Source organism: Flavobacterium sp. NRK F10 (genome assembly GCF_024054235.1).
Lineage (GTDB): Bacteria > Bacteroidota > Bacteroidia > Flavobacteriales > Flavobacteriaceae > Flavobacterium > Flavobacterium sediminis.
Genome location: NZ_JAMXLC010000001.1, coordinates 1426582 through 1484252, shown reverse-complemented (window position 1 = coordinate 1484252; position 57671 = coordinate 1426582). Strand labels below are relative to the sequence as shown.

Annotated in this window: 55 protein-coding genes (2 of these 55 only partly in view); 31 read left to right on the top strand and 24 right to left on the bottom strand. The window is 34.6% G+C overall.

Annotated features, from left to right (window positions below; translation table 11 throughout):
* The 3 genes from NHF50_RS06750 to NHF50_RS06740 all read left to right on the top strand — a co-directional run.
* Positions 1–534, top strand: the 3' portion of a protein-coding gene (locus tag NHF50_RS06750) for an aromatic acid exporter family protein (protein ID WP_252775466.1). It extends 6 nt beyond the left edge of the window; 534 of the gene's 540 nt are visible here — the last part of the coding sequence; its start codon lies off the left edge, out of view; it ends in the stop codon at positions 532–534.
* Positions 527–1735: a 3-oxoadipyl-CoA thiolase gene (gene pcaF, locus NHF50_RS06745; RefSeq protein WP_252775465.1), complete on the top strand. Its 1209-nt coding sequence runs from the start codon at positions 527–529 to the stop codon at positions 1733–1735. The genes NHF50_RS06750 and pcaF overlap by 8 nt, the downstream gene beginning before the upstream one ends.
* A gap of 90 nt (positions 1736–1825) precedes the next feature.
* Entirely contained in the window at positions 1826–2413 is a 588-nt protein-coding gene (locus NHF50_RS06740; protein ID WP_109568986.1) for an OmpH family outer membrane protein, read from the top strand.
* A 69-nt stretch (positions 2414–2482) separates the two neighbouring features.
* Here the strand turns inward: NHF50_RS06740 and NHF50_RS06735 are convergent, their stop codons facing one another.
* Complete coding sequence (locus tag NHF50_RS06735) at positions 2483–2866, bottom strand: DoxX family membrane protein (RefSeq protein ID WP_109570628.1); 384 nt, start codon at positions 2864–2866, stop codon at positions 2483–2485.
* A 5-nt stretch (positions 2867–2871) separates the two neighbouring features.
* On the bottom strand, positions 2872–4020 hold the full coding sequence (locus NHF50_RS06730) for a DNA polymerase III subunit delta' (RefSeq protein WP_109568985.1): 1149 nt from the start codon (positions 4018–4020) through the stop codon (positions 2872–2874).
* Positions 4021–4174: 154 nt separating this feature from the next.
* On the opposite strand from NHF50_RS06730, the gene pgk reads away from it, so the two are divergent.
* The 7 genes from pgk (at position 4175) to NHF50_RS06695 (ending at position 10625) form a co-directional block, all read left to right on the top strand.
* Positions 4175–5362 (top strand): phosphoglycerate kinase, encoded by a 1188-nt coding sequence (gene pgk / locus NHF50_RS06725; protein WP_252775464.1) that lies wholly within the window; start codon positions 4175–4177, stop codon positions 5360–5362.
* A gap of 47 nt (positions 5363–5409) precedes the next feature.
* Positions 5410–6906 (top strand): lytic transglycosylase domain-containing protein, encoded by a 1497-nt coding sequence (locus NHF50_RS06720; protein ID WP_109568983.1) that lies wholly within the window; start codon positions 5410–5412, stop codon positions 6904–6906.
* A 35-nt stretch (positions 6907–6941) separates the two neighbouring features.
* Positions 6942–7922, top strand: a complete 981-nt coding sequence (locus tag NHF50_RS06715) for a DUF4837 family protein (protein ID WP_109568982.1) — start codon at positions 6942–6944, stop codon at positions 7920–7922.
* A 129-nt stretch (positions 7923–8051) separates the two neighbouring features.
* Positions 8052–8498 (top strand): GNAT family N-acetyltransferase, encoded by a 447-nt coding sequence (locus NHF50_RS06710; RefSeq protein WP_252775463.1) that lies wholly within the window; start codon positions 8052–8054, stop codon positions 8496–8498.
* A gap of 91 nt (positions 8499–8589) precedes the next feature.
* Positions 8590–9216, top strand: a complete 627-nt coding sequence (locus NHF50_RS06705) for an NAD(P)H-dependent oxidoreductase (protein ID WP_109568980.1) — start codon at positions 8590–8592, stop codon at positions 9214–9216.
* On the top strand, positions 9206–9991 hold the full coding sequence (locus NHF50_RS06700; protein ID WP_109570627.1) for a type 1 glutamine amidotransferase domain-containing protein: 786 nt from the start codon (positions 9206–9208) through the stop codon (positions 9989–9991). Before NHF50_RS06705 ends, NHF50_RS06700 begins: the two co-directional genes overlap by 11 nt.
* 37 nt (positions 9992–10028) lie before the next feature.
* Positions 10029–10625 carry a Crp/Fnr family transcriptional regulator gene (locus NHF50_RS06695; RefSeq protein ID WP_252775462.1) on the top strand — a complete coding sequence of 199 codons (597 nt, stop codon included), beginning with the start codon at positions 10029–10031 and terminating at the stop codon, positions 10623–10625.
* On the opposite strand, the gene NHF50_RS06690 is transcribed toward NHF50_RS06695, so the two are convergent.
* From NHF50_RS06690 to NHF50_RS06675, 4 genes are all read right to left on the bottom strand, one after another.
* A complete protein-coding gene (locus NHF50_RS06690; protein WP_252775461.1) occupies positions 10622–11443 on the bottom strand; it encodes an OmpA family protein in 822 nt (273 codons plus the stop codon). The genes NHF50_RS06695 and NHF50_RS06690 overlap by 4 nt on opposite strands.
* Positions 11444–11447: 4 nt before the next feature.
* Positions 11448–13085, bottom strand: a complete 1638-nt coding sequence (locus NHF50_RS06685; protein WP_252775460.1) for a S41 family peptidase — start codon at positions 13083–13085, stop codon at positions 11448–11450.
* 60 nt (positions 13086–13145) lie between these two features.
* Complete coding sequence (gene rnpA, locus NHF50_RS06680) at positions 13146–13520, bottom strand: ribonuclease P protein component (protein WP_109568977.1); 375 nt, start codon at positions 13518–13520, stop codon at positions 13146–13148.
* Positions 13521–13588: 68 nt separating this feature from the next.
* A complete protein-coding gene (locus NHF50_RS06675) occupies positions 13589–15829 on the bottom strand; it encodes a bifunctional alpha,alpha-trehalose-phosphate synthase (UDP-forming)/trehalose-phosphatase (RefSeq protein ID WP_252775459.1) in 2241 nt (746 codons plus the stop codon).
* Positions 15830–15908: 79 nt separating this feature from the next.
* Between NHF50_RS06675 and NHF50_RS06670 the strand changes: the two genes are divergently transcribed.
* On the top strand, positions 15909–17717 hold the full coding sequence (locus NHF50_RS06670) for a glycoside hydrolase family 15 protein (RefSeq protein WP_252775458.1): 1809 nt from the start codon (positions 15909–15911) through the stop codon (positions 17715–17717).
* 42 nt (positions 17718–17759) lie between these two features.
* Here the strand turns inward: NHF50_RS06670 and NHF50_RS06665 are convergent, their stop codons facing one another.
* From NHF50_RS06665 to NHF50_RS06650, 4 genes are read right to left on the bottom strand one after another with little or no spacing between them, the layout of a single operon-like run.
* Positions 17760–18797, bottom strand: coding sequence for a patatin-like phospholipase family protein (locus NHF50_RS06665; protein ID WP_252775457.1), 1038 nt, complete (start codon positions 18795–18797; stop codon positions 17760–17762).
* A gap of 5 nt (positions 18798–18802) precedes the next feature.
* A complete protein-coding gene (locus NHF50_RS06660; RefSeq protein ID WP_252775456.1) occupies positions 18803–19129 on the bottom strand; it encodes a hypothetical protein in 327 nt (108 codons plus the stop codon).
* Positions 19130–19135: 6 nt separating this feature from the next.
* On the bottom strand, positions 19136–19594 hold the full coding sequence (locus NHF50_RS06655) for a hypothetical protein (protein WP_252775455.1): 459 nt from the start codon (positions 19592–19594) through the stop codon (positions 19136–19138).
* A 17-nt stretch (positions 19595–19611) separates the two neighbouring features.
* Positions 19612–20088, bottom strand: coding sequence for a M15 family metallopeptidase (locus NHF50_RS06650; protein ID WP_109568972.1), 477 nt, complete (start codon positions 20086–20088; stop codon positions 19612–19614).
* 185 nt (positions 20089–20273) lie between these two features.
* On the opposite strand from NHF50_RS06650, the gene NHF50_RS06645 reads away from it, so the two are divergent.
* A complete protein-coding gene (locus tag NHF50_RS06645; protein WP_252775454.1) occupies positions 20274–21041 on the top strand; it encodes a DUF5995 family protein in 768 nt (255 codons plus the stop codon).
* Between the two features lie 262 nt (positions 21042–21303).
* On the opposite strand, the gene NHF50_RS06640 is transcribed toward NHF50_RS06645, so the two are convergent.
* The 7 genes from NHF50_RS06640 to NHF50_RS06610 all read right to left on the bottom strand — a co-directional run bounded on the left by NHF50_RS06640 (position 21304) and on the right by NHF50_RS06610 (position 30039).
* Entirely contained in the window at positions 21304–21813 is a 510-nt protein-coding gene (locus tag NHF50_RS06640; protein ID WP_252775453.1) for a hypothetical protein, read from the bottom strand.
* 18 nt (positions 21814–21831) lie between these two features.
* Positions 21832–22029, bottom strand: coding sequence for a hypothetical protein (locus tag NHF50_RS06635; RefSeq protein WP_252775452.1), 198 nt, complete (start codon positions 22027–22029; stop codon positions 21832–21834).
* A 79-nt stretch (positions 22030–22108) separates the two neighbouring features.
* The gene (locus tag NHF50_RS06630; protein WP_252775451.1) at positions 22109–22513 is read right to left on the bottom strand and encodes a hypothetical protein; all 405 of its coding nucleotides are present in this window, start codon (positions 22511–22513) and stop codon (positions 22109–22111) included.
* A 65-nt stretch (positions 22514–22578) separates the two neighbouring features.
* Complete coding sequence (locus tag NHF50_RS06625) at positions 22579–22971, bottom strand: hypothetical protein (RefSeq protein ID WP_252775450.1); 393 nt, start codon at positions 22969–22971, stop codon at positions 22579–22581.
* 390 nt (positions 22972–23361) lie between these two features.
* Positions 23362–23631: a hypothetical protein gene (locus tag NHF50_RS06620; protein WP_252775449.1), complete on the bottom strand. Its 270-nt coding sequence runs from the start codon at positions 23629–23631 to the stop codon at positions 23362–23364.
* Between the two features lie 10 nt (positions 23632–23641).
* Entirely contained in the window at positions 23642–26140 is a 2499-nt protein-coding gene (locus NHF50_RS06615; RefSeq protein WP_252775448.1) for a zincin-like metallopeptidase toxin domain-containing protein, read from the bottom strand.
* Between the two features lie 68 nt (positions 26141–26208).
* Positions 26209–30039 (bottom strand): hypothetical protein, encoded by a 3831-nt coding sequence (locus tag NHF50_RS06610; protein WP_252775447.1) that lies wholly within the window; start codon positions 30037–30039, stop codon positions 26209–26211.
* Positions 30040–30257: 218 nt separating this feature from the next.
* Between NHF50_RS06610 and NHF50_RS06605 the strand changes: the two genes are divergently transcribed.
* Positions 30258–30953: a S24 family peptidase gene (locus NHF50_RS06605; RefSeq protein WP_252775446.1), complete on the top strand. Its 696-nt coding sequence runs from the start codon at positions 30258–30260 to the stop codon at positions 30951–30953.
* A 51-nt stretch (positions 30954–31004) separates the two neighbouring features.
* Here NHF50_RS06605 and NHF50_RS06600 read toward each other — a convergent pair whose 3' ends face one another.
* The 3 genes from NHF50_RS06600 to NHF50_RS06590 form a co-directional block, all read right to left on the bottom strand.
* Complete coding sequence (locus tag NHF50_RS06600) at positions 31005–32891, bottom strand: M1 family metallopeptidase (protein ID WP_252775445.1); 1887 nt, start codon at positions 32889–32891, stop codon at positions 31005–31007.
* A 93-nt stretch (positions 32892–32984) separates the two neighbouring features.
* Positions 32985–34574, bottom strand: a complete 1590-nt coding sequence (locus tag NHF50_RS06595; RefSeq protein WP_252775444.1) for a S8 family peptidase — start codon at positions 34572–34574, stop codon at positions 32985–32987.
* Between the two features lie 67 nt (positions 34575–34641).
* The gene (locus NHF50_RS06590; protein WP_252775443.1) at positions 34642–35502 is read right to left on the bottom strand and encodes an MBL fold metallo-hydrolase; all 861 of its coding nucleotides are present in this window, start codon (positions 35500–35502) and stop codon (positions 34642–34644) included.
* A 241-nt stretch (positions 35503–35743) separates the two neighbouring features.
* Here NHF50_RS06590 and NHF50_RS06585 point away from each other — a divergent pair, with 241 nt between their 5' ends.
* The 15 genes from NHF50_RS06585 (at position 35744) to NHF50_RS06515 (ending at position 48146) form a co-directional block, all read left to right on the top strand.
* Positions 35744–36073, top strand: a complete 330-nt coding sequence (locus NHF50_RS06585) for an iron-sulfur cluster assembly accessory protein (protein WP_109568952.1) — start codon at positions 35744–35746, stop codon at positions 36071–36073.
* A gap of 43 nt (positions 36074–36116) precedes the next feature.
* A complete protein-coding gene (gene sufB, locus NHF50_RS06580; protein ID WP_109568951.1) occupies positions 36117–37565 on the top strand; it encodes a Fe-S cluster assembly protein SufB in 1449 nt (482 codons plus the stop codon).
* Positions 37566–37581: 16 nt separating this feature from the next.
* Positions 37582–37956 carry a hypothetical protein gene (locus NHF50_RS06575; RefSeq protein WP_252775442.1) on the top strand — a complete coding sequence of 125 codons (375 nt, stop codon included), beginning with the start codon at positions 37582–37584 and terminating at the stop codon, positions 37954–37956.
* A gap of 18 nt (positions 37957–37974) precedes the next feature.
* Complete coding sequence (locus NHF50_RS06570; protein WP_252775441.1) at positions 37975–38472, top strand: flavodoxin family protein; 498 nt, start codon at positions 37975–37977, stop codon at positions 38470–38472.
* Between the two features lie 3 nt (positions 38473–38475).
* Positions 38476–39225 carry a Fe-S cluster assembly ATPase SufC gene (gene sufC, locus NHF50_RS06565; protein ID WP_109568948.1) on the top strand — a complete coding sequence of 250 codons (750 nt, stop codon included), beginning with the start codon at positions 38476–38478 and terminating at the stop codon, positions 39223–39225.
* A 46-nt stretch (positions 39226–39271) separates the two neighbouring features.
* Positions 39272–40588: a Fe-S cluster assembly protein SufD gene (gene sufD, locus NHF50_RS06560; protein ID WP_252775440.1), complete on the top strand. Its 1317-nt coding sequence runs from the start codon at positions 39272–39274 to the stop codon at positions 40586–40588.
* A gap of 121 nt (positions 40589–40709) precedes the next feature.
* Positions 40710–41684 carry a DUF2157 domain-containing protein gene (locus NHF50_RS06555; RefSeq protein WP_252775439.1) on the top strand — a complete coding sequence of 325 codons (975 nt, stop codon included), beginning with the start codon at positions 40710–40712 and terminating at the stop codon, positions 41682–41684.
* Positions 41668–42825: a hypothetical protein gene (locus NHF50_RS06550; RefSeq protein WP_252775438.1), complete on the top strand. Its 1158-nt coding sequence runs from the start codon at positions 41668–41670 to the stop codon at positions 42823–42825. Before NHF50_RS06555 ends, NHF50_RS06550 begins: the two co-directional genes overlap by 17 nt.
* Positions 42826–42882: 57 nt before the next feature.
* Entirely contained in the window at positions 42883–44097 is a 1215-nt protein-coding gene (locus NHF50_RS06545; protein WP_254005779.1) for an aminotransferase class V-fold PLP-dependent enzyme, read from the top strand.
* 13 nt (positions 44098–44110) lie between these two features.
* Positions 44111–44587, top strand: coding sequence for a hypothetical protein (locus NHF50_RS06540; protein WP_109568943.1), 477 nt, complete (start codon positions 44111–44113; stop codon positions 44585–44587).
* Complete coding sequence (locus NHF50_RS06535; protein ID WP_109568942.1) at positions 44588–45007, top strand: SufE family protein; 420 nt, start codon at positions 44588–44590, stop codon at positions 45005–45007.
* Between the two features lie 7 nt (positions 45008–45014).
* Positions 45015–46343: an APC family permease gene (locus tag NHF50_RS06530; protein ID WP_109568941.1), complete on the top strand. Its 1329-nt coding sequence runs from the start codon at positions 45015–45017 to the stop codon at positions 46341–46343.
* Between the two features lie 14 nt (positions 46344–46357).
* A complete protein-coding gene (locus NHF50_RS06525) occupies positions 46358–46681 on the top strand; it encodes an SUF system Fe-S cluster assembly protein (RefSeq protein WP_109568940.1) in 324 nt (107 codons plus the stop codon).
* A 41-nt stretch (positions 46682–46722) separates the two neighbouring features.
* Positions 46723–47229, top strand: a complete 507-nt coding sequence (locus NHF50_RS06520; RefSeq protein WP_109568939.1) for a DUF2480 family protein — start codon at positions 46723–46725, stop codon at positions 47227–47229.
* 74 nt (positions 47230–47303) lie between these two features.
* On the top strand, positions 47304–48146 hold the full coding sequence (locus tag NHF50_RS06515) for a DUF3078 domain-containing protein (RefSeq protein ID WP_252775437.1): 843 nt from the start codon (positions 47304–47306) through the stop codon (positions 48144–48146).
* Between the two features lie 54 nt (positions 48147–48200).
* Here NHF50_RS06515 and hflX read toward each other — a convergent pair whose 3' ends face one another.
* The 4 genes from hflX to NHF50_RS06495 all read right to left on the bottom strand — a co-directional run bounded on the left by hflX (position 48201) and on the right by NHF50_RS06495 (position 54290).
* On the bottom strand, positions 48201–49430 hold the full coding sequence (gene hflX / locus NHF50_RS06510; RefSeq protein ID WP_109568937.1) for a GTPase HflX: 1230 nt from the start codon (positions 49428–49430) through the stop codon (positions 48201–48203).
* A gap of 88 nt (positions 49431–49518) precedes the next feature.
* The gene (locus NHF50_RS06505; RefSeq protein ID WP_252775436.1) at positions 49519–50904 is read right to left on the bottom strand and encodes a DUF5689 domain-containing protein; all 1386 of its coding nucleotides are present in this window, start codon (positions 50902–50904) and stop codon (positions 49519–49521) included.
* A gap of 3 nt (positions 50905–50907) precedes the next feature.
* On the bottom strand, positions 50908–51513 hold the full coding sequence (locus NHF50_RS06500) for a choice-of-anchor J domain-containing protein (RefSeq protein WP_252775435.1): 606 nt from the start codon (positions 51511–51513) through the stop codon (positions 50908–50910).
* Positions 51514–51524: 11 nt separating this feature from the next.
* Positions 51525–54290 carry a carboxypeptidase-like regulatory domain-containing protein gene (locus NHF50_RS06495; RefSeq protein WP_109568934.1) on the bottom strand — a complete coding sequence of 922 codons (2766 nt, stop codon included), beginning with the start codon at positions 54288–54290 and terminating at the stop codon, positions 51525–51527.
* 139 nt (positions 54291–54429) lie between these two features.
* On the opposite strand from NHF50_RS06495, the gene NHF50_RS06490 reads away from it, so the two are divergent.
* The 3 genes from NHF50_RS06490 to NHF50_RS06480 all read left to right on the top strand — a co-directional run.
* A complete protein-coding gene (locus tag NHF50_RS06490) occupies positions 54430–55557 on the top strand; it encodes an endonuclease (RefSeq protein WP_109568933.1) in 1128 nt (375 codons plus the stop codon).
* A gap of 78 nt (positions 55558–55635) precedes the next feature.
* Positions 55636–56169 carry a 3-hydroxyanthranilate 3,4-dioxygenase gene (locus NHF50_RS06485; RefSeq protein WP_109568932.1) on the top strand — a complete coding sequence of 178 codons (534 nt, stop codon included), beginning with the start codon at positions 55636–55638 and terminating at the stop codon, positions 56167–56169.
* A 112-nt stretch (positions 56170–56281) separates the two neighbouring features.
* Positions 56282–57671, top strand: the 5' portion of a protein-coding gene (locus NHF50_RS06480) for an aldehyde dehydrogenase family protein (protein ID WP_109568931.1). 179 nt of this gene lie beyond the right edge of the window; only the first 1390 of its 1569 coding nucleotides appear in the window; it begins with the start codon at positions 56282–56284; its stop codon lies beyond the right edge, outside the window.

Sequence of the window (57671 nt, the reverse complement as noted above, 5' to 3'; positions counted from 1 at the left end):
GAAAAAGTAATCAAATATAGCATAGGTTCTGACTTAGCAATCTATATTTTCAGATGTTGTTTAGGTTTCTGGATCGGATATGAATTATATGTTCATTTTATTGAGCACCAGTTATATTGGGCTTTGTTGTCTATCGTTCTGGTGATTTCACCGGAGGCCAAAGATTCCAAACGCTTAGCAATAGAGCGTTTTAAAGCCAATTTTATCGGATCCGGAATCGGATTGCTTTGCTTTTTGATAGGAGCTCCCAACTTTTTTATGATCATTGTAGGGATTGTTTTAGCCATCATTATCTGTTATGTTTTTAAATTGATGAATGTGGTACGTACAGCAATTGTGGCTTTGATCATTGTTTTGATCTACGAACGGGACAACATGAGTTGGATGGGAGCTATTGAAAGGTTTTCCGGTGTTGCTTTAGGCTGTCTGATAGGATTAGCAATAACAGTGATTACTTCTTACGGAATTAACTTTCTGCGAAAAAAATGGAATTTGCCTGAAGATGAAGGCTTTAAAAATATTAAAAATGAATAAAAACGTATATATTATTGATGGTATCCGTACTCCCGTTGGAAATTTCGGCGGCGGATTATCACAAGTACGAACAGATGATTTAGCAGCAACAGTGATCAAAGAATTGGTTAAACGAAATCCTGAGATTCCCGTTGAAGAAATTGAAGATGTCATTTTAGGTTGTCATAACCAGGCAGGTGAGGACAACCGAAATATAGCGCGTATGGCTTTATTATTGGCAGGTTTGCCGTATACTATTCCGGGTGAAACAATTAATCGCTTGTGCTCATCAGGGATGTCTTCTATCGTAAATGCAGCCAGAGCTATAGCTTGTGGTGATGGTGATATTTATATTGCCGGCGGGGTAGAACACATGACTCGAGGACCGTTAGTGGTTTCTAAACCGTCTAAAGCTTTTGGAACCGATTCTAGAATGGAAGATTCAAGCTTCGGATGGCGTTTTGTAAACCCGAAAATGAAAGAAATGTATGGTGTTGACCCAATGGGAATAACTGCCGAAAATTTGGTAGAGTTGTACAATATTTCAAGGGAAGATCAGGATTTATTTTCTTATCGTTCACAAATGAAAGCTACAAAAGCGCAGGAAAACGGAAGATTGGCTAAAGAAATTATGACAGTCGAAATTCCACAGCGCAAAGGTGATGCCGTTCTTTTTGAAAAAGATGAGTTCGTCAGACCAAATACGACAACGGAAATATTAGCAAAGTTAAGACCGGCTTTCAAAAAAGACGGAACTGTAACAGCCGGTAATGCATCCGGATTAAATGATGGTGCAGCAGCCGTGTTTTTAGCATCAGAAGAAGCAGTAAAAAAATACAATCTGAAGCCAATAGCTAAAATTGTGAGTTCCGGTGTTGTAGGTGTAGAACCGAGAATTATGGGAATCGGTCCGGTTGGTGCTTCGTATAAAGCACTAAAAAGAGCCGGATTAGAATTAAAAGATATTGATGTTATTGAGTTAAACGAAGCTTTTGCCGCTCAAAGTTTAGCGTGTATCAGAGCATTTGGTTTAGCAGATGACGATGCCCGAATTAACCCCAATGGCGGTGCTATTGCTATTGGTCACCCACTGGGAATGTCGGGAACGCGAATTGTTTATAGTGCGGCTTTAGAGTTGCAGGAACAAAATAAAAAATATGCTTTAGCCACCATGTGTGTGGGTGTAGGACAAGGTTATGCTTTACTTTTAGAGAAAGTATAAAAACACGGTTCCATCCAATTAAAAATTAGGAGTTGGTAACTTGATAAGGAATTCTTATTTTTACCGCCGTAAAATTTTGAATAATAACAAATGAAAAAAGCATTTTTAATTTTAGGACTTGCAATTGCAATGATTTCTTGTAACAAACAAGAAAGCACACCGGCTTATAAAACAGCGTATATTGACACAGCTGAACTTTTAGAAAAATATGAAAAGTTTAAAGATGAAGACGAAAAGTTCAAAGTAAAATCGCAGGAAATGGGTCGTCCGTTGCAAGCAAAATTACAAGCTTTTCAGGATGAGGCTAATAATTTCCAACGCAATGCTCAAATAAAAGGGATGGCTTGGGCACAACAAAAAGGTGCTGAGTTACAACAAAGAGAGCAACAATTAGCAATGGAACAAGATGCTTTATTACGTCAAATTCAGGTAGAAAGCGATAGTATCCGTACAGGAATCATTAAATCGATGAAAGACTATATCAAAGAATACGGTAAAAAAGAAGGGTATGATTATATCTACGGAACGGGTGATGCTGCTACAGTTTTATATGCTAAAGATAACTATGATATTACACAAGAAGTTTTAAAATCGTTAAACGATGAGTTTAAAGCTTCTCAAGGTAAAACAGAAGAAAAAGCTGAAGCTACAGAAGAAACGAAAGAAGAAGAAAAATAATACCATTTTCTATAAAATAAAAAAAGACCAGATTTTTATCTGGTCTTTTTTTATTTTACAAATACTACTTTACCCTAACCAGTAAACGGCTAAAATAGCCGGAATAAAGTAAATAACAATGGTTCTGGCACCATCGTAATCTTTAGCAATTCTTTGTCCGAAAAGCAAAAATAAAAGCGTTATACACGATAGAACGGCTCCATAATAACCTACAATAGTATCAGGAGTATTGAATAATTCTATTATACCGGAAACGCACATTACACCGGAACAAATTTCCAAAACTAAAATAAGAAATAAGGCCAGCGGAACTTGTTTTCCTAAAAAAGTACCGTTAAAGTGACTTTTAAGCCATTCTACATTACCTTTCCAGTCTTTTATCTTGTCATAACCGGATTGTAAAAAAGTTAGGGCTAATAGAATTAAAATTAAAATAGGTGCTGCTTGAGGAATCATAGTTATTGTTTTTTATGAATGAGTCGGGTTAGTTTAATAGATAGATCTGTTAGAATAATTTTACTATTTCCATTGCGTTCAATGTGGTAAATAGCATCTTCTAACTCCTTAAAAATAGGTAAAATATTGCCACCATCAACAAATGGAGCAAACTTTCTAAGTTCAAACTTTTCAGTCTCAGGTTCCAGATATACCAGTTTTTCTGCCCCGTAATTCTGTAATAAGGCCTGTCTGAAAAAATCGATACAATAATATAAAAATTGTTTTTGAACCTCACGTCCTAATCCGGCTATGGTTTCACTCCAAGAAATTAAGTCTAAAATAGCAGCAGCATTCCCTTTAGCACGAAAGGCGCTTCTCACCCAATCGATGAACCATTTCTCAAAAGGAAACTCACTGGCATCATGATGGAACAAGTGCAACGCTTTGTTGTAATTTCCGTTGGATTGATGCGCTATTTTATAAGCCAGATTTTCTTCACAGCCTTTGTGCTTCATTAAGGCTTTCGCAATGGAATTTTCATCAACTGCCAAAAAATCAATTACCTGGCAACGGGATTGAATGGTTTGAAGAATCTCATCCTGGTTTTCAGTGATTAAGATAAAAATGGTTTTGGCAGGTGGCTCTTCAATCAGCTTTAGTAATTTGTTTGAAGCGGCAATATTCATTTTATCTGCCATCCATATAATCATTACTTTATATCCACCTTCATAAGCCTTTAATGACAAAGCTTTGTTGATTTCCGTGGCTTCATCCACTCCTATCTGACCTTGTTTGTTTTGAACGCCGATCTGAGTAAGCCAGTCAAATAAATTGCCGTATGGATTTTCTTTTAAAAAAGTCCTCCAGTGGGTCAGATAACTTGCACTGGTTGCATTTTTTTTAACTTCTTCGCTTGTAGTCACCGGATAAACAAAATGCAGATCGGGATGGGAAAAATGATTGAATTTTAAATTACAAGCCTCATTGCCGTTGTTGTTTTCCCCTTTATTCTGACATAAAATGTACTGCGCATAAGCGATTGCCATAGGCAAAGTTCCGCTACCTTCCGGACCGGCAAAAAGCTGTGCATGAGGTATTCTTCCTAAGTTAGCAGTTCTAATCAGGTGATTTTTAATGTGTTCTTGTCCTAAAACGTCTTGAAATAGCATAGCACAAACCTAATCAAAAATTGCTAAACTGTAAATTTTAATTTTTCAAAATCCGAAAACGATTCCGTTAAAAAATATGGCAAATGTGACGTTTGTATTAAATTTGTAGGTTACAATACTTTATATTTGCAAGTATTCCAAAAATAAAATAAAAATGAAAACACTTAACGACTTTAATTTCAATAACAAAAAAGCAATTATCAGAGTAGATTTTAATGTTCCTTTAGATGAGAATTTCAATGTAACCGATGCTACTCGTATTGAAGCTGCCAAGCCTACAATTGATAAAATATTGAATGATGGCGGAAGTGTGATTTTAATGAGCCATTTAGGACGACCGAAAGGCGTGGAAGAAAAGTATTCCTTAAAACATATTGTGGCTAAAACAGAAGAAGTTTTAGGTAAAAAAGTAACTTTTGTTGATGATTGTATCGGTGACAAAGTTGCAGCTACAGTTGCGGCAATGCAGGCCGGAGATATTGTTTTATTAGAAAACCTTCGCTTTCATGCAGAAGAAGAAAAAGGAGATGTAGCTTTTGCAGAAAAATTATCAAAATTAGGTGATATTTATGTGAACGATGCTTTTGGTACAGCCCACCGTGCTCATGCTTCAACGACGATTATTGCCCAGTTTTTCAGTGATAAAAAATGTTTTGGCTACCTTTTAGCAAAAGAAATCGAAAGTATCAATAAAGTATTGAACGATTCTGTTAAACCGGTAACGGCAATTTTAGGAGGAAGTAAAGTTTCGTCTAAAATTACCATTATCGAAAATATCTTAGACAAAGTAAACCACATGATCATCGGCGGAGGTATGACCTTTACTTTTGTTAAAGCTTTGGGTGGAAAAATAGGTAACTCTATTTGTGAAGATGACAAATTAGATCTGGCTATCGAAATTTTGAAAAAAGCAAAAGAAAAAGGAGTTCAAATCCATTTACCAATTGATGTAGTTGCTGCAGATGCCTTTGCTAATGATGCTAATACACAGGTGGTAGATGTAAATCATATTCCTGACGGATGGCAAGGTTTAGATGCAGGTCCGAAATCATTAGAGATTTTCAAACGAATTATTCTGGATTCAAAAACGATACTATGGAACGGTCCGCTTGGTGTTTTTGAAATGGAAAGTTTTGCAAAAGGAACAATCCAATTAGGAGAGTTTATTGCCGAGTCAACCGAAAAAGGAGCCTTTTCTTTAGTAGGAGGAGGCGATAGTGTGGCAGCAGTTAAACAATTCGGATTGGAAGATAAAATGAGTTATGTTTCAACCGGTGGCGGGGCAATGCTGGAAATGTTAGAAGGTAAAACACTACCCGGAATTGCGGCTATTTTAGAATAGAAAAATATTCCTTAAGTTTGTTTTGCCCTAAATAAACAATACAAACGATGAAAAAAATAAAATTATCCGCTTTAATTATTATGGCTGCACTAAGCTCTTTTGCACAGGAAAAAGAGCTTAATGAGCCTAATTTAGAGCTACCTAAGCTGTCGTATTTAGATTCTCTTAAAAGCACTTTTGTCAATCACAATACAAGTACTTGTATCGATGAAAGATGGATGGCGGAGTTATCTAATGATGAGATTTTTGAAGAAATGCTAACAGATGTAGTAACGACAGATATCGACTCAACGGTCACATTTGATCTATCAACAGACTTGTTAAAGGAACGTTTAAAAAGCCTGGATGCAAAATCTCCTTTCAATGTTGAATATACTCCGGCATTAGAAAATGTAATCAAAGCGTTTTTAAAGAACAGAAAAAGCTCTTTTGAGCGTTTGATGGCAATTTCGGAGTATTACTTTCCTATGTTTGAGGAACATTTAGACAAATACAATGTTCCTTTGGAAATCAAATATTTAGCTATTGTAGAATCTGCATTGAATCCGAAAGCGAGATCGCGTGTCGGAGCAACCGGTTTGTGGCAGTTCATGTATCCTACCGGAAAACAATACAACCTAGAAGTAAATTCGTATGTAGACGAACGCTATGATCCGTTAAAAGCGACAGAAGCTGCCTGTCAATATTTATCTAATTTATACGATATTTTTGGCGACTGGAGTTTGGTTTTAGCTTCTTATAATGCTGGACCCGGCAATGTTTCTAAGGCAATCCGTCGTTCCGGAGGAAGTCAGAACTATTGGAATATTCGTAGAAATTTACCGAGAGAAACAGCGAACTACGTTCCGGCCTTTCTGGCGACAATGTACATTTATGAATACCATAAAGAGCATGCTATCAAGCCAAATAAAGCACCTGTAACATATTTTGAAACCGATACTATTGCTGTTAAACGAGAAATGACTTTTCAGCAAGTTTCAGATATTTTAGATATCCCGGTTGAACAAATTGAATTTCTGAACCCGATCTATAAAATTCAGGTTATTCCGTTTTCAACTGAAAAAGCTCATTTTTTGCGTTTGCCTAAGAACAAAATAGGTTTATTTGTGTCTAACGAAGAAAAGATCTATGCGTATGTAGAGCATCTGGATGAACAGAAAGAGAAAGTTTCTACTTCCAATTCTGCCTTGGCAGATGCTAATCTGAATAGAAGTTTGATTTATCACAAGATCCGTTCCGGAGAAAGTATTGGTCTTATAGCACAAAAGTACAATACGTCTGTCTCTAATATCAAAAGATGGAATAATTTACGAGGAAATATGATTCATGCAGGTAAAACATTAAAGATCTATACCAATGATTATTCATCTTCTTCCCGATCAGCAAATTCAGTAGCTGACGGCTATTATATTGTAAAGAGAGGGGACTCTTTATATTCCATCGCTAAAAAATTTCCGGGAATTTCAGCCGATAATTTAAAAAAATGGAACGATATTAGTGGGGATAATATAAAACCGGGAATGAAACTTAAAATAAACGGTTAATTTCCTTATTTATATTAAACCATAAACGTTAAAAAATGAAGAAGTTTTTTGTAATTGTTGCCAGTATGTTGCTTTTATTTTCGTGTGATGAGAAAAAGCAAGATCCTAAGGCTCTCCTGCCGGAATCTAACGGAAAGATTAATAATGTATCAGTTGTTATTGATGAAAATTTATGGAGTGGTGAAATAGGAGATTCTATCCGTAAAAAATTTGCTGCACCGGTTGACGGATTACCACAAGAGGAACCCTTGTTTAATCTGAATCAGTATCCGATAAAGATTTTTGAAGGGATCATTCGCAAAAGCCGAAACATTATCATTGTAAATAAAGGTAATAGATCCGGTTTTGTTGAAAAACAAAATGAGTTTGCTGTACCGCAAAAAGTGTTTTATCTGGTAGGAAAAACCAATGAAGAGTTACTACAGTTAATTGAAGAAAAGTCTTCAGTTATTATCAATAGTATCAAATCATCAGAAGTTGATGAAAATCAAAGAAGATTAAATAAATCTTTGATCAGTGACAAGAAGATACAGGATCAATTTGGTATAAAACTTAATATCGGTTACGGTTACAAATACGATATGGTAAAAGATAAATTCTTATGGATACGAAAAGAATTTTCTTCCGGTTATAACAGTGTTTTGGTTTATGAAGTACCGCTTCACGTAATAGACAAGGATAGTAATACCATAGGAAATATTACAGCCATGCGGGATTCCATCGGAAAACAATTTATTCACGGAACTCTTGATAATACCTGGATGATTACAGAAGAGGCTTATGCACCTTATCTTTTTAATACAACTATTAAAGGTCGAAAAACATACGAAACGAAAGGAACTTGGGAATTGAAAAATGATTATATGGCCGGACCGTTTATCAATTATGCCATTCGTGACGAAAAGAACAATCGCTACCTGATTTTAGAAGGATTTACCTATAATCCGTCTAAATCAAAACGTGATCTGATTTTTGAACTGGAAGCCATTATCAAATCAGTAAAATTTTTGAAATAAGATAAACAACATTATAATTGTCATTTCGGACGAAGGGAGAAATCTTAGCTAAGCTAAATCTCATTTTTAAAAAAGTATGAGACTTCTTCTTTGATCGGAATGACAATTTTTGGTATTAGATATTTTTGAATGGATTTAGAATTTAAAATAAAGCGTTTTAACGAACTTTCAATAGTAGAACTGTATGAACTATTACAATTACGATCAGAGGTCTTTGTAGTGGAACAAAATTGCGTTTATCAGGATATTGACGGTAAAGATGAAAAAGCATTGCATGTTTTGGGATATTATGAAAGCAATTTAGCAGCCTATTCCCGTCTTTTTGATAAAGGATATTATTTTGATGAAAGTTCCATTGGCCGTGTAGTAGTAAGCCCGAAATATCGAGATAAAAAATTCGGACATGAATTAATGAAAGTCTCTATCCGGGCAATTTCAGATTTTTACGGAGAAGAGACCATAACCATCTCAGCGCAGGAATACCTCCAAAAGTTTTACGAGGCGCATGGTTTTGTAAAAATAAGCGAGATGTATCTGGAAGACGATATTCCACATATTAGAATGAAAAAAGGCTGAATTAATTCAGCCTTTTTCTTTACATATAAATTGTGACCTAGGTCACAGGTGTTTTTGAAGTAGATATCAGAACTTTGCAAAAAGAACAGTAATGAAGAAAATATTTGTAATCAACGGCGGACAACATTTTGCCCATTCCGGAGGCAAATTCAATAAAACAATAACGGATGCTGATAAAGCATTCTTTACGCAAGAAAAAGGATTTGAATTAAAAGTAACAGACATTAATGAGCCATATCATCTGCAAGATGAAGTTGAAAAATTTGTATGGGCAGATGTGGTTATTTACCACACTCCTGTTTGGTGGTTCGGACTCCCTTATAAGCTGAAAGAATATATAGATCTTGTATTTACTGCAGGTCATCGAAAAGGCATTTATTACAGTGACGGAAGAAAAAATGAAAATCCGGAAGTTAATTATGGAACCGGAGGTTCTTTACACGGCAGGAACTATCTTTTAACGACTAGCTGGAATGCACCGGAAACAGCATTTACATTACCCGGAGAATTTTTTGAACAAAAAACGGTAGATGAAGGAGTCATGTTCGGATTTCATAAAATGAATGCTTTTACAGGAATGCAAAGACTTGACAGTTTTCATTTTCATGATCTGGAGAAAAACGGAACCGTAGAACGAATTGAAAATTATGTGAAATTATATCAAAACCATTTAGAGAAAGTTTTAAATAATTATAAAATCAATGAAAATGAGCAATAAATTAGGAGTAGGCATCAGTGTATTATGCTTAATGATAAGCTTTTCGGGATGTAAAGAAGAGTCAAAAAAAGAATCCGTAGAAATTAAAAAAGAAGAAAAAATGAAAGAGAAAATATTGTTTGTGGTAACAAGTCATGACACAAAAGGAGATACCGGAGAAAAGACCGGATATTATTTAGGGGAAGTTTCCCATCCATGGGAAGTATTAACAGAGGTCGGTTATGAAATAGATTTTGTTAGCCCTAAAGGTGGAAACCCTCCGGTTGACGGTTTTGATCTTGAAGACTCTATTAATAAAAAGTTTTGGGAAGACTCGTATTATCACAATAAAATTTCTAATAGTTTAAAACCCTCAGAGGTGAAACCTTCTGAATATAAAGCTATCTTTTTTGCCGGCGGACATGGAGCTATGTGGGATTTGCCTTTAAATGAAGACATTGCAAAGATCACAGCTGAGGTTTATGAGAATAATGGAGTTGTAGCAGCGGTGTGTCACGGACCGGCAGGTTTAGTCAATGTTAAATTGAGCAATGGCAATTATTTAGTTGAAGGTAAAAAGATAAATGGTTTTACCAATGAAGAAGAAAGTATTGTTAAATTGACAGATGTAGTTCCTTTTCTTTTAGAAGATAAATTGACAGAACACGGAGGTATCTTTGAAAAATCAGAACCTTGGCAGGTTCATGTAACTGTAGATCAAAGAGTAGTAACCGGTCAGAATCCACAATCTGCTAAAGATGTGGGAGAAGCTATAAAAGAGCTTTTAAAGAAATAATTAATAGGTTAATTAGTTTCTGAAAGCATATTCCTTTTTGTATTTTTACGAAATGGAATATGCTTCTTTTTTGCGCCAACATATAGAAGAAATAGTAAGGCTCACAGATGATGAATTTGAGATGATCTCAGGGTATTTTGTACCAAGGAAAGTAAGCAGGAAAGAGTACCTCATCAAAGGCGGGCAAATTGTAACTTCTGAGTTTTTGGTCGTTGAAGGACTACTTAAAGCCTTTATGTTTGATGATTCAGGTAAAGAACATATTATTCAATTTGCAATGGAGAATTGGTGGGTATCTGATTATCCGGCATTTTCTAAACAAGAAAGCGGAGAAATATGTGTACAAGCCTTAGAAACCTGCATAGTGCTGGAATTACCGCTTGAACATAAAAAGAAAATGTGTGAAGAAGTACCTAAAATGTATCAGTTTCACGCACAAAAAGCTTTTAGCGGTTATGTAGCTTTGCAAAAGAGAGTTTTATCCATGTTAAAGAACTCTGCCAAAGAAAAATATGAATTGTTATTAAGCCAGTATCCACAGTTGTTTCAACGTGTTTCTAAAACAATGATTGCTCATTATTTAGGTTTGTCGAGAGAAACTTTAAGCCGATTAGTGAAGGAAATAAAAGCTTAGATTTTAGTGATTACAAGCTCTACCCTTCTGTCAAACTGAGCACCTTTTCCCAGTGGTTGAGTGTTGCCATAGCCTTTATAAGTCATCCGGGTCTTAGCTATTTTTTTTAACAACAGATATTTGTAAACAGCTTTAGCTCTGTTAGTAGAAAGTTCTCTTTTTTTAGTACCGCGGTCAATAGCTTCCTTATGATAAGATGGGGTACAGCAAACATGACCCTGTACTTCAAATTTTATGTTTTTATGCCTTAAAAGTAATTTAGCTACACGCTCCAGTTCTTTTTTAGCTTTGTAGTTCAGAACACTACTACCCCGTTCAAACAGAAGTTTATCTAAGTAAATGCGGTCTCCTACAACCGGATCTTTCGGGACAGTGTTGTAAACCCCGGGGATCTTTAATTCTTCAACAACAACGGGTTTGTAATTGACAACAACGTCTACTCTTCTGTTTTTAGAACGGATTTCAGGTACATTTTCCTGTAGATCTTCATCAATCAAGATACGTCCTTTACCTTCAATCGTGATGATGATTTTACTTTTGACGCCTTTTTCAATTAATTTGTCTTTTACTGTATTAGCTCTATTGGTGGAAAGTTTATAGTTGTATTCATCTTTACCCCTGTCGTCACAATATCCGAATATTTCAATGGTCTCAACTTTAGCGGTATCTAAACTTTTAACAAAATTTACGACAGCTTCGGCTTGTTCTTCTTTTAAATTGTATTTATCAAATTCAAAATAAATAGAATGAACTTCTTCTTCTTGCGCCAGTGCCAAGGCGGAAAGAGAGAGAAGCAGAAAGCTATAGATCCATTTCATGTCATTATTTTTTTAGTATTTTGTTGTATTCTGTTACTGAATTAAGAATTTCCTGTGCTTTTTGTATTTCACCGGCGTTTTGAGTAAAATACGTATAAAGACCTTCTTTATAAGCATAACGAATAATCAGTTCTTCCTGAAGTAAACGTTTAATCTCATTTTTATATTTTTCAACTTCGGTTTCCTCGCTTTTTTTAAGAGCTTGTTTCAGTTGTTCGTATTGAGCAGTGATACTGCTTTCAATCTGTTCTTTTTTAGCTTTTTCTAATACATTTTCCAGAGCTATTTCTGTTTCTGTGTCTAACTTGTAGCGATCTTGTTTTATAAAGCTTTTAAAGGTATTAAAATCAGCATCGCTTACCGTTGGATATTTTGATGCATCAGGGTTTTTGTAATACAATTGGGTAACAAAGTCAAAAATAGCATCATTTCCGGTTAAGGCGTCTGTTATAGAACTTGTCTTGGTTTCAGCAACGGCTATATCAGGCGAAATTCCTCCACCGTCATACACAGTTCTTCCGGCTTTCGTTTTAAACGCATTAAACTCTTCCTGAGTTTTTTTAATGGCTTTACCGTTTTCATCTTTTTTGGAATAATCTAAAGCTTGAATACAGCGCCCTGAAGGTGTATAATAACGGGAAATAGTCACTTTTACCTGTGTTCCGTAAGGTAAGTTTAAAGGTCTTTGTACCAATCCTTTTCCAAAACTTCTGCTTCCTATGATTACGGCTCTGTCTAAATCTTGTAAAGCGCCGGATACGATTTCCGATGCTGAGGCACTTTTACCGTTTACGATAATAGCTAATGGAATTTCGAGATCCAAAGGTTCGTTTCGGGTAGCATAAGTGTTGTTATGCTTTGCATTCTTAGATTTTGTAGTTACGATGACCTCTCCTTTGGGTACAAAAAGATTACAGATGTTTACAGCCTCGTGCAATAATCCGCCGGGATTTCCTCTGAGGTCTAATATAATTTTAGTAGCTCCTTGCCCTTTAAGTTCTAATAAAGCTGCTTTCGTTTCTTTGCTTGCGGTCTCCGTGAATTTTGAAAGAACAATATAGCCTGTAGTTTTGTCATTCAGTAAGGTAGAATAAGGCACAGCTTTAAGCTCAACTTCATCTAAAACAATAGTTGTATTTTTTGTTTGTCCTTGTCTCAAAAATTGTAACGCAATAGTAGTGTTTTTAGAGCCGCGTAAAAGCTGAGAAGCATCGTCTTTATAATCAGCTAGTCTGACATCTCCGATCTGTACGATCTCGTCTCCTGCTTTTAACCCTGCTTTATCGGCGGGAAATCCCTTGAAAATTTCTTTTAGAAAAACGCGTCCTTCTTTGCGTTGAACCATAGCGCCTATTCCTGTATATTCACCGGTGCTGTTTATTTTGAACTTTAAAACATCCTGTTCACTGAAAAAAACGGTGTAAGGATCTAATTCTTTTAGCATACTCTTTAAAGCTACGTCCATTAATTCACCCGGATTGGTTTCATCAACATAATTCTGGTTAACGGTTTTAAAGGTATTAGTGAAGATCTCTATCTGTTTGGCAATCTCAAAAAAATCGTTTTTAAAACTTACGGCAACCCATAAAAAAGCAGAAGCCAAGGCAGGAATTACAACTTTTTTAGGCAAATTAATTTTCATATAAAAAAGATTTAATACTACGAATGTAGTTATTATTGAATAAAAAACGAACCAAAAGCATTAAGAATCGGCCTCTGTTTCAATTAACTTCTTAAAAAGAATAACGGTTTTTTCCTGAATTTCGTGAAAATTTAATTTCTCTTTGGTTTGATAGAAGAACATCATAGCATATTTTTTTTCTAAATTTTCGTTTAAAATATGCTTATTCAAACGATAAGCTTCACGAAGTAATCGTTTATAATGATTGCGATCAACTGCTTTTTTGAAATATTTTTTAGAAACAGAGACTCCCATTCGGATCTTTATATCCGATTCAGGGTCTTCAACGTATACTATTCGCAACGGGTATTTTGCTACTGATTTACCTTCACTGAATAGTAAACCGATAGTTGTCTGACTCTTTAATTTCTCGCTTTTCGGATAGTTGAATTTCATGGCGTAAAGGTATAAAAAAAGCGTTCTTTACAGAACGCAGATTTTTGATATTAGTTTTAAAGGAGGAGTTATTTTTCAGTTGTTTCTTCTGTGTTTTCGGTAAAAGAAAGTAATATTTGTCTCACTTTGTCAGTGTCATCAATAAAATAGCGGGCACTTGTGTCTTCATTGCCTACTTTTACAGATACAGCTTCTTTAGGTAATAACCGGAACATAAATTCATCGGTTCGGTCATCGCCTATTGCAAAAACGAAATCGTAGGCTTTGTTTAACAACCGGTTAGCAGCCGCACCTTTATTGACAGTGCCGTTTTTTACTTCTAAGGCTTTATTACCCTTTAAAACAGCAATGTTGTGATTTGATAAAAATCCGGTTAGTACCGTTGAGAGTTCGTTAGCTCTTATTTCGCCTAATACAGGATCCGTTTTACGATAATGCCAAACCAAAGAATAATTCTTTTCTTCCAGAAAAGAACCCGGTGTGCGGTCTACAAAGTTCTCCATAATCGGTCGGATAGAATCCATCCAGTTGTTGTTCAAAGACTGATTAATGATCCAGTCTTTTCCTTTTTTCTTAGTCCAGACACCGTGCTCAGCAATTAAAGTAACCGGCAAATGTCCGAATTGTTGTTCCAGAAAATCTTTATCTCTTCCACTGATAATGACCAGATCATTATTGTTAGTTATAAGCTGATCTAAAATAGTATACAGTTTAGCGTCTGGTAAAGCTAAATGCGGATCCGGATGAAAATTGACTAAGGTTCCGTCGTAATCTAAAAAGAAAATTTTAGATTGAGCAGTCCGGTATTGTGTGAGAACATCTTTCATTTCCGGCTCATTGAGCCATTTGGTTTTCTTTTCTTTTTGTAAGTCTTTAGTTGCTTCTAAAGATTTCATGAATTCCGTAGCCCATTTTTCCACGTCATAACGTTTGATTCTTTTTTGAATGAACTTATTCCGCATGATCTGTTCTTCTTCGGGCATTTCGAATGCTACTTTTAAAGCCTCGGCAATTTGATTGGAATCATTTGGGTTTATGATCAGTGCTTCACTCATTTCCTGAGCAGCTCCTGCCATTTCGCTTAAAATAAGGGTTCCGGTCCTGTCCGTTCGGGAAGCAATATATTCTTTGGCAACTAAGTTCATGCCGTCGCGTATTGGGGTTAAAAGCGCTATTTCACACGAAGTGTACAGGTCTATCAATTGTTCAAAAGGGAGGGAACGGTAAAAATACCAGACCGGAGTCCAACTAACAGTTGAAAATTTACCGTTGATACGTCCGACCAATTCGTCTATTTCTCGTTTTAACCGTTGGTATTGTGGAACGTTTTCCCGTGACGGAACGGCTAGCATTACCAGTCGGGCTTTTTCCTGAAATTGCGGATATTTGGTTAAAAAATATTCAAATGCTTTTAAGCGTTGGGCAATTCCTTTGGTATAGTCCAAACGATCGATGGACAAGATCAGTTTAGCATCATTAGAAACCTGAAGATGCTGTTCTAATCTGACTTTTAACTGACTTTTTTCTTCTTGAGATTTGTTTGTATTGTCAATAGCCGCTTCTTTAAATTTTTGATAATCAATTCCCATAGGAAAAGAATCGATTTTTACTTTTCTCCGACCTACCTGAATCGTGTTGAAATTAACATCATAACGCAGAATACGACTAACGGAACTGATAAAGTGCCTTTCGTAATCGTAGTTGTGAAAACCGATGAGATCAGAGCCCAACATTCCTTTTAAGAGTTCTTCCCGTTTCGGCAAAACCCTGAAAATTTCATAAGAAGGGAAAGGAATATGCAAGAAGAAACCAATGGAAACATTCGGTTTTGCTTCTTTAATGAGTTGAGGTAAAAGTAATAATTGATAGTCGTGAACCCAAACCTGATCGCCGTCTTCTAAGTGTTCCAAAACTTTTTCAGCGAACTTTCGGTTGACTTTTTTATACGCTTCCCAGTGTTCATCTTTGTAATGGGTATATTCTGTGAAATAATGAAATAATGGCCATAAAAGATCGTTGCTAAAACCAAAATAAAAATCCTCTACTTCATCTTGTGTCAGGTCTACTGAGATGCATTTCTGTTGTTGGATGGCTTTGTTTATTTTGTTACGGGTACTTTCATCGATATCGTCTGTTGCTATCCCTGACCAACCGATCCATAAACTGTCTGAGTTTTGATGGATTGACTTCATCCCTGTTGCCAGGCCGCCAACGCTCGGTAAAATTTTTATTTCATTTTCTTCTTCATTTTCGGGTAGTGAAACATTTAGTGGTAATCTGTTTGAGACAATAATGGTTTTGTTTTTCATTAAAAAATATTTTAAGATGAAAATTTAATTTCTTAATTTACAAATATTTTTTAAAACAGCCGTAAAATTTACCGAATAAATGAAAAACTTAGATTATGGAATCATAGGGAATTGTATGAGTGCAGCATTAATTTCTAAAGAGGGTTCGATAGACTGGTGTTGCCTGCCTAAATTTGATTCGCCATCTGTATTTGCTAAAATGTTAGATAATGAAAAAGGGGGAAGTTTTTCTTTTATTGTTGATGAAACGTATACCATTTCACAAGAATATTTAGCCAAGACCAATATTTTGGTTACCAGATTTGAAAGTCCGGATGCCGCATTTGAAGTCCGGGATTTTATGCCGCGTTATTATGATAATGTAGGGAAACTTCATGCGCCGGTCGTGATCATTCGTTATCTGGTTCCGTTAAAAGGCAAGCCAAAGTTTAAAGTCAATTATGACCCAAAAGTGGTTTATGCTAAAGAAGAAACGATAAGCCGAGTTAAAGATGGTTATATTAAAAGCCATACGGTGAAAGGAACCTACGATTCCGTGTATTTATATTCTAATGTGGATTATGAGGCTGTTTTAAGCCAGGAAGAAATAACACTCACAGAAGAATCCTTTTTCTTGTTGAGTTATTATGAAAAGATCTTACCTCAACATATTAATCGTTGTATTTTACATTATCAAAGGACGTATGCGTATTGGTTAGACTGGTCTGAACGGACGACTTCCTATAAATATTACAATAAAGAAATTTTAAGAAGTGCACTGGTTTTAAAAATCTTAACGTATCAAAAATCAGGTGCTGTATTGGCGGCTGTGACAACTTCTCTTCCGGAGACGATAGGGGAGGTGCGAAATTGGGATTATCGTTTTTGCTGGATACGGGATGCTTCTATGGTATTAAGTGTTCTGATAGAATTAGGGCATGCTTCATCTGCCCAGCATTTTTTAAATTTCCTGATTGATATTATTCCGGAAAAAGGGAACAAGATGCAAATCATGTATGGAATAAACGGTGAACAAAAGTTGGAAGAATATTTCTTAGATCATCTCGCCGGATATGAAAATTCCAAACCGGTTAGGGTAGGGAATGCTGCTTATGTTCAAAAACAAAACGATATTTTCGGAATTTTAATGGAAGTGATCTATCAGCAATTCTTCCGTTTTGAAACTACTTTAGAGAACAGTGAAGAACTTTGGACGGTTGTAACCGGCATTGTTTATGTCGTTGAAGAGAATTGGATGAAAGCCGATAAAGGAATTTGGGAATTACGAACAGAAGACCGACATTTTACTTTTTCAAAGCTTTTGTGTTGGGTAGCAGTAGACCGGGCTATTAAGATTGCAGAATTGATCCATAAAACAGCTCCTTTAGAAGAATGGAAGCAATTAAGAGCCAATATTTATGACGATATTTATCACAATGCTTGGAACGATGAGATAAAGGCTTACACGCAATCGTATGGTTCTTCTGATTTAGATGCTTCAACACTTTTGATGCAGAATTATGGTTTTGTAAGAGCAGATGATTCTCGTTATATCAACACAGTTAAAGCTATTGAAAAAGATTTGTGTGAGGACGGCTTAATGTATCGTTATAAAAATAAAGACGATTTCGGGTTGCCTAGTTCTTCCTTTACGATCTGCAGTTTCTGGTTTATTGACAGTTTGTTTAAGATAGGAGAGAAGAAGAAGGCGATTCAGTACTTCGGTCAGTTGTTGTCTTACAGCAATCATCTAGGTTTGTTCAGTGAAGATATTGACTTTAAAACCAAACGTTTATTGGGGAATTTCCCGCAAGCCTATTCTCATTTGGCATTGATTCAGACGGCAATTAATTTTGCCGGTGGCATTACGGAGGAAGATGAATTGAAAGAAGTAATAAAGACGGATTAATATTTTTGAAATAAGGAAAGGCTGCATTTATGCAGCCTTTCCTTATTTATTCTTCACCAATTTTTTAGCAATTTCATCCAGAGTGTTTCTGTTTTGATCCACGTAATATAATCCGGCCTGTATCAGTTCAAAGATGTTTTTTTGTGAGGTGTCATCCATATCTGAAGAGGCGTTTTTAAGTTGTGGCATTAACCGATAGTAATTTTTTCGATTTCGAGGGCCCAACGTGCCATATATTTTGGTTAATAAATAATTTACGGTCTCTGCATTGGATGATAGTAATATATCGATCAAAGGCGAAATCCATTTTATTTTTCCGGCATTTTCAAATTTTTCAAATGTATAGGATTTGAAAACTTCTCCGGTTCCTATAGAAACTAATATAATGTCATTAATATCCGGATAGTTCGGTTTTAAACTGTCGTGTAGCACTTCTGAAAAAGGGATTTTTCGGGCTTCTGCATAAGCGCTTAACGCCGGATTATTAGCAAAAACACCTCCGTCGATCAGTACAAACTCTTGTCCGTATAAAGATTTTATTTTTGCCGGTTCAAAGTAGGTGGGAGCGGCGCTGGTTGCTCTACAAACATCTTTCACAAAGAAATTTTCCAAAGAAGAATGTGCTTCATGACTGCAAAATAATTTAGCTTTTCGCTGATTGATGTCGTAAGACGTAATCAAACAAGGCTTGGTCAGGTCTTTTAATTCTAAATATTTAAAAACATCTTCCAGTTGTTTTTCCAGATTTTTCTGAGAGATCTTTTCATTAAATAGGCCAAAAGGATTGATGATTCCTTCCCAGAAAGAAACATTAAAAATAGAGTTTCCTTTTTTGGCATAAAGATCCAAAGCTTCTTCAACGGAAAACTTAGCGTTATTGGTGTTGTCAGGAAATAATAAAATGGCGGTTAATAGACCTCCTGTGCTGGTTCCGGCAATCAAATCAAAATAATCACCGATTTTTGCATTCGGATTATCTATTTTTTGTAATTGTTCTTCAATATAACGCAAAATAACACAGGTTATGATACCCCGGATGCCGCCGCCATCTAAACTGAGAATTCTGATTTTTTTTGCCATAGTATTTATTTTAAAGTTGTAGAAATTAGTACCGTTAAAGTGGTTTCCAAAATACGTTTTTTAATGTTGTTCAATCGTATTCTTGAGAGACCGGCAGCCTGTAAAGCCTTTAACGTTAAAATGGATTGTTGGCTTTTAAGCAACCATTTTAGTTCAGATGCAGTCAAAACGGCATCAGCAACATAGGTTGTCCAGCGAATCAATTTTGCTTCGGATTTTTGTATGAAATCATCGATATCTTTTTGGATCTCGGGTTTTAAATGCTTGTATTCTTCTCCTAAAGTGTCTACCAAAGCTTTTTTTAACTCTTCAATACTATTGTTCTTTTCCATAGGGTTTTAATTTTGTGATATAACGTTTAATAGGTTGCGTTGAGATGTTTTGTCTTTTTTAATCTCGTATTCAATCAACAGGTCAAAAGCTTCAATGATTTGTTCTGAAGCTTCTTTTATGAAAAAAGGGGAGAGTGATCGTTCCTTTTCCCATTTCCTGAAATAAGCCGTTAGAAGATTTTTTTCTTCATCCGTTAGAATGTTCCACATTTCATACGTTATTTCGTTTTTAGGTTTGTTTTTTTCATATTCTTTAAGCTTAGCGACTTCCATGAGAAACAGTTCGACTTCCTTTTTATGGGTTTCATACGCTGAAGAAGCTTTTGACATTAGGCTTTCTGCTTCAATTTTAAGGGCTGTTGTTTTTTGATAGGAATATTGGTCATAAACAGCAGTTTGCAAGGACTGACAAGAAGTAAATAAGATAATCACTGTAAATCCGATCCATTTTTTTAGTGTTTTCATTTTCTGATTTTTTATTATTAAATTATGATATAACCGTTCTGGTCTTTTTCCTTTTTTGATAATGTTTTCCAATTGTTGTAACCTCGTTTTTCAAAATGAGGTAAATCCTTAAAATTCTTCCAGTTTCCGCCCCATTCCCAACCGTATTTAGCAAAGATCTTTACACATTCATACCAATCGGAAACCTGATCGTTATCCCAGTCTTTAGCAGTGTCCCAAGAAGCTGTTTTACCGTTAATGATTAGGCAAATATCAACGGCAAATCCGTAATTATGAATGGATTGTCCGCCTTTAGCATGGGTTACTTTTTTACCGGCTTTAGTTCTTCCTTGTGCATATAATTTGTTTTGCTCTTCAACGGATCGCAGGCCTTGCGTAATGCGTATTTTTGCTTTTCCGGTTAAAGAACGATTGCATTCGTTAATGATGGTTGTTATTTCATCGCGTACCATTGGATGCAAAAGATTGATCCTTTTTTGAGTAAACTTGTCCATGTCTTATATTTGATAAGATTAGAATACAAAAATACAAGAAAAAAATCTAATATACAAATATTATAAAGAAAATAATCTAATTATAAAGAAAATAATCTACCCAATATATTTTAATTTGTAAAAATTTATTTATAGTATTATTCGTTTTTAAAAATTTTCTTATTACATTAGTTTAAACTTTTGTTATGTCAACGATGCCACAAGCTCAATCTATTGATGAAGTTATTGCTATTTTAAATACCATAATAGATGAATCTGTCCAACAGAGTTCACCGTTAGGCTATTTTGCCGTTTTGTATTGTAAGGTTACAGAAAAAGTAAAAGAAGGTATTGCTAACGGAATGTTTCAAAACGGTCCCAGAATGGAGCGCTTAGATATTATTTTTGCTAATCGGTATATCAAGGCTTATTATGAGTACAGGAATGGAATCCAAGCATCGTCTTGTTGGGAAGTTGCTTTTGAATATGCTGAGGATTACTGGGTTATTGTTTTACAGCATTTGTTGTTAGGAATGAATGCTCATATTAACCTCGATTTGGGAATAGCTGCGGCTGAAGTGGCTCCAAAGGATGCTATCAATGACCTGCATGATGACTTTAATACCATTAACGAGATTTTGTCAGGTCTAGTCGGAAATGTTGAAAAAGCCTTATCTGATGTGTGGCCGGTATTGAAATGGATTTTGAAGAAAACCAAACATATCGATACTTTTTTAATAGACTTTAGTATGCAGGAGGCTAGGGAAGGAGCTTGGAAATTCGCTGTTGAATTGGCTCCGTTAAATGCAAACCAATCGGAGGAATGCATTGAAAAGAGAGATTATTCCATAACAAAGGTTGCAGATCTGGTAGTAAAACCGGGAAAAATTGCTTCGTTTTTATTTAAAATCATGCGTTTATTTGAAATAGGATCAGTTGATGCTAAAATAGAAAAGTTGAGGAAGGTGATTTGATTAAGATGAAAATCTCTTTTAGGTTAGTTAGTCCAAGGGTAATAATTTTAAAAGGTAGTATCTCACTAAGTGTGTAAAGTATAAAATATCGAGGGTTAAAGCTCTCGATATTTTTTTGCTTAATTTTAAATTTTACTATATTTGAAAAAAGGGTTCAGCTTTAATAAAAGCCAAACCCTCGATTTATAACTTACACACTTTACGGGATAGTGTCTTTTAAAAAAGTGACTCATAAAAAAACCACCCGAAGGTGGTTGATTACTTATTTTAACTCCAAAGTATCGGGATTCCATTTTCTATAAGTGAGAACATCTGTTAGTGATCTTGTTGGGTATTCTTTGCCTTCTCTTTCTACAAAAATGCTAGTATGAGGTATCCCTTGTTGATGAATCATCGGTCTAAAAATATATCTAAAAATTCCTTTCATATATACTTCAAAACCATTTTTAGTAACTTTTGAACTATACCATTCCCATTCCTTCACTTTCTTAAGCTTATTAAGGATATTTGGAATTGCTGTTATGATATCATCTTTATGAAAATCTTCCTCTTTTAACTGATTAGTAAATTGTACCAAAGCTTTAGGTAATAATTCATTCCATTTCGGGTCTTTAACATCCAAATTTTTATTGTCTAAAAAAGCAATGATTGTTTGTTTAAAGGTGTTAATCTCTTGTTCCGGATTAGGAATGTTTTTTATTCTTATAATATCGTATTCACCTGTTGGTATTTCTCCGTTATTATTGTTCAGAATTTGTTCTTTTTCAGTCATGATTTAATTATTTTAAAGTTACAATTTATCATTAAATACTTTTTCAAAATCTTCTAAAGAAACACTATAAGAAGAACCTTGATACAAAGGCAATGGGTCTCTAACAAACACTCTGCCATTCTCAATTTTATCTATAACTATAGCGTGTGCTCCAAAATCATCAGTTGCTACACTAACAATCGCTTTTCTACCTGAATTTTCCATTAATTTTTCCAAATCATTTATGCTTGTAAAATCATTTCCACCACCTTTTACAATAACTTCTAAATGATCAAAATAGTCTTTTTTTCAAACCTTAAGGAACATCTAATATATTAGCGCCTCTTTCTTTTCCGAAATGAACAGTGTCAATTAAATCTGCAAAATAATCTTCGGATCGGATGGATCCAAAATCGTCTAAAACCATTTTTAAAGCGTTTGATACGCAGGTATAATCTTTTGTTTGACCAAACACATTCCCTAAAGCTGTTTCTTCCTTCAAAGCTATTTTTGCATTTTCAAAAAAAGATTTATGTATATCACCTTCTACGCCTTTTTCATTTTTAGCTAGTTGTTTTATGTTTTCAATAACTTCATCAACTTGTTTGGCTTCTAAACCTTCTTTTTTTGCCGCTTTTATAATATCATCTTCATATTTTAAAGCATTTTTTGCCGTTTTATTGATTCTTTTTAAGAGGACTTCTCCAAGCTCGCGACCCAAAGATAATAATTCTAAACAGAGTCATAAAAAAGAAGCTGTCCTTTTGAGACAGCCTCTTGAAATCATTATAGTTTAAAAATTACCCTATTGCTAATTATATCACCATTATTTAATTCAACAAAATATTTTTCATCTTTCTTTAATAAATATTCAACTGAATGTAATTTCAATCTGATAAATTTTCCTTCATTAACAAAGACTCCTTCAATGTTATAAATAAATGGATTTTTATTTGAAATTATAATTTTTACTCTATCAATTTTTCTTGGTATAATTGAAATTATTGCATCTGGGTGTAAAATATTTTCTTTATCATCCATAATTTTCAATAGATTTTTTTCTAATAAAAACATTGAATTGGAAAATTCAAATGTTTCATTTTTTTTCTCAATTGGCGTAACTTTCATTTCAATAATGAAATTATTATCATGCGATAAATTCTTTATTGTGCGATTCATGTCTTTAGTATATTTTATTTAATACATCATCTAATTGTTTTTCTACGAGAATATATTCTTCATATGAGATTTTGTTTTTTTCAGCTTCAATTATTTCTTCCAAATAGGTCACATTTCCATCTTCTTTTTCAATTATTTTTTCAACAAAAACACCAGTTTTTACGTTTAAATCTACTGTTATTTTGTTTGTGTTTAAGTCCCAATTAATACCTGCATTATCTACATGAAATCCATTTTTTTTATCTGAACGATAATTTTAAAACAGGACTTTTATCGGTTATTTTTACCCATTTGTTTTGTTCAGGATCTATTTCACTAAAGCTAGAATTCTTCCATAAAAATACCCCCAAATAGTGTCTAACTTTTGGGGGTATATATAGCTAAATTATTTTAATCTTCAAATCTTTTCATAAAATAAGGTGTAACAAACATGACTATTTTATTTGTTAAGTCGTCAATATATATTGTACCACCTTTAATTCCATCAACACTAGTTGTATTGAAATCAGATAAGAATCCTACAACATGAACATCTTTTTTTTGATTATTCATTAAATCCATTTCTTTTCTAAAGCTTAAATATTCTAAACTATTATCAATTATTTTGATTTTTTCTCTTTCTAAAAAATTTTCTGCTATTTTTAAAACTTTCTCTTTCATTTGTATTTATTTAATTAGGTATTTTTATATTTAATTTTTCTAATTTAAGAATATAGTAATCTAAATTAAAAAAGTTATGAGCTAATTCTTCATTATTTAATGAATGTTTTTTTAGATTTTCTATTATTTTATCATAAACATACTTTTCTCTTCTGTAAAATCTTAGCCAATTCTCTTTCGTATAATCTTTAGGGTCAACATTTCTTAAAGGCGCATCTTTCACATAAGCGTCAAACCCTATTTTATTCATTTCTTCTGCATGAAAGGATTCATGAGCCATAAAGTATTCTGTAACATCATCCTTATAACGAATGGTATTAGTATTTGGGTCAAATTGTGCTAAAACATTTGAGTTATCAAAACGATCTACTTTTTCAAGATTTGTACCAAATTTTTCTTTTAATAGTTTTGCCCAATCATCTAGATCTACTTTGGATAATATTTTACCGCCATATAACCCTTTACCTGTAATATTATCTCCTGTAAACGTTTTAAATTCATCAATTAACTCGTCAATCTGCTTGGCTTCTAAACCTTCTTTTTTTGCCGCTTTTATAATATCATCTTCATATTTTAAAGCATTTTTTGCCGCTTTATTGATTCTTTTTAAGAGGACTTCTCCAAGCTCGCCACCCAAAGATAATAATTCTAAATATAATAATACTTCTGAAAGTTCTTTAGCCCAAGGTTCATCTCTTTGATTGGTTATTTTCAATAAAGCATTTATAGTTCCCGAACTTATTTCTATAGCAGCAACAGTGGCTCTAAGACCTGTTTTTACATAAGAAGCAGCTGTGCCTAATTTGCTTACAAATCGTAACTTACTGGCTTTTCCGGCTACTTTTGCCAGATATCTGAACTTTGCTAAATTTCCGACACCGGAAAAAGTGGTTAAAATATCTACAACATATTCTGAAGCTGTTATCACATTTTCCCAAAAGGCTTTATCCTCTGCGGCTTTTAAAACAAAGGCGGGCATTAAAGGAGAGGTAAGCTCCATTCCGGTTTTTTGTTTGTCAAAATTGAACACGGCAATAGGCTGAAACGGATGATAGTAAAAGGATTTTTCAGTTTCTGTAAATTCTTTGACAACTTCTCCTAAAGAGGGTACTAAAAATGAAGCTACTTCATCCCACCAACTTGTATCTGGTTCAAATTCGAGCAGATTAGCATTTTTCCAGTTGATATTCATATTGCTGTAGAAAAATGTTAAGGCTTTATCGGATTGATAATTTACAATTAGTGGTCCGTCTAAGTTTTTGTAAAGTTCAAGTTCAGGGTTCTTATAGTTAGAGTTAAACCAAACCTTTTGAATTAGCTGAACAAGTTTTTCAAAGTTCTCTCCATTTAACTTGTCATAAAGCACATAAAAACGGGTGTCTTTATTGTTGTATTCTTTAAGTAGGGCTTTAAAAAAATCATCTTTATTTTCATAACTTTCTGACAAACCTTCTAATAAATGTAATACAATATCTTCTACATTTAGCCCGATATTAGTAACCAATCCATCTAGAATTTCATCCAATACATTCCATAAAAAATTGCCGTTTATTTTTTTGAAAACAAAGACAGGAATATAATATAGAACTTCCAGTTTTTGCCTTCCTCTGGCTTTTCGTAAAAGCTGATTGACGAATCGGATGTAATCTTGGAAAAAAAGAGCACGGTTTCCCGATGTAAAAGCGTCCAAAGTATCCAAATCGTTAAAAACGGTTTGGTTCAAAAACTCTAAAAGAGAACCGAAATAGTTAAATTCTAACTTAATGGCTCTTTCTGCCATGAAACTGTTGAAGCGTATACCTTTTTCTACATAATTGTATTTTAATTTATAGTTTCCGAATAATTTGGATATATCAGGAAGTGAATGAACACGCCCGTTTTTTTGTTTTTTATTGATAGTAACACTTCTTCTTTGCTCATTTTCTGCCAGTTCGATAGAAGAATCCAGTAATGCTCTTAAAAATTGATCGCCAAAATTTTCTGTATAACCTTCATGGTCAAGATAATTAAAACTTGCTTCCTCACCATCAGTAAAATTGATGTCATCGAAATGATAGATAAAAACATCATTTGTAGCGACAACCTCGTCTAAAGTATTTGTGAAAATTACTCGTTTAAGATCGAAGCTATAATAATAGCCTGAAAAAGAGGAGATTTCTTTTCTTACTAATGTACTTTCCTCTAAAGTTTCCCAAGTATCTGTTAGTTTGAGAGGAATTCTTTTGTATTTAGGTACAACGGCATTATCTTCTTCGAAATTCTTTTTAACATAATAAAGAAGGTTACCCCCATCTTCCAGTAGATAGATTTCTTCAGCGATTATTTCGCCTCCAAGATTGGTATAAGACCCAGAATTCAAATCTTTTTTCTTTATAATAATTATGTCTTCTTCATGAGCTTCTTTGTTTTCTTCATAGCTAAAATCTACAATTACAATTTCTTGATTTTCTGTGGGTTTTGATTCTTTATAAAGCTTTAAGTAGTTTATTATTTCTTTAAAATCACTCATAATCATAATAGATTAAAAACACTCCGGCAGGTTTTTACCTGCCGGAGGTTTAGGTTATTAAATAAGAATTAAAGAAGTTCAACCATGATGTTGATCTCAACCGTTTGATCGTCTTGTAATTCCACTACTTGCTCTTTTGAACCTTCGGTTACCTGATACGTGTCGGTAGGGAAGTCATTTTCCGCATCTAATAACAATTCATATCTTCCGGCCGGTAAATGATTCAATTCCCAGCTTCCGTTAGCATCACAATACGTAAGGTCTTGTATAGAACCGTCAATGTTCTTCAATAGAATTTTAGAACTGATTCCGTTACTTCCTGCAATTTTACCCAATACTCTTGCAGTTCTCACAACGGTTTGTGCACCGCCTATCTGAGCATCGTTAAAATTAATTTGTGATGATTGCGGTACTTCATCCGGGTTCTCAAAGTCAGTTACATCGGTGTTAAACGGTAAAGCTTTATCTACTTTTAAACCAATGCTTTCTGCTTGTAGAATAGTCATAGACGTTGGCACACGTGTAGGCCAAGCCAAACCGACTTTTTCGCCTTCCGGCGCACGTAGTTCGTCCACAATTGACAAGTACAATTCGTCTTCAATAACCGGAACTTCTCCGCCATTCCAGATTTGTCCGGTTTGCATGTAATAACGTACGGCTTCTTCAAAGCCAGGACGAACGGTTACAATAACACGAGCCATACCACTTTGCATGAATGCTCTGAAAACAGAGTCGTTTGATTGGTCGTATTGATACATTTTTGCCCATTCTTCACGGTTTGCCCAGTAATACGGATAAAAATTATAACTCATGATGTCCCATTCAAAGGCTTGCTCCATAAATTTTACAAAGGAAGCATAATCATCAAGGTTATCGCTCAAATTAACTTCATTACCACTAAATGTATTAACACCATTCAGGAAGCTTTTACCATACGTTCTTTTAGCTGTCGGTGTTTGGTCGATCAGGTACGAAATACAGTTTTTACGTAAAATAGTATTTTCAATTTCGCGATAGAATAATGGATTTGTACCCAAAATTTGAACACCTTCTGTTTGTTTTTCAGCCAGGGTGTTATTATAAACGGCTAAAGCATCTTCATAAGCTTTAATAATAGCGTTGAAGGTTTCTTTTTTCCATTTTGTTTTTTGAGAATCCGATAATTTACAATCAACAGAAGCTGTAATATCACCTGCTACGTGATTTCCTAAGGTATAGGATACCGGAACGACTTGTTCAAAATTATTAATCGACTTGTTCATTCTCATGCTGTATCTATGAAATGATCCTTCGTATTTTTCTACAGCATTTCCTATTGAGAGAGATAGTAAAGACCCTCCGTCGCCATCACCACTGGCATTAAAAACACCTCTTGCATAGTAGGCTACATATCCTTCCGGAATGTTGATTTTACCATTTCCTGAGTTTGATTCAAAATGGGAAAGTTTAGCACCATTAGGATTTCCAAGAATACTGAATGATTCACCAATAGATAAGAATTCACTCGGCATAGGTTCAAATTCCACATTGTATTTTCCAGTCCAATACTTTAAATTTGCATCATTGAGCTGTGCATAATTTTCCAGTTTGTGTGCTCCTGTTGAAGTTCTAGGGTCTTCTGGTTTTTCTACTACAGTTGCCGTATTATTGCTTACCAGTGTTTCCATGGCCAGTTTATGTAGTTTTGCCGGTTCCGGAACCATAAATTCAAACATTAAACGCTTACCGTAATTAATGATCTGGTTTTTGAAGACTTTGTCTACCCAACGGTAAACGCCTACCACATGTTTATCGCCTTTACGATTGTCAAAGCCATGTGTGTTGTTTTCTTCAAACTCTTCTACAATTTTCTCAATACGCTCTTCTTTTACTTTGGTAACAATGCGATCTAAGGCTCTTTCCGTGATCTCTTTAGCATTGGTCATTGCCTGACGTGTACTTTCTTCTTTTGAGTTATGAGTAGCATAGTTTACATTTGCAGTAATTGTTAATTTCTTGATCGGTTGATAACTTATTCCTGCTCCTGCGGAAAAGTCTTTACTGTTTGCAATAACATTTGAAACTTCATTTTGCATTTCGAAACGGTCAACAGTTGAGGTATCGGTCAATTGTTCTTTTTCGGTTTCGGTAGAAGTAGTTTCCGTAACTTCACTTTTTCGTAAACGTCTTGTCGCTTTCTCTTTGTATTCACGAGCCATAACGTTTTCAATGTGGGCAACTTCACCTTCTACATAACCGTGAATGGTTTGCTCTACTTTATTATAATCGGCTATACCCAATTGTTTGATGCCAAATCCGCTCGGAATAAAAGTGTAATCCGGACTAACAGCACTTCCTGATGTATCACCACTTGTTCCGATAACCGGATCCATTAAGAAGGCTCTGTAAATTGAGGCTAATTTGAAATCAGGAATTACAAATGTTTTTTCGCTTCCGTTAGTAAACTGCACAGTTGCTGATAGTTCTTTAAGATCACTGGATATAGTATCCATATTTAAACTTAGGAACAAATCATAGCCTCCTAAATGAATAACTCCGGTAGATGATTTTTCAATGACAAAATCATCTAATTGTGTCATTTTGTATGTGATACTTGAGATTCTCCAAGAAGGATCAGGAATACCAACCATTAAAGTCATGAATCGGGTAGTGCTTAATGTACCTCTTTCTCTTGTTTTAATTTCATACTCAAACGGAGCCAAATTACTTGCGTTGTTATTGGTTTCAATTGTTGTTCCTCCAATTACAACTGTTGTGTTATTGTTTCCTGTTTGATTTTGAGAAATGAGATCATCATTAGCATTGGTTAATTCTTGTAAACCACTATAGGTGCTTTCAAAGGAATTAAAATCCTGAACGAGTGAAAAATCTTCTAATAATCGGCTTTGTTCAGTCGTTCTTCCGGTACTGATTATTGCTGATGGGTTAATCAATGTATTAAGAACTTCAAAACTTTCTGTTGATAATTGGTTGGATAGAAAATCCATATCCATCTCATCTCTGAAGCTGAATTCAAATTTCGGCAGATCTGGCTGAGCCACTTCAACAGGTTGTTGACAAGGGTCATTCGGATCATACGTAATGCTCGGATCTTTAACGCTACAATATTCTTGTCTGGCTGCTTCCAGATCTTTGTTGTACTGATCTAAGAGTGGCTTGATCTTCAACTCATGTGCTTCTAATTGTTTCTGATATTCCGCTTCATACTCTTTGCGATATGTTTTTTCCGCTTTTTGTAATTCTCTTTGCAATTTAAGTAAGCTGGCATTATCTTCTTTTAGTTTTGCGGCTGTTTCCAGTTTTTGCATAGCCGGATTCGAAATGTTGATCTCATTAGTAGGAGCAGCAATTTTAGCAGCAATCAGACCGGTTTCAGTTTGATCTTCGATAAACAATGCTTTAGGTAAGATCACTTTGGCTTTTAGTAGATCTTCGATTTTAAAAGAAGCATAGTTTACTAAAATATGTTGTGCTATAAGCAATTGCATCAAAGTTTCTTTGGCGTAAAAATCCTTTTGCGTGATTACTTGGTAATAAAGGTTTTGCCAGATAAGTTTTATGCTTTCGTCTGTTAACAAAGGCATGCCTTCTGCTTTAGCTTTTAATTCAGCGTCTGTAATAGTGCTTCTGTTTTTGGCTACCCAAACAGAAAAATCATATACTTTTTTGTCTAAAGTTTTAATTTCTTCTATTGTTAAGGGTTTAAAGTTTAAAGCCGTTACTTTCAGTGTTTCCAGTTTTGTTGTTTCGGCCGGCTTATTTGCAATGGCTTCGTTAAATTCGCCATAGGCTATTTCGGGTTGCAAAATGAAACCTTTATTCGCTTCATGTTCGGTTGATAATTCAGGAGCTCTCATGCTAACAAAGCGGAAAAGCGTGTTTTTAATTTCGTTACTCATTGTTTAAAAGATTAAAATTGACTTTAATAATAAGAATATATTCTTTGTTTTTGTAATTACATTGCAAATATATAAGATTAAAATCAATTATACAAATTATAATTAGAAAAAAATCTTCTTTTTTGTTGTTTTTTATCTAAATGTTTGACTATAAGCATATTTTTATTTTGATTTTTAGAAAATAGTCGTATTTTTGTTGAAAAATAATCTTATAACGTATGGTTTCAGAACGATTGGGAATTTATTTAGAGAAAAAGGGCATAAGTTTTTATGCTATTGAAAATGCTTTGAATGCCGGTAGAGGAAGTATTTCTAAGGCTGTTAAAGAAGGAAAGAATATAGGTTCAAATACATTAGAGAATATATTGAATTTATATCCGGATCTTAACCCTACATGGTTATTAACCGGAGAAGGTTCTATGCTTAGGGATGATGATTTCCTGATGGACAAATCAGTTCAGGCTTATCCGTTGAAATCGGATTATTCTATGCACCATCAACAAATTCCGTTGTATGATCTTGAAGCAACGGCTGGCTTGATCCCATTATTTACAGAATCGGCCAATAATATTCCGTTGGATTATATTACCATTCCTAACCTGCCAAAGTGTGACGGTGCAATTTATGTGACGGGGGATAGTATGTATCCTTTATTGAAAAGTGGTGATATTGTTCTGTATAAAGCAATAAATGATATTAAAAATGAAATATTTTGGGGAGAAATGTATTTATTGAGCGTAGAAATGAGTGGAGAAGAGTTTGTGATGGTTAAGTATATTCAGAAAGCAGAAAATCCTCAATATGTGAAATTAGTCAGTCAAAATAAACATCATCAGGATAAGGAAGTTGAGATAAGTAAGATAAGAGCTTTGGCTTTGGTGAAAGCGAGTATAAGAATAAATTCAATGAATTAAAAAAGCGGACTGTAAAGTCCGCTTTTTTAATAGTATTAGATTTTGTTTTGCTTATTTTTTCTCATAAACGTTGTTGTCTAAATTTACATCAGCCATTAAACCGCTTGGGTCTATTACAATGGCTTTGATGTCGGATTTTGATTTAGGAATTTCAAAACTGAAAGTAGGAAATGCCCAATCCCAACCTTTTAAAACAGTTCGTTCAATAGAGTATGGATTTTCTTTTTCCCAACGCATTAATGTATTCGGAATGTAATAGGTTTTCTGAGTGCCATCTTCAAAGACTACTAACAGATCAAGAGGCATTGGCATGCGTCCGATACGCTCCAATGTTACTTTGGCTTTGCCGTTTTCCTCATCAACTGATTTAACGGCATAATCAATTGTGTTGGTAGTTTGTGTCCAGTCTACTAAATACCAATCTAAAATAGCTCCTGAAATCTTTTCAGCCGAACGTTTGATATCATTAGGCGTAGGGTGTGTGAATTTATAATCGTAGTAGTAACGTTTTAATGTTTTCATTAAATTATCAGTTCCTATTACATAACCTAATTGTGCTAAAAAGATCTCTCCTTTACTATAAGCTGCAATTCCGTAAGCCATATTGTAATCGTAACGATCAGCATGCGTTGATAACGGTTGCTCTTTTCCTGTTTTTACTAAATAACGATAATTTCCGTAAGCGCTCTGAAACGGATTTTGATCTTCCCCTTCTTTCTTTTTGGATGGCAATACTTGTTCCATGGCTAAATCAGAAATAAAGGAAGTAAAGCCTTCATCCATCCATTCGTGTTTGCTTTCGTTTGATGCTAAAATATGTTGGAACCAAGAATGTGCGAATTCATGAGCAGTTACACCAACTAAACTTCCGTAGCTTCTGTTACCGGTAATTAACGTACACATAGCATATTCCATTCCGCCGTCTCCGCCTTGTACAACAGAATATTGTTTGTAAGGGTAAGGACCAACTGTTTTGTTGTAGAAATCTAATAATTCAGCCGTTTTAGGTTGCATTTTCTTCCAGTTTTCAAGGTTTTCTTTCTTGTTTTTATAGAAGAAATGTAGTTCTACATTGTCTGGTCCTGTGATTTTATCGTGAATATATTCATTGTCAGCACCCCATGCAAAATCGTGTACGTTTGGTGCTATAAAATGCCAGGTTAAAGTTTTGGTTTTTCGGGGATATTTTACCGTTATGCCTTCATCTTCATAACCATGACCGATTTCATTTTTGTTTTGTAAATAGCCGGTTCCGCCAATAGTATACTCTTTGTCTATAGTAATTTTGACATCAAAATTTCCCCAAACACCGTGGAATTCTCTTCCGATATAAGGATCAGCGTGCCAACCTTCAAAGTCGTACTCTGCCATTTTTGGGTACCATTGTGTCATAGAAAGAGCAATGCCTTCTTCAGAATTTCTTCCGGAACGACGCACTTGCAATGGAACCTGACCGTCAAAATCTAAAGTGAACGTAGTTTTTTGATGAGGTAAAAGAGGCTTTGTTAATTTCACCTCTAAAATAGTGCCTTCTTCTTTAGTTTCAGCAGTTGCACCATCTTGTTTTAAATTGGAAATTTTTAAATAACCTATTTCATCCGGTTTTAGTTGGCTTATTCGGCTTTCATATACTTCTTTATCGGCTTGTTTAAAAGTTTTTACCATTCGCTTGTCCGGATCAGAAATACTGGTTAAACGAGCATCCATGGCACTACCCGGTTGAAAGGCGTTAGGATATAAATGATAGAATACACGATATAAAGTGTCAGAGGAGTTGTTCGTATAAACTAATTCTTGTTTTCCTTTATATTGAAAATTTTTCACATTCATGTCAACTTCCATTTTGTAATCGACATGTTGTTGCCAATATCCCGGATTAGGATTGTTTTGGCTAAAACCTAAAAGTGAAAAAAGAGAAAAGATTGCTATTTTTTTCATTTTTTTAAAATTTTTATCAAGTAACTAAAAAACCACGAAAACACAAAACTTTAGTTGTGAATTCGTGGTTTTCATTATTGATTGGTCAAATGGTTATTTTGACATTTTTTCAGCCAAGATCAGAGCATTATATGCGTTTACGATTTTTCCGGTTTTAGAAACTTCAGAAAAATTAGCTTTGTGCTGGTCTTCACCTGCCTTAATATCATTTTTAAGCGAAATACCACTTTCCATGATGATTTGTTTTACTTGTGCAGCCGTTAATTTAGGATAATAAGAACGGATTAAAGCTGCAACTCCAGCTACATTTGGAGAAGCCATTGACGTTCCTTGTAAATATTCATACGTGTTTTCCGGTGTAGTAGCGTAAATTTTCATACCCGGAGCAAAGATATCTACATTGCGTTTTCCGTAGTTTGAGAAAGGGGCTACCATTTTAGAACCATATTCAACATTTAATGCACCAATGATCAATACATTGTTTGAGATTTCAGGCTCACCGTCGTAAGAATCACTTGGATATTTGTTAATTACATCTAGATCATACGATTCATTACCGGCAGCAAAAATTACTAAAACGTCTTTTTCAGCGGCATATTTTAAAGCATCTTGTACCCACTCTTTGTGAGGTGAAAAATATTTACCGAATGAACCGTTGATTACTTTAGCGCCGTTGTCTACTGCATAGCGAATACCTAAAGCAATATCTTTGTCATACTCGTCTCCGTTTGGCACTGCTCTTACAGCTAGTATTTTAGCATTAGTAGCTACACCGTCGCCTCCTAAATTGTTATCTCTAACCTGAGCAATAATACCCGCAACGTGAGTTCCGTGTTTTGCTTCTTTAGCAACCGGACCGATCACATTATTGTTACCATATTTAGTATCTGTGATGTCTTCCGGATTGTCGCCAACAATCGAACGTCCGTCAAATTCAACATTTAAGTTGTAATTCAATTGACCATAAACATAATCTTTATAGCTTTCGATTTGTTTGTCGAAACCAGCTTTATCTGTTTTTGCTAAAATGTTTTCAAACATAGCTTTTGCTTGTGTTAAGCCTGTATCTGTTGTTTGAATAGCTTGAACTTCAGCTAAAGTGAAATCTTTTTTACCTAATTTATCTGCAATTGTTTTTTCCGCATTTAGAATCATGTCTAATTGCATCTTAGCAGGCTGAAGTTCTTTTAGTTTTTCATCTAATTCAGCTTTAGCTTTATTGTATTCCGGAGTTCCCGGTCCTTTTTTTACAATACGAGTCAATTCTAATTGCTCGTTAACGGCATCGCCTAAAAAGTTCCATCCGTGGATATCGTCGATATAACCGTTTTTATCGTCATCAATTCCGTTACCTGCAATTTCTTTCGGGTTAGTCCAGATTTTTCCTTGTAAATCTTCATGGTTGATATCAACACCGGAGTCTACAACTCCTACAATAACTGTTTGTCCTTTTTTCCCTTTAAGTAATTCAGCATAAGCTCTGTCAACGCTCATTCCGGGAACAGTGTCTTTTACTAAATCCAAGTCACTCCATCTTTTTAGATCTTTTTCAGCAAGAGGCGTGATTTTAAGAGGAAGGTTATCAACGTTTTCTATAGGAGTAGAAATCATTTTTTGAGGTCCACAACTTACCAAAGCTAAAGCTAGTAAGGCAGAGACATAGAAAGGATTAATTTTTTTCATTATTTCTTAAATCATTAATTATTGGGTAATACGTATATAAAAACTCTAATTTGTTACACAATTAACACTATTTTAAGACTTCTTCACAAGTCATAACTTCTTTTAAGCGAACCCCTTTTTCAGTATGTTGAACAGTTATGATCTGGTTGTGTGCATCATGTTCCAGCCATAATAAATAATCTTCGTCAGCAGCTTTATTCATGAATTTCGCTTTTTCATCTACGGTTAGTAAAGGACGGGTATCATATCCCATAACGTAAGGAATAGGAATGTGTCCGGCAGTTGCTAATAAATCTGCACAAAATACTAACGTTTTGCCTTCGTATTGAAGGTGCGGCAACATCTGCTTTTCGGTATGTCCATCTACAAAGAGAATTCCGAATCCAAGTGGGCTTTCAGCTAAATAATCTCCATCCGGTTTTTCTATGAATTTAAGTTGTCCGCTCTCTTCCATAGGCAAGATATTTTCTTTTAAAAAAGATGCTTTTTCTCGTACATTAGGAACAGTTGCCCATTGCCAATGGTCTTTATTGCTCCAGTACGTAGCATTTTTAAAGGCAGTTTCATATCCGGTTCTGTCTTTGTTCCAGTTTACACTTCCGCCACAATGGTCAAAATGCAGGTGAGTCATGAAAACATCAGTTATATCATCAGGGAGAAACCCTTTTTCTTTTAAAGATTTTTCCAGAGAGAAATCTCCCCAAAGAGAATAGTAACCGAAAAATTTATCCGACTGCTTGTTGCCCATTCCGGTATCAATTAAAATTAATCGATTACCGTCTTCAATCAGCATACATCGGGCAGCTATATCAATCAGGTTGTTATGATCTGCCGGATTGGTCTTGTTCCAGATAGTTTTGGGAACAACTCCGAACATTGCTCCTCCGTCTAATTTGAAATTGCCGGCTTCAATTGCATGAATTTTCATTTTGCTATAGGGGATTTTTATAAAATTAACATTCAAAAGCTAAAAGTACTGAATACAATTCAGAAAAGCAGAATATAAAGTTTAATTTTTTTGTGATATGATAAAGGAAAAGGGGAGGATTTCCTGCTTTTTTGTATAAAGAAATCTTATAGATTCATAAGTTATAAAAATGTTATAAGCTATGATATGAGTGTTAAAAACCATATCTTTGCGGTTAATTTAGACAAAATCAATTTAAGGTATGATAAAAGTGTCGGATTCTGCAAAGAAAAAAGCCATTGAATTAATGCAGGAAGATGGTTTTGATGCCGTTAAAGATTTTATTCGTGTAGGAGTAAAAAGCGGCGGATGTAGTGGTTTGTCCTATGAGTTGAAATTTGATTCCGTTCAAAGAGATGACGATAAGTTGTTTGAAGACAATGGGGTTAAGATTTTAGTTGACAAGAAAAGTTTTTTGTATTTGATAGGTACAACATTGGAATATTCAGGAGGTCTGAACGGAAAGGGGTTTGTATTTAATAATCCTAATGCAAACAGAACTTGTGGATGCGGAGAGAGTTTCTCCCTTTAGTTAAAAAACAAAAATAAGATATGTCTATATCAGACTTAATTTTATGAGTAAGTATACAGAAGAACATTTAAAAGAAGAACTGGCTTCAAAGGAATATGAGTACGGGTTCTATACCGATATAGAATCGGAGACTTTTCCTGCGGGCTTGAATGAAGAAATTGTTCGTGCTATTTCGAAAAAGAAAAACGAGCCGGAATGGATGACAGAATGGCGTTTGGAAGCGTTTCGGGTTTGGAATGAAATGTCTGAGCCGGAATGGGCGAATGTACATTATGAAAAACCGGATTTCCAGTCGGTGTCCTATTATTCTGCACCTAAGAAAAAGGATAAATACCAGAGTTTAGATGAGGTTGATCCCGAATTATTGGAGACATTCAAGAAATTAGGTATTTCGATTGATGAGCAAAAACAATTAGCCGGAGTAGCTGTAGATATTGTAATGGATTCCGTTTCAGTAGCTACGACTTTCAAAAAAACATTAGCAGAAAAAGGAATTATCTTCTGTTCTATTTCCGAAGCGATTCAAAATCACCCGGAATTAGTAAAAAAATATTTAGGAACAGTCGTACCTAAAACGGATAATTTCTATGCGGCATTAAATTCAGCAGTATTCTCAGACGGAAGTTTTTGTTACATTCCTAAAGGCGTTCGTTGTCCGATGGAGTTATCGACCTATTTCCGTATTAATCAGGGAGGGACCGGTCAGTTCGAGCGAACATTGGTAATTGCCGATGAAGGTAGTTATGTTTCGTATCTGGAAGGTTGTACCGCACCCATGCGCGATGAAAATCAATTGCATGCAGCAGTTGTAGAATTGATTGCGTTGGAAGACGCAGAAATAAAATATTCGACAGTTCAAAATTGGTATCCGGGAAACAAAGAAGGCAAAGGAGGAGTTTACAATTTTGTTACCAAGAGAGGTTTGTGTGAGAAGAATGCTAAAATTTCCTGGACACAAGTAGAAACAGGTTCGGCAGTAACCTGGAAATATCCTTCTTGTATATTAAAAGGAGACAATTCAGTAGGAGAATTTTACTCAATTGCAGTGACCAATAATTTTCAGCAAGCTGATACAGGAACAAAAATGATCCATTTGGGCAACAATACTAAATCTACGATTATTTCAAAAGGTATTTCTGCCGGAAAATCGCAAAATAGTTATCGCGGGTTGGTACAGGTTAGCTCCAGAGCAGAAAATGCACGTAACTTTTCGCAATGTGATTCGTTGTTAATGGGAAATGAGTGCGGAGCGCATACGTTTCCTTATATTGAAAGTAAAAATTCAACGGCACAGATAGAGCATGAGGCCACGACTTCAAAGATAGGGGAAGACCAAGTGTTTTACTGTAATCAAAGAGGTATTCCTACTGAAAAAGCTATTGCACTTATTGTGAATGGTTTCAGTAGAGAAGTGTTGAATAAACTACCGATGGAATTTGCTGTAGAGGCGCAAAAATTATTAGAAATTTCATTAGAAGGTTCCGTAGGATAAATAATGTTCTTGAATAATGAATCTGTCAAAAAATCAAAAAATACTAATAGGAATTTTACACTTTCTTCCTGTAATAGGGATGATAGCGTATTTCATTTTCTTTTTTAGTTTTTTTATAAGTACTATTCCTTCTTTTGAGAACCAAGATCAGGAAAATCCACCGGCAGATGTTTTAAGCGGATTTTTAAGTGCATTTGTTATTATAATCATAACAATGTTTGTCTCTATAGGAGTTAAAGTTTTTGACATTATTCATTTGACAAAATCAAATAAAAGAGAGACAGGAAATAAAGTGTTGGTTTGGGTTTTACTTTTTGTTTTTACGGGGATTATCGGGGAGATCGTCTATTATTTTTTAGAAATTCTTCCGGAAAAAAAGCCTGAAAATTAATGCCCTTTCTGTAATAAAATGAAGAATAAAGCTGTAATCATTGTAGGATCATCTCGTAAAAAAGGGAACACAACCCGTATAGTTGATGCTATTGAAGAACAATATGACGTTGAGGTAGTTAACCTTAGTGATTATGAGTTTTCGTACTATGATTACGAAGCCCAAAACAGAAATGATGATTTCTTTAGTTTGATAAAGAGAGTTATAGAACATTATGATGTTTTGGTTTTTGCTACTCCTGTATATTGGTATACGATGAGTGGTGTTATGAAAGTATTTTTTGACCGGTTTTCCGATTTGATTCGGATAGAGAAAGAAACCGGAAGAAAATTAAGAGGTAAAGGCATGGCTGTTTTATCTAATTCACACGATAGTGAAATTGAAGACACATTTTATCTGCCGTTTAAAAAATCGGCTGATTATTTAGGAATGCAATATTTAGGAAATGTGCATTACAATGCTGATATAAAAGAAGAGACAATTAATAAAAAGATAAGTTTTTTACAAAAAAGATAAATAATGTTAAGCATTAAAAATTTACACGCTTCTGTAGAAGATAAAGAGATATTAAAAGGAATTGATTTAGAGGTAAAAGCAGGTGAGGTTCATGCTATTATGGGGCCAAATGGTGCCGGAAAGTCTACACTTTCTTCTATTATTGCCGGAAACGAGAATTATGAAGTAACGGAAGGAGAAATTATCCTTGATGGTGAAGATATTTCTGAATTAGCTCCGGAAGAAAGAGCACACAAAGGTATTTTCTTATCGTTCCAGTATCCGGTTGAAATTCCGGGAGTTTCCGTTACAAACTTCATAAAAACGGCTATAAATGAAGGACGTAAAGCAAAAGGTATGGAAGAAATGCCGGCAAATGAAATGCTGAAAAAGATCCGTGAAAAATCAGAGCTGTTGGAAATGGATAAAAAATTCTTGTCACGTTCTTTAAATGAAGGATTTTCAGGTGGAGAGAAAAAGCGTAATGAAATTTTTCAAATGGCCATGTTGGAACCTAAAGTAGCTATTTTGGACGAAACGGATTCCGGATTGGATATTGATGCCTTGCGTATTGTTGCTAATGGTGTTAATAAATTAAAAAGTCCTGAAAATGCAGTAGTTGTAATTACTCACTACCAACGTTTACTGGATTATATTGTTCCGGATTTTGTTCATGTATTAATGGATGGAAAAATTGTGAAGTCAGGAACTAAAGAGCTTGCTCTTGAACTGGAAGAAAAAGGATACGATTGGATTAAAGCAGAAATTCAGTAAACAGTCTTAGTAAGACTAATTTGCTGTAAACTGTAAACTAAAGAATATGGATTTAAAAGAAAAATTACTTTCGTCTTATCTTGCTTTTGAGGAGAAATTTGATGATCATTCTTCCCTTCACGATATACGAAATCATGCTATAAAAAACTTTGAAACAAAAGGGTTTCCTTCCAAAAAAGAAGAAGCCTGGAAATATACTTCGTTAAATGCTGTTTTAAAGAACGATTACAGTGTTTTTCCGAAATCAGAACCGGCAATCGAATTTAAAGATGTAAAAAAATATTTTTTACACGACATCGATACTTATAAATTGGTGTTTATTGACGGAAAGTTCAGTTCTTTTCTGTCGCAAACAACACATGACGGAATCGACGTATGTTTGTTGTCTTCCGTTTTGAACAAACCTAAATACAAACTGATTCTGGATACTTATTTCAATCAGGTTGCCAGTAAGGAAGAATCTTTAACGACATTAAATACAGCTTTTGCTCAGGAAGGTGCATTTATCAATATCCCGAAAGGAAAAATTGCAGATAAACCGGTTGAAATTGTTCATTTTTCTACAGGTTCTGAAGCAGCCATAATGTTGCAGCCAAGGAATTTAGTGATCGTTGGTGAAAATGCCCATGTTCAAATTATTGAACGCCATCAAAGCTTGAATGAAAATCCGGTGTTAACAAATAGTGTTACAGAGGTTTTTGCACAGAAGAGAGCTATCTGTGATTATTATAAATTACAAAATGATGTAGAGACAGCTAACCTGATAGATAACACCTATATTGCTCAAAAACAAGAGAGCAGAGTTTCAGTCCATACATTTTCATTTGGTGGTAATATAACAAGAAATAACCTGAATTTTTACCATCAAGGGGAAAGAATAGATTCTACATTAAAAGGAATTACAATCATTGGCAACAAACAGCACGTTGACCATTATACTTTAGTGCAACATGCACAGCCTAATTGTGAAAGTCATCAGAATTATAAAGGAATCTTCGGCGATAGTGCTACAGGCGTTTTTAACGGGAAAATATATGTGGAAAAAGAAGCCCAGAAAACCGATGCTTTCCAGCAAAACAATAATATCTTGTTAAGCGATAAAGCCACAATCAATGCTAAGCCACAATTGGAGATTTTTGCAGATGATGTAAAATGTTCGCACGGATGTACTATCGGACAGTTAGATGAAAGCGCTATGTTCTATATGCAACAACGCGGAATTCCTAAAAAGGAAGCCAGAGCATTGTTGATGTATGCTTTTTCAAATGAAGTAATTGAGAGTATTAAATTACCGGACTTGAAACATAGAATCACTAAGATCATTGCTAATAAATTAGGTGTTAATCTAGGATTTGATTTGTAGAGAAAAATTATAATATATTTTAAAGACCGCCCTAAAGGCGGTCTTTTTGTAATGTTAAATTATAATTTCCATACCTTTATTCAAACTTTAATTCATGGGGAAATCAAAATTTTCGAAAATTTTGCTTCAAAAATTATATCAAAAAGAGTTTTTGAATGATAATAATTTAGAAGAAATAGCTGAATATCAAAAGAAAAACATTTTTTCGTTACGAAGCGAATTACTTTTGGTAATTTACTTTTCAGTGATTTCATTTACTTCAGGAATAGGGGTGATTGTGTATAACAATATTGACTCTATTGGACATTTAGCGATACTTTCGGCTAATTTTATTTTGATGTTGGTATGTTTTTATTTTAGTTTTAAAAAAGCGAAAGGCTATTCTAACCATGAGGTTTTATTCGAAAATCCACTTTATGATTATTTAGTTTTAACGGGTAGTTTACTTGCTTGTATTTTTTTAGGATATATTAATTTCCAATATGAAATTTTTGGAGAATCGTATGCTTATGTTTCTTTGATTTCAGCAATACTTTGTTTTTTTGTAGCTTATTATTTTGATAATAGAATTGTACTTTCCATTGCGATCACCAGTTTAGCCGCTTTTATTGGAATAACAATAACACCAAAAAGTTTGTTTGAAAATGAAGTTTATTCTAGTTTACAATTAACGTATTCCGGATTGGTTTTAGGAATCTTTTTATTAGTTTGGATGGAATATACATTAAGAACTAAGATAAAAGCCCATTTTTATTTTGTATATGCCACGTTTGCTTTGCATTTGTTAGGTGTTTGTATTTTGTCTGGTTTACTTTCAGAACATTGGTTTATCTTTATTCCTATTTTAATAGGTTTTGTATATTATTTTTACCAATTCAGTTATAAAGTTTTAGCAACTTCTGTTTTCGCTTTTATGTTATTGTATAGCTATTTCAGCTTCAATGTTTTGGGAGGGAAAATATTAACTTTAATAAATTTTGATCCTTTTTACGAACAGTTAATTATTGTTTCTCCGTTTTATGTTATTGCAAGTATTTATTTTTTTATCCGATTAGTAAAACAATTTAATTCCAAAAAAAATGCAAGCATACAATAAATTAAATATAGAGAATTATTTTTTAGCAGAAGAAGCGAAAAAGTTATATAGAAAGAGATTTTTAAATAAAGAACAATTAATAACAATATGTTCTCAATTAGTCCAATTGAAATCTAATTCTAATATTTTCTTTCGAATTGGTTTTTTTCTGTTGGGTAGTTTTTTATTTTCAAGTATAATTAGTGCTTTTGCTGTGGTTTTACTTCAAATTATTTCGCATGATTATCAAATTATTTTCTTTTTATATGCTATAGTAGCTTACATTGGTTTGGAAGTGTTGGTTAAAATGAAGTTTTTCCGTCATGGACTAGACGATGCATTTATTCTTTCCTCTCAAGTTTCTTTTTTAATCGGAATAGGAATTCTTTCTGAATCAGTTATATCTGTATTAATAACGATGGTTGTTTTAGGTATTTTTTTTACAATTCGATTTATCAATACCATTTCGGCATTAATTGCATATATAGGATTGGTTGGTATTTTTTTCAATAGTATTGTTGAACACGATTTTATGCCTAAATTTTATTTGTCATTTGTCGGATTAGCATTGGCAGTTTTTATTTATTTTTTTGTAGGTTATTTAATTAAAAATCAAAATTTATATCCTTATTTTAAGACTTTTGATACTATTCGAATAGTTAGTTTACTTTTAGGTTATTTGTCTATGAATTATCTGGTAGTTCGAGAATTATCAGAATCGTTGATGGAGTTAACTATTACAAATACTTCAGATGTTCCGTTTGCAATAGTTTTTTATATACTAACTTTTTTTATTCCTTTACTGTATATCTTTTGGGGAATAAAATGGAAAGACAAATTGGTTTTATACTCAGGATTATTAACATTGGTATTTGGGTTTTTCTCCATACGGTATTATTACAATATTCTTCCAATCGAATTTGTAATGGTATTTAGTGGTATTTTCCTTTTTGGGTTAGCGTATTTAATAATTCAAAAATTAAAGAATAAAACTGAAGGTGTTACTTTTAAGCCCGATAGAGATTTAGACAATTCATTATTGTTTAATGCTCAAGCAGTTTTATCGTTTGTTAATGTAGCTACACCAACAGAGGACCAAACCAATTCAATGGAATTTGGTGGTGGCGGATTTAGTGGTGGCGGAGCCGGAGAGAAGTTTTAATTCGATTTTAACCTTTATTTATTCTTATTATAAACAATCAAGTTGTAAATTTGCAACATGATTGACATTCAAAAAATAAGAGCCGATTTTCCTATTTTAAACCAAACGGTAAACGGTAAACCCTTAGTCTATTTTGACAATGCGGCTACAGCCCAAAAACCCTTAGTAGTTATTGAGGCTATTGAAAAATATTATAAAGAGATCAATGCTAACATCCATCGTGGAGTACATACATTAAGCCAGTTGGCAACAGATGCCTATGAAGTGTCCAGAAACACGATTCAGAAGCATTTGAATGCCAAACATTCCTATGAGATCATTTTTACTGCCGGGACCACTTTCGGGATCAATTTAGTAGCCAACGGTTTTGCCGCTTTGCTAAAAGAGGGTGATGAGGTAATGGTTTCACATTTAGAGCATCACAGTAATATTGTCCCTTGGCAATTGCTTTGTGAACGTACCGGTGCAAAATTAGTCGTAATTCCAATGAATGATGAAGGAGAATTAAACCTTGATGAATTTGAAAAACAGCTTTCCGATAATGTAAAAGTTGTTGCTGTAAATCATATTTCAAACGCCTTAGGAACAGTAAATCCGATCAAAGAGATCATTGAAAAAGCACACAAGGTCGGGGCAGCAGTTCTTATAGACGGAGCACAGGCAACACCACATTTAAAACCGGATGTACAGGAGTTAGATTGCGATTTTTATGCTTTTTCGGGACATAAAGTATGTGGGCCAACAGGAGTAGGGGCTTTATACGGTAAAGAAGAGTGGTTGCGTAAATTGCCTCCTTATCAGGGAGGAGGTGAAATGATTGCTGAGGTAACATTTGAAAAAACGACCTATGCTGATCTGCCACATAAATTTGAAGCCGGAACGCCTAATATTGCAGGAGGGATTGTTTTAGGTACTGCTTTAGATTATCTTAATACAATAGGTTTTGAAAATATAGCGTCTTACGAGCAAGAGTTATTAGAATATGCTACTGAGAAACTACTGCAAATTGAAGGTTTGAAAATTTACGGAACGGGTAAAAATAAAGCTTCTGTAATTTCATTTAATATAGAGGGAATCCATCCGTATGATATTGGCACGATTGTAGATAAGTTAGGAGTAGCAGTACGAACCGGACATCATTGCGCCCAACCGATCATGCAATATTTCAATATTCCGGGAACAATAAGAGCCAGTTTTGCGTTCTATAATACCAAAGAAGAAATTGATATCTTTGTAGAAGCGGTTCAAAAAGCGCAAGTTATGTTGTCTTAAAAATTAAGGAATTATGAAAACTTTGGCCACATTTATTTTAGGTTTAATGACTTTAACCGGTTGTAATTGCCAAAAGGCAGTTACAGAAAAGGAAAATATAACTTCTCAAGAGATCATGAAACAACAAACAATTCCTGTTTTGGAATATGAAGCTTTTACAAGAGGCTTTTATCAAAAGATCACAGTAACAGACCAAAAAGTTTCAGTTGTTACGACAAGAAATGGAAAAGCTGTAGTAACACCTATAAGCGATAAGGATTGGGAGGAATTACAAAGTTTATATGCTACAGTAGATAAAGAAGGTCTGGCTACACTAGAATCGCCAACTCAAAAGAGATTTTACGATGGAGCACCGATTGCTAATTTAAGAGTGATCGACGGAGATAAAATATATGAATCTGCTGCGTTTGATGGAGGTTTTCCGCCACAAGCTATAGAAAAAATAGTGAACAAGTTAATTGAAGTTGCTGATAATATAAAAGAACAATAAATGACCATTCAGGAAATACAGGAAGAAATAGTAGATGAGTTTTCAATGTTTGACGATTGGATGCAACGCTATGAATATATCATTGAGTTGGGAAAATCACTTCCTCTGATAGATGAACAATACAAAACAGACGATTATAGTATTAAAGGTTGTCAGTCCAAAGTTTGGGTGCATGCTGATGATGAGGATGGGAAAGTTATTTTTACAGCAGATAGTGATGCCATTTTGACCAAAGGGATCATTGCTATTCTGATACGTACTTTTTCAGGACATACACCCCAAGAGATCTTGGATGCCAATACAGACTTTATCGATGAAATAGGTTTAAAGGAACACCTTTCACCTACAAGAGCTAATGGGTTAGTATCGATGATAAAGCAAATAAAAATGTACGCTTTGGCTTATCAGGCTAAACACTAATAAGTGCATGTCGGTAATCAGAAAAAGAAATAAAGACCTCGGATTATTAGAGCTGGTCGCTATAGCACTTGGCGGTATGGTAGGTGGTGGTATCTTTACAGTTTTAGGGATATCCGTTTCAATGATTGGTAATTTAACTCCGATAGCTTTAATTATAGGAGGTTTGATAGCGCTCTTAGCAGCCTATTCGTATGTTAAGTTGGGATTGTATTACAAAGATGAAGGAGCAACCTATTCCTTTTTTAAAAGAACGTATCCTGATTCTCACTTTTCCGCTTCCATCATAGGCTGGTTTATTATTTTCGGGTATATCAGTACTTTGGCATTGTATTCATTCACGTTTTCGTCTTATGCTTTGAGTGCTTTCGGTTTTGGAGACGTTATTTGGGCTCGAAAAGCGGCAGCAATCTTCATTTTAGGTGTTTTTACTCTTATTAATGTTTGGAGTGTTAACGGAATGGGAAAAATTGAAGATATTATGGTATATACCAAGTTAGTTATTTTGGTTGCCATTTCTTTTGTTTTGATCCAATACGGAGAAGTTGATTTTAATACGTTCTTACAAAACATGGCTGTTGACTATAAAAATTCGACAGTGCTTTCAGTATTAATTGTGGCATCCGTAACCTTTGTTTCGTATGAAGGATTTCAATTGGTCATCAATGCGGTTAATGAAATGACCGATCCGGACAGAAATATACCGAGAGCTATTTATCTGGCTATCTTTTTAGCGATAATTATTTATTTGGTAATTGCTACAGGCGCATTGTTTTCTATAACACCACAGGAAATTGTTAAAAATAAAGAGTATGCCTTAGCTATCGGGGCTAAGAATGCTATCGGGAAGTTAGGTTCTAACCTCGTGGTATTAGGAGCTGTCTTAGCAACGAGTAGTGCTATAAGCGGAACAGTATTCGGTTCGTCTCGTCAGGTGGCTGTTATTGCAACAGATGGTTATTTCCCGAAATGGTTATCGATCAGAAAGGACAGTATTCCTAAAAATGCCATTTATGCCATGACTCTGACCGCTTCATTTTTAATTGTGATCGGAGGGCTGGAATTGATTTTAGAATTCGGAAGTATTACTTTTTTATTAGTCTCTTTATTGATGGCAATAGCTAATTATAAAATAAAAGAAAAGACAAAAGCCTCAACTTTTGCAACAAGTACTGCTATTTTAGGACTGGCATGTGGCGGAATATTAATTTTATACTATGAATTTACCCATAATTGGGAGCAGATGTCATTCATAATTGTCCTTTATGTTATTTTAGGATTAGGAGCCTGGTTGTTTGCAAAAAGACATGAGAAGAAAACAATAAAAACTATAGATTAAAAACTAATTTTGTTATGGAAGAGTTTAATGATACTATAAACCTTGGTGAAAACGTAGTAAACGTTTTGAAGACCATTTATGATCCGGAAATTCCGGTTGATATCTACGAGTTAGGATTGGTTTATGACGTAATGATTAACGAGGATAATGACGTTAAGATATTAATGACCTTGACTTCGCCTAATTGCCCTGTTGCGGAAACTTTGCCGCAGGAAGTAGAAGAGAAGATAAAATCAATAGATCATGTGAAGTCTTGTGAAGTAGAGATCACATTTGACCCGCCATGGAGCAAGGATCTGATGAGTGAAGAAGCCCAGCTTCAGTTAGGAATGCTGTAAGTTATTTTATTATAGCACTAATAATTGAAAATGATTTAAAGATGGAAGAGATTGTAAATAAAATAGCCGAAAGCTCACTTGAAGTTTTTGATCTGGAAGATTATTTTCCGGGTGAACATGTGGTGGAATTGGATATTTCCCAATGGCTTTTAGAAGGTTTTATTCTAAAAGAAAAAGAGTTTCGGCAGCAATTAAAAGATTTTGATTGGTCAATTTATCAGGATAAATATGTAGGGATAACGTGTTCCACTGATGCTATTTTACCTGCTTGGACATTTGCTTTAATAGCGGTGTATTTAAAACCGATAGTGCTTAAAGTTATTCACGGTACAAAAGAGCAGGTTGTTGAGGAGTGGTATAAAGATATACTTGCTAAAACAGATTATTCCCCTTTTCAGGACAAACCGGTGATCTTAAAAGGGTGTTCCAAAAAAGAAGTCCCTCAGAGTGTTTATACGTTAGCGATACAGAAGTTGATGCCTTTTGCCAGAAGTATTATGTTCGGTGAGGCGTGTTCAGCAGTTCCGCTTTATAAAAGAACAAGGTAGGTTTGTAAGTTAAAGCTTGTGTTTTATTGAATTAGCAAGAAATCTTATCTTTGCCGAAATATTAAAATAGAGATATGAAAAAACTGGTATGGGTATTTTGTTTAGTAACTATTGGAATGAGTGCTCAACAAACGGAAACAGATTCAGTAAAGCACTGGACAAGAAAGGGAGTTTTTACACTTTTAGCCAATCAATCATCATTTAACAATTGGTTAGCCGGTGGTCAAAATAACTTTGCAGGGAATACAAATATTAATTACGATTTCAATTATAAAAACGGAGACTGGAACTGGGATAATAAATTGATCGTTGCTTATGGTTTGACAAAGATCAAAGGAGAAGATACTAAGAAAACCGATGATCGAATTGAGTTTAGCTCTTTGTTAGGGAAAAAAGCGTCAGGGTATTGGTTTTATTCTGCTTTTTTGAATTTCAAAACACAAATGGATTCCGGTTTTGACCCGGACGACCAAACCCTCAAAATCTCACATTTCTTTTCGCCGGCTTATTTCCAATTCGGTCCGGGTATGTTGTGGAAAAAAAGTGATAATCTGAAAGTGAATATAGCTCCTGCTACTTCTAAACTTGTGATAGTTCATGATCATTTTACAGAATTCGGTTCTTCTTTCGGTGTAGAACAAGGGAAAACGATCCGTTATGAATTGGGTGCAGCCTTAAATGCTTACTATAAGTTCACGATCATGGAAAATGTTACCGTGGAGAATATTCTGAACTTATATTCTAATTATTTGGAAGACGCTCAAAATGTTGATATAGATTACCAATTGAATATAGTAATGAAGATCAATAAGTACTTATCTACGAACTTTGCTTTTCAAACTATTTATGATGATAACGCATTTAGAGGCTTTCAGACACGTCAAGTTATTGGTGTAGGGGTTAATGCTAGTTTTTGATAGAAAGAATGCTTATAAATAAAAAAAGACCTCAATTTTGAGGTCTTTTTTTATTTATTCGGTATCTTCTGCTTCTTTATATTCCGGATATAAAAAGTTGTTATACGGAAAACGCGTAATATGGATTTCACGAACGGCTTCATATACTTTTTCTCTGAACTCCTCAAAATTAAGTTTATTCGTTGCTGAGATGAACAGTGCGTTGTTTTCACCCATTTTGTGCATCCAGGTTTGTTTCCATTCGTCTAAAGTGAAATGTTTTGATGTTTTTTCGATAGATAAGTCGTTTTCGTCAAAATGAACGGGCTTGTAAGCATCAATTTTATTAAAGACCATGATGGTCGGTTTGTCGTCACTTTTTATTTCCTTTAGAATTTCATTTACCGAAGCAATATGGTCTTCAAAATCAGGATGAGAAATATCTACAACGTGTAATAATAGATCAGCTTCGCGAACCTCGTCCAGAGTACTTTTAAAGGATTCTACTAACTGTGTGGGTAATTTTCGGATAAAACCTACGGTATCACTCAATAAGAACGGAAGGTTTTTAATGACCACCTTTCTTACAGTAGTGTCTAAAGTGGCAAAGAGTTTATTTTCGACAAAAACTTCGCTTTTTCCTATGGCATTCATAAGAGTAGATTTACCAACATTGGTATATCCTACTAAAGCAACACGAACCAAGGCGCCCCGATTGCCGCGCTGAACGGCCATTTGCTTATCAATAGTTTTGATCTTTTCTTTTAATAAGGCAATGCGATCTCGTACAATACGACGGTCAGTTTCAATTTCCGTTTCACCGGGACCACGCATACCGATACCTCCACGTTGGCGTTCCAAGTGGGTCCACATACCGGTTAATCGCGGTAATAAATATTGGTATTGTGCCAATTCTACCTGTGTTCTGGCATAAGAAGTCTGTGCTCTTTGCGCAAAAATATCCAAGATGAGGTTGGTTCTGTCCAATACTTTACAGTCATCTCCTAATTCACGATTGATATTTTTCTGTTGCGACGGAGAGAGTTCATCGTCAAAGATTACAGTTGAAACATCGTTATCTTTAATGTAATATTTGATCTCATCTAACTTTCCGGCTCCTACAAAAGTTTTAGGATTCGGTTTGTCCATCTTTTGAGAAAAACGTTTTACGACTTCACCACCGGCAGTAAAGGTCAAAAATTCCAATTCATCAAGATATTCATTAAGTTTATCTTCATCTTGGTTTTGTGTGATGATCCCTACCACAACCGTTTTCTCAAATACGTGATTTTCTTTTTCTAACATAGTCTTTTCTTGATAGTGCAAAAATACAATTATTTACAATAAAAAAAGTCCCGCATTTGCGGGACTTTTTTAAATAAACGTTTTACAATTAGTTTATTGTAATATTGTCGATTTGCATAGTTGTTGTAGGCCCTGAAGCTCCGTTACCAACGTATTCAAATATAAAATAACCATTTCCTGTGATACCGGATGGGATATTATAAACCCCACTGTCGATAAATGTACCGTATCCGCTTGAGTGACCTGAAGAAATAGTGAAATTAGAAGTAATATCTACTAAAGTAGCGTCAGTAATCAATCCGCCGGCAATATAATCTAACGAATAATATACTTTCAGAACAGATCCATTATCATAACCATCATTTGTTCTAAAAGAGAATGTACTGGCTGATGTCATGTCTACAGGAACAATAAATAAAGTTCTATTGTCCTCATTTCCTCCGAAAGATGTTGCTTGAATATATCTGTTTCCGCTAAATAATCGTACTTGCCAATATCTGCTACCTACCGCAGCATCATTAATATATGGAGGGAATTCGTTTTCATAAGTAGCATAAGATTCAAAGTTTTCAAATAAAGAACCGTTGAATGCTAAAGAACTTCCGACAATCGGCGGGTAGAAGTCAACATCAAAACGGTCATCATTTAGTTGAACATCGTGTAGTGTTCTGATCATAAATTGGTAGCTACCATTATATTTAGTTAAAACACCTCTTATTTTTCCACTTCCGCTTGGAATCGGATCAGAAGCAAATGAAGCATATTCACTAGCTCTTAAATCAATTGTGTTTCCATTCATATCAGTAATAGAATGATTAGTACCTGTACCGGCAGTATTAGTAGGATCAAAGTAAGTAGTTCCCAAAGATCCATCTGCAAATTGAACGTTTTCAAATTCAATTAATTTATGCATATAGGAATCATCTACCTGATCAATAGTGATATGGTTTACTAATTCATCCTCATCTACTTTATCGCATCCTCTTAAAATAACATTTTCGTATTTAACAGCAGAAATTCTACCGATTTCGTTACCATAAGTAGGGTCAACATATAATTCACCAATCTCATAAGAATCTGTTAATCCTGTATAGGAGTAGTATAAATCTTTTAAGTGAACATATACTTTTCGACCGGGTTCAAATTTAGTGTACAAGTTATAAGCATTAATCGGAATTGTAAAACCGATGCTACTGTTAGGGTTGTTAACTGCATCTGTTGAGACTAAAGAGATAGTTTTATAAAAATTACCTCCTTCATCACTTGAAGTTACATAAGCCTCAATTACATCATCAGCCATATATTGTGTCGGGTTATCTGTGGCTGCAATACTTGTGATATCTGAAACTTGTTTAGTCGGGGTTTCAGAAACACATTCAGATGACAAATCCGGTGTACCGTAGTCATCACCATTTACACAACTTGTTAAAGCTGCAAATGTTGTTAATGTTAATAATAATTTTATATTTTTCATAGCTTATTTATTTTCATAAACATTAAGATTGTCAATTTCGTAAGTAGTTGTTACACCACTGCTGCTTCCTCCTTGATAACGGAAAGCAATATAGATATCACCATTAAATCCAGAGATATCAACCGGATCAGTTAGAGAGAAATCACTTGAATAACCACTTGTAGTATATACAGGTAGTTCAACATTCATATCAGTCCATGTTGCATTTGTTATTCCTTCTGCCGTATTACTGCCATCATAATCTGTAGATACCCAAACAGAAACTGCCTGACCATTATAGTACCCGGTAAGGTATTTAAAAGAAAAGGCTTCGTTTTCTGTAGTATCCAGATTTATAGCAGGACTGATTAACCATGCGTCCATATTAGCCTCACCGCTTCCGAAAGCTGAGAGTTGAACAAACGTTTCACCTCCGTAAGAAGAACTATGCCATAAATCACCTCCGTTTATTGAAACATTGCTCCAGTTATCAAGATTAGAAGCGTCGTTAAAAGTCTCACTATAAAAAGGAACTTTCATAGTAGGAATAGCAGCATCGTCATCGTTAACACAGCTAACTAAAGAAAGAACCAAAGCTGTTGTAAATATTGTTTTAATTAATTTTTTCATAAAGCAATTTTTTAGAAGTTAATGTAGAAATTAACAAAATAAGTTCTTCCGTATCCATAGAAGTACTTAGAGCCAAAAGAAGGTGTTCCGTTAGCCTGATCTGCGGCTAAATCAGGATAAGTAGCCTTTCTTGATTGTTCAAAACCTCCGGTTTTATATTCAACATCAAACAAGTTGTTGATAGAAGCAAAGAAACCGAAAGTGTTTCTGTTTTTCTTACTGATTCTCCAAGATTTACCACCAGTTAAATTAACTAATGTAAAGTTGTCGAATTTTTCTTGTTTTAATAAGTCTCTTACTGAACTTTCAGTAGCACCGTCATAGTTAACGCCAGTAGAAGGATCAATGGTAAAGTTATCAGTTCTCAAGATACTTGCAACATCAATATAATTGTCCGCTAAATAGTTTACGTTTGCACTAACCCACCAGAAATGAGGATCACGATATTCTAAACCGATTGAATAAGCTTGTTGAGGCATACCTGGTTGACGGTAATCTTTAATATACACTGTTCCGAAGTCTTTTAAAGCATTCAGACCATCAGCAGCTCTACCATCGTCATTTGTTACCAAATGTGCATTGTTAGAATAAATGTATTGTCCGTAAGAAGCAGATCCCATTGCTTTTATTGTTGAAGTAATTTGGTATTCAAGACCTAATTCTCCACCTATAGCTTGTTTGTCTAAACCAGTAACGATTTCACTAACGAAAGAGTCACTATCACCACCTGCATCACCGATGCTTTCAGCATAATAGAAAGATATTTCGGTACTGTTTTGGATTTTATTATAGAATCCGGTTAAACGACCTTTGAATTTAGGCGCTTTGATAATATAACTTGCATCTGCGGCAACAATATTTTCGTCGGATAAATTAGGCGTAATAGTATTGTTTAAACGAGCATTTGAAAAAACATTACGCATGATCGGTGCTTTAGTCATATATGAACCGTTGAAATCAAGCATGTGTCTTCCGTTAATTTTATAAGTCAGACCACCTTTAAAACCGAAGTTCTCATAAGTAACTTTGTCGCTTTTTCCGTAAGAGTTGTCAGCGTAGATGCCGTTTTTATACAAACCTTCTCTTTGATATTCTGTTCTGGAGAAAGATTGCGCTAAATAGAAGTTGAATTTTCTATAATTGAATTTGAATTGAGTAAATCCGTCAATTACGGTAGCAAATAAATTATAATTGTAGCCGTATGTATCTCCTTCAACTACTTGACGATTCGGGTTATTCAAATCAGATTGAGAAGTGTCACCAGAATAAAAAGGATCAATGTCTAAGAAATATTGACCTCCTAAAAGATCTAATAAGTTTTGGAAATTGTGAGATTTTAAATGTTTAAAGTTAACAGCAGCATTTAAACTGATATTATCAGATAAACTTGAGTTTAAGATTGAGTTTGCACTCCATTGTGTATCATCAGTTCGGTCTTCATATAAAGCATAAACACTTCTACCTACATCAGCTGAGTTTTGGTTTGCAATATACATTGCATTCCAATTAATTTGAGGATTTTGGTAAAAATGATCCAATGCAATAGCTGCACCTTCTAAATCAGATTGATTATAGTAGTAATTCGGCATATACCCGTAATAAGTAGGGTCAGGATTGTTAGCATTTTGATAATCAATTCTACTATTACCTATTTTACCGGTTTGGTAAGCAACATTAGTGTTTAATGAAGTTTTTTCACTTATTTTCCAATAGTGAGATAGCATATTGATTGGTTCAGCGATGTCTTTATCTCTTGAATTTCGTTTCTCTCCGTTTTGCCATCCCCAGTAAGAATTGTAAGTAACACCCATTAAATCATTAACTTCTTTAGTGTTAGGGGATGTTTTTCCTCTACTGTTCTCAGCATAAATAGAAGTGAAATTTAAACTGTGTTTATCATTGAATTTCTTTTCAACAGAAGCAAATAGTGAATTTGCACTATAATCGGTTCCTTCAAAGAAACCTTCTTTAGCCCATCTTCTTGAAGCGGAAACTACAAAAGCCCATCCTTTTTTGTTAAAGCCGGAAGCATGTGTTCCCATAGTTCTCCAACTGTAGTTTGTATTAGTTCCTGATAGGGAAATTCTGGTTCCTGTTCTGTAATGTGAAGCACGAGTATTGATTTCTTGTGTTCCTAAGATACCACCGAAAGTATAATCAGAAGGACCTGAACCCATTGTGAACTCTTGGTTACGAGTAGCATCATTTAAACCACCCCAGTTACTCCACTGCGGTCTTCCGTCATATAATTTATTCATGGAAATACCATTAATCATGGTAGTACCATAAGCATTATCTAAACCTCTTATTCTGAAACGAGCCATACCCCAGTTAAAAGCAGCAGCTTGCTGGTATGTATCTCTGGATGCCTGTAAAAGTCCTGAAGTACTTTCAGAACCTGTATTTTCATCACCCAAGTCATTTTCAGTAATGGTTACTAAACTCAATTGTTGCTCAGAAGTAATATCTTCTTCTAATAAAATTTCACCTAATTCAAGAGTTTCACCTTTAGTTGGTTCAAGAATTAAGGTTTGTGACACATATCCTGTGTAAGAAATTACCAACACAGGTTCATCGTTTGGTAAAGTTTCAAATTCAAAAGTCCCATCAACATCTGTCACAACTGAAACATTTGTGCTCTGAATAGTTGCAGCTACATTCTGTAGCGGTTTTAAGCTTTTCGAATCCACTACTTTACCCCTCAAGGCAGGTTTTTGCTGGGCAAAAACGAAAATGGCTTGTAGTACAAACAAGGTACTCAATACAAGTTTCTTCATAAACAAATTTAAAATTAATAATAATTTAAACGTTAAGCAATTAAAACTTAACAGCCCACAAATGTATAATTTTTAATAATATTATTTACCTTTGGCACCTAATTTGTAATAAACTTGACAGTAATATAACATTCGTTTTATGAAAATTAAACACGTTTTTGTCCTATTCTTTGCTTTTTTCGCAATACAGAATGCAACTTCACAAGACAAACAATTCAAGATTCACACTGTTGCTTTTTATAATTTTGAGAATCTGTTCGACACCATCAAGGATCCTGTAAATTATGATGAAGAATACACTCCGGCAAATGGCTGGACGTCTGAAAATTACAAAAAAAAATTGGATAATTTAGCTCGTGTAATCTCTGAATTAGGAATTAGTGATGTTCAAAAGAACCCTCCGGTAGTAATAGGATGTAGTGAAATTGAGAACAGAAGAGTTTTAGAAGATCTGGTAAACCAACCGAGAATTAAAAATTTAGGATATAGTATTATTCATTTTGACTCACCGGATAAAAGAGGAATTGATGTGGCATTATTGTACCAGCCAAAATACTTTAAGCCGGTTAGTTATACTAATATTCCTTTAATGATCTATTCTGATATGCTGGATGCTAAAAAAGGGAAAAAAGCAAAAGAAGAAACAGTAGAAGATGAAGATCAGGAGCAAACTGATGAAAAGTCAAAAAGAGTATATACTCGTGATCAATTATTAGTAACAGGATTACTAGATGGCGAAGAAATCAGTTTTATTGTAAATCACTGGCCATCTCGTTCGGGAGGTGAAAAAAGAAGTAGTCCTTATCGTGAAGAAGCCGGTAAATTGAATAGAAAAATAATCGATTCTCTATACAAGATCAATCCGAATGCCAATATCATTACAATGGGTGACTTAAATGATGATCCGGTTAATAAAAGCGTTAAAAAAGAAATAGGTACAGTTTCTAATAAGGAAGATATTGAACCTTATGGTATGTACAACCCTATGGAGAAAATGTATAAGAACGGAGAGGGGACTTTAGGCTATAGAGATGCTTGGAATTTATTTGACCAAATTATGCTTTCTGAACCTTTAGTTCGAAAAAGCAAATACGAAACTAAAAATTTCAATACATGGACGTATTGGAAAGCAGGAAGATTTATAAAACCTTATCTGATACAATCAGATGGCAGATATAAAGGTTATCCGAGAAGAAATTCAAATGGTGTGCCTGGTTTCAGTGACCACTTTGCCGTTTATATCTATTTGATTAAACAAGCAAAATAAACGAATTAAGATTATAATTTTGAAAAGGTTGGCACTCGCCAACCTTTTCTTTTTTCGTAACTTTACAAATAAAAAATCATGGCAATAGCAAAACCTTTTAATCTTCAAAAATGGGTTGAAGAGAACAAACATTTGTTACAACCTCCGGTATCTAATAAAAATCTATATGTAGATTCAGATGATTATATAGTAATGATAGTAGGTGGCCCCAATGCAAGAAAGGATTACCATTACAATGAAACGGAAGAATTGTTTTACCAATTAGAAGGTGAGATTACCGTTTTTGTTCAGGAAGACGGAAAAAAGAAAGCGATGAAACTTTCGGCAGGGGATATGTATCTGCATCCGGCTAAAGTTCCTCATTCCCCGGCGAGAACAGAAGGTTCGATAGGTTTAGTTATTGAAAGGAAAAGAGCAGGGAAAGGGTATAACGATGGTCTATTGTGGTTTTGTGACAATTGCAATCATAAATTACATGAAGTTTATTTTGAACTACATGATATTGAAAAAGATTTTTTACCACATTTTAAACATTTTTATCAATCAGAAGACTTAAGAACCTGTAAGAAGTGTGGACATACAATGGAAACGGATCCTAAATTTGTTAAGTAGTTATATTTCAAAATGTTGTGATTTTTTAATTAACTATTTGTTCATTTTTTCTTCCGTAAAAAAGTGTATATTTGTGAAAAATATAACAAAACAACCATAAAAAAGTTAAAAAATGTCGACAATAACACTATCATCAGTTGCTGAACAATTCGGGATGAAAGAAGCCTTAGGATTGTTAGGTATTAAAGAGGTGAACCAAGGAACATCAACTGGGAACCAATGGTTTTCTAACGGTGAGAAAATAGATAGTTATTCTCCGGTAGACGGACAATTGATCGCATCAGTTACTGCTACTACAAGAGAAGACTACGAACAGGTAATGCAGGCTGCAACGGAAGCTTTTAAAACATTTCGATTAATGCCGGCTCCAAAAAGAGGTGAGATCGTTCGCCAATTCGGAGAGAAATTAAGACAATACAAAGAACCGCTTGGTAAATTGGTTTCTTATGAAATGGGAAAATCATATCAGGAAGGTTTGGGTGAAGTTCAGGAGATGATCGATATCTGTGATTTTGCTGTTGGTTTATCCCGTCAGTTAAACGGATCAACATTACATTCAGAACGTTTCGGACATAGAATGTATGATCAGTACCATCCTCTTGGAGTAGTTGGGATTATTTCTGCCTTTAACTTTCCGGTTGCAGTTTGGTCATGGAATACGGCTTTAGCCTGGATTTGCGGTGATGTTTGTGTTTGGAAACCCTCTGAAAAAACCCCTTTGTGCGGTATTGCATGTCAAAATATAATTGCTGAGGTTTTAAAAGAAAATAACTTACCGGAAGGAATTTCTTGTTTGATTAACGGAGATTACAAAGTAGGAGAGTTCATGACTCAAGATAAAAGAGTGCCGTTAGTTTCTGCAACAGGTTCTACCCGTATGGGAAAAATCGTAGCACAAGAAGTTGCCGGGCGTTTAGGAAGATCTTTACTGGAATTAGGAGGTAACAATGCTATTATTGTAACTCCCGATGCAGATATCAAAATGACGGTAATCGGAGCAGTTTTCGGTGCAGTAGGAACGGCAGGGCAACGTTGTACTTCTACTCGCCGTTTAATTATCCATGAAAGTATTTATGATAAAGTAAAAGATGCAGTCGTTTCTGCATACGGACAATTGCGCATCGGTAATCCGTTAGATCAGAATAATCACGTTGGACCGCTTATTGATAAACATGCTGTTGAAATGTATAATAATGCTTTAGAAAAAGTAGTTGCTGAAGGAGGAACTGTTTTAGTAGAAGGCGGAGTATTATCAGGAGATGGTTTTGAAAGCGGATGTTATGTGAAACCGGCTATAGCTGAAGCTAAAAATGAATTTGAGATCGTGCAACATGAAACGTTTGCTCCGGTATTATACTTGTTGAAATATAGCGGAGATGTTGAAAATGCTATTGATATCCAAAACGGAGTAGCCCAAGGCTTATCATCTGCAATTATGACTAATAATTTACGCGAAGCAGAAAAATTCTTGTCGCATGCCGGTTCTGATTGTGGTATTGCTA

Coding starts and splice junctions, on each gene's coding strand:
- NHF50_RS06700 (WP_109570627.1), top strand. CDS start 9,206: ATGAGCAATAAATTAGGAGTAGGCATCAGTGTATTATGCTTAATGATA.
- pgk (WP_252775464.1), top strand. CDS start 4,175: ATGAAAACACTTAACGACTTTAATTTCAATAACAAAAAAGCAATTATC.
- NHF50_RS06650 (WP_109568972.1), bottom strand. CDS start 20,088: ATGGACAAGTTTACTCAAAAAAGGATCAATCTTTTGCATCCAATGGTA.
- NHF50_RS06675 (WP_252775459.1), bottom strand. CDS start 15,829: ATGAAAAACAAAACCATTATTGTCTCAAACAGATTACCACTAAATGTT.
- NHF50_RS06670 (WP_252775458.1), top strand. CDS start 15,909: ATGAAAAACTTAGATTATGGAATCATAGGGAATTGTATGAGTGCAGCA.
- hflX (WP_109568937.1), bottom strand. CDS start 49,430: ATGTTAGAAAAAGAAAATCACGTATTTGAGAAAACGGTTGTGGTAGGG.
- NHF50_RS06640 (WP_252775453.1), bottom strand. CDS start 21,813: ATGACTGAAAAAGAACAAATTCTGAACAATAATAACGGAGAAATACCA.
- NHF50_RS06625 (WP_252775450.1), bottom strand. CDS start 22,971: ATGAATCGCACAATAAAGAATTTATCGCATGATAATAATTTCATTATT.
- NHF50_RS06605 (WP_252775446.1), top strand. CDS start 30,258: ATGGTTTCAGAACGATTGGGAATTTATTTAGAGAAAAAGGGCATAAGT.
- NHF50_RS06500 (WP_252775435.1), bottom strand. CDS start 51,513: ATGAAAAAATTAATTAAAACAATATTTACAACAGCTTTGGTTCTTTCT.
- NHF50_RS06615 (WP_252775448.1), bottom strand. CDS start 26,140: ATGAGTGATTTTAAAGAAATAATAAACTACTTAAAGCTTTATAAAGAA.
- NHF50_RS06710 (WP_252775463.1), top strand. CDS start 8,052: ATGGATTTAGAATTTAAAATAAAGCGTTTTAACGAACTTTCAATAGTA.
- NHF50_RS06705 (WP_109568980.1), top strand. CDS start 8,590: ATGAAGAAAATATTTGTAATCAACGGCGGACAACATTTTGCCCATTCC.
- NHF50_RS06550 (WP_252775438.1), top strand. CDS start 41,668: ATGCAAGCATACAATAAATTAAATATAGAGAATTATTTTTTAGCAGAA.
- NHF50_RS06530 (WP_109568941.1), top strand. CDS start 45,015: ATGTCGGTAATCAGAAAAAGAAATAAAGACCTCGGATTATTAGAGCTG.
- NHF50_RS06620 (WP_252775449.1), bottom strand. CDS start 23,631: ATGAAAGAGAAAGTTTTAAAAATAGCAGAAAATTTTTTAGAAAGAGAA.
- NHF50_RS06525 (WP_109568940.1), top strand. CDS start 46,358: ATGGAAGAGTTTAATGATACTATAAACCTTGGTGAAAACGTAGTAAAC.
- NHF50_RS06740 (WP_109568986.1), top strand. CDS start 1,826: ATGAAAAAAGCATTTTTAATTTTAGGACTTGCAATTGCAATGATTTCT.
- NHF50_RS06495 (WP_109568934.1), bottom strand. CDS start 54,290: ATGAAGAAACTTGTATTGAGTACCTTGTTTGTACTACAAGCCATTTTC.
- pcaF (WP_252775465.1), top strand. CDS start 527: ATGAATAAAAACGTATATATTATTGATGGTATCCGTACTCCCGTTGGA.
- NHF50_RS06545 (WP_254005779.1), top strand. CDS start 42,883: ATGATTGACATTCAAAAAATAAGAGCCGATTTTCCTATTTTAAACCAA.
- NHF50_RS06655 (WP_252775455.1), bottom strand. CDS start 19,594: ATGAAAACACTAAAAAAATGGATCGGATTTACAGTGATTATCTTATTT.
- rnpA (WP_109568977.1), bottom strand. CDS start 13,520: ATGAAATTCAACTATCCGAAAAGCGAGAAATTAAAGAGTCAGACAACT.
- sufC (WP_109568948.1), top strand. CDS start 38,476: ATGTTAAGCATTAAAAATTTACACGCTTCTGTAGAAGATAAAGAGATA.
- NHF50_RS06535 (WP_109568942.1), top strand. CDS start 44,588: ATGACCATTCAGGAAATACAGGAAGAAATAGTAGATGAGTTTTCAATG.
- NHF50_RS06570 (WP_252775441.1), top strand. CDS start 37,975: ATGAAGAATAAAGCTGTAATCATTGTAGGATCATCTCGTAAAAAAGGG.
- NHF50_RS06600 (WP_252775445.1), bottom strand. CDS start 32,891: ATGAAAAAAATAGCAATCTTTTCTCTTTTTTCACTTTTAGGTTTTAGC.
- NHF50_RS06505 (WP_252775436.1), bottom strand. CDS start 50,904: ATGAAAAATATAAAATTATTATTAACATTAACAACATTTGCAGCTTTA.
- NHF50_RS06585 (WP_109568952.1), top strand. CDS start 35,744: ATGATAAAAGTGTCGGATTCTGCAAAGAAAAAAGCCATTGAATTAATG.
- NHF50_RS06690 (WP_252775461.1), bottom strand. CDS start 11,443: ATGAAATGGATCTATAGCTTTCTGCTTCTCTCTCTTTCCGCCTTGGCA.
- NHF50_RS06520 (WP_109568939.1), top strand. CDS start 46,723: ATGGAAGAGATTGTAAATAAAATAGCCGAAAGCTCACTTGAAGTTTTT.
- NHF50_RS06515 (WP_252775437.1), top strand. CDS start 47,304: ATGAAAAAACTGGTATGGGTATTTTGTTTAGTAACTATTGGAATGAGT.
- NHF50_RS06665 (WP_252775457.1), bottom strand. CDS start 18,797: ATGGCAAAAAAAATCAGAATTCTCAGTTTAGATGGCGGCGGCATCCGG.
- NHF50_RS06590 (WP_252775443.1), bottom strand. CDS start 35,502: ATGAAAATTCATGCAATTGAAGCCGGCAATTTCAAATTAGACGGAGGA.
- NHF50_RS06490 (WP_109568933.1), top strand. CDS start 54,430: ATGAAAATTAAACACGTTTTTGTCCTATTCTTTGCTTTTTTCGCAATA.
- NHF50_RS06575 (WP_252775442.1), top strand. CDS start 37,582: ATGAATCTGTCAAAAAATCAAAAAATACTAATAGGAATTTTACACTTT.
- NHF50_RS06730 (WP_109568985.1), bottom strand. CDS start 4,020: ATGCTATTTCAAGACGTTTTAGGACAAGAACACATTAAAAATCACCTG.
- NHF50_RS06685 (WP_252775460.1), bottom strand. CDS start 13,085: ATGAAAATTAATTTGCCTAAAAAAGTTGTAATTCCTGCCTTGGCTTCT.
- NHF50_RS06660 (WP_252775456.1), bottom strand. CDS start 19,129: ATGGAAAAGAACAATAGTATTGAAGAGTTAAAAAAAGCTTTGGTAGAC.
- NHF50_RS06720 (WP_109568983.1), top strand. CDS start 5,410: ATGAAAAAAATAAAATTATCCGCTTTAATTATTATGGCTGCACTAAGC.
- sufB (WP_109568951.1), top strand. CDS start 36,117: ATGAGTAAGTATACAGAAGAACATTTAAAAGAAGAACTGGCTTCAAAG.
- NHF50_RS06595 (WP_252775444.1), bottom strand. CDS start 34,574: ATGAAAAAAATTAATCCTTTCTATGTCTCTGCCTTACTAGCTTTAGCT.
- NHF50_RS06610 (WP_252775447.1), bottom strand. CDS start 30,039: ATGAGTAACGAAATTAAAAACACGCTTTTCCGCTTTGTTAGCATGAGA.
- sufD (WP_252775440.1), top strand. CDS start 39,272: ATGGATTTAAAAGAAAAATTACTTTCGTCTTATCTTGCTTTTGAGGAG.
- NHF50_RS06645 (WP_252775454.1), top strand. CDS start 20,274: ATGTCAACGATGCCACAAGCTCAATCTATTGATGAAGTTATTGCTATT.
- NHF50_RS06715 (WP_109568982.1), top strand. CDS start 6,942: ATGAAGAAGTTTTTTGTAATTGTTGCCAGTATGTTGCTTTTATTTTCG.
- NHF50_RS06540 (WP_109568943.1), top strand. CDS start 44,111: ATGAAAACTTTGGCCACATTTATTTTAGGTTTAATGACTTTAACCGGT.
- NHF50_RS06485 (WP_109568932.1), top strand. CDS start 55,636: ATGGCAATAGCAAAACCTTTTAATCTTCAAAAATGGGTTGAAGAGAAC.